Annotated in this window: 48 protein-coding genes and 1 pseudogene (2 of these 49 only partly in view); 10 read left to right on the forward strand and 39 right to left on the reverse strand. The window is 41.9% G+C overall.

Annotated elements, in window-relative coordinates; genetic code table 11:
- The 3 genes from QWZ07_RS17600 to QWZ07_RS17610 all read right to left on the reverse strand — a co-directional run.
- Positions 1–897, reverse strand: partial view of a FimV/HubP family polar landmark protein gene (locus QWZ07_RS17600; protein WP_192852173.1) — the beginning only. It extends 4,101 nt beyond the left edge of the window; the window shows 897 of its 4,998 coding nt (coding positions 1–897); it begins with the start codon at positions 895–897; its stop codon lies off the left edge, out of view.
- Between the two features lie 207 nt (positions 898–1,104).
- Complete coding sequence (locus QWZ07_RS17605) at positions 1,105–2,118, reverse strand: aspartate-semialdehyde dehydrogenase (protein WP_017111155.1); 1,014 nt, start codon at positions 2,116–2,118, stop codon at positions 1,105–1,107.
- Between the two features lie 12 nt (positions 2,119–2,130).
- Positions 2,131–3,264: a 4-phosphoerythronate dehydrogenase gene (locus QWZ07_RS17610; RefSeq protein ID WP_192852174.1), complete on the reverse strand. Its 1,134-nt coding sequence runs from the start codon at positions 3,262–3,264 to the stop codon at positions 2,131–2,133.
- Positions 3,265–3,312: 48 nt separating this feature from the next.
- Here QWZ07_RS17610 and QWZ07_RS17615 point away from each other — a divergent pair, with 48 nt between their 5' ends.
- Positions 3,313–3,654, forward strand: coding sequence for a hypothetical protein (locus QWZ07_RS17615; RefSeq protein ID WP_192852175.1), 342 nt, complete (start codon positions 3,313–3,315; stop codon positions 3,652–3,654).
- A gap of 73 nt (positions 3,655–3,727) precedes the next feature.
- On the opposite strand, the gene fabB is transcribed toward QWZ07_RS17615, so the two are convergent.
- Positions 3,728–4,939 carry a beta-ketoacyl-ACP synthase I gene (gene fabB / locus QWZ07_RS17620; protein ID WP_010436883.1) on the reverse strand — a complete coding sequence of 404 codons (1,212 nt, stop codon included), beginning with the start codon at positions 4,937–4,939 and terminating at the stop codon, positions 3,728–3,730.
- 56 nt (positions 4,940–4,995) lie between these two features.
- On the opposite strand from fabB, the gene mnmC reads away from it, so the two are divergent.
- Positions 4,996–7,143, forward strand: coding sequence for a bifunctional tRNA (5-methylaminomethyl-2-thiouridine)(34)-methyltransferase MnmC2/FAD-dependent 5-carboxymethylaminomethyl-2-thiouridine(34) oxidoreductase MnmC1 (gene mnmC, locus QWZ07_RS17625; RefSeq protein ID WP_192852176.1), 2,148 nt, complete (start codon positions 4,996–4,998; stop codon positions 7,141–7,143).
- Between the two features lie 206 nt (positions 7,144–7,349).
- Here the strand turns inward: mnmC and QWZ07_RS17630 are convergent, their stop codons facing one another.
- The 3 genes from QWZ07_RS17630 to QWZ07_RS17640 form a co-directional block, all read right to left on the reverse strand.
- Positions 7,350–7,871 (reverse strand): NADPH-dependent FMN reductase, encoded by a 522-nt coding sequence (locus QWZ07_RS17630; RefSeq protein WP_017111158.1) that lies wholly within the window; start codon positions 7,869–7,871, stop codon positions 7,350–7,352.
- A gap of 187 nt (positions 7,872–8,058) precedes the next feature.
- Positions 8,059–8,322, reverse strand: coding sequence for a YfcL family protein (locus QWZ07_RS17635; protein WP_192852177.1), 264 nt, complete (start codon positions 8,320–8,322; stop codon positions 8,059–8,061).
- A 9-nt stretch (positions 8,323–8,331) separates the two neighbouring features.
- Entirely contained in the window at positions 8,332–8,862 is a 531-nt protein-coding gene (locus tag QWZ07_RS17640; protein ID WP_065103396.1) for an elongation factor P hydroxylase, read from the reverse strand.
- Between the two features lie 301 nt (positions 8,863–9,163).
- Between QWZ07_RS17640 and QWZ07_RS17645 the strand changes: the two genes are divergently transcribed.
- Positions 9,164–9,787 carry a trimeric intracellular cation channel family protein gene (locus tag QWZ07_RS17645; RefSeq protein WP_004734183.1) on the forward strand — a complete coding sequence of 208 codons (624 nt, stop codon included), beginning with the start codon at positions 9,164–9,166 and terminating at the stop codon, positions 9,785–9,787.
- A 108-nt stretch (positions 9,788–9,895) separates the two neighbouring features.
- Here QWZ07_RS17645 and aroC read toward each other — a convergent pair whose 3' ends face one another.
- On the reverse strand, positions 9,896–10,981 hold the full coding sequence (gene aroC, locus QWZ07_RS17650; protein WP_004734182.1) for a chorismate synthase: 1,086 nt from the start codon (positions 10,979–10,981) through the stop codon (positions 9,896–9,898).
- 1,104 nt (positions 10,982–12,085) lie between these two features.
- On the opposite strand from aroC, the gene QWZ07_RS17655 reads away from it, so the two are divergent.
- The gene (locus QWZ07_RS17655; RefSeq protein WP_192852178.1) at positions 12,086–12,289 is read left to right on the forward strand and encodes a hypothetical protein; all 204 of its coding nucleotides are present in this window, start codon (positions 12,086–12,088) and stop codon (positions 12,287–12,289) included.
- Between the two features lie 783 nt (positions 12,290–13,072).
- Here QWZ07_RS17655 and QWZ07_RS17660 read toward each other — a convergent pair.
- The 15 genes from QWZ07_RS17660 to QWZ07_RS17730 form a co-directional block, all read right to left on the reverse strand.
- Positions 13,073–14,368, reverse strand: a complete 1,296-nt coding sequence (locus QWZ07_RS17660; protein WP_192852179.1) for a hypothetical protein — start codon at positions 14,366–14,368, stop codon at positions 13,073–13,075.
- 333 nt (positions 14,369–14,701) lie between these two features.
- Positions 14,702–15,019 carry a hypothetical protein gene (locus tag QWZ07_RS17665; protein WP_192852180.1) on the reverse strand — a complete coding sequence of 106 codons (318 nt, stop codon included), beginning with the start codon at positions 15,017–15,019 and terminating at the stop codon, positions 14,702–14,704.
- Between the two features lie 17 nt (positions 15,020–15,036).
- Positions 15,037–15,699: a hypothetical protein gene (locus QWZ07_RS17670; RefSeq protein WP_192852181.1), complete on the reverse strand. Its 663-nt coding sequence runs from the start codon at positions 15,697–15,699 to the stop codon at positions 15,037–15,039.
- 141 nt (positions 15,700–15,840) lie between these two features.
- Positions 15,841–16,608 carry a hypothetical protein gene (locus QWZ07_RS17675; RefSeq protein ID WP_192852182.1) on the reverse strand — a complete coding sequence of 256 codons (768 nt, stop codon included), beginning with the start codon at positions 16,606–16,608 and terminating at the stop codon, positions 15,841–15,843.
- 372 nt (positions 16,609–16,980) lie between these two features.
- A complete protein-coding gene (gene qatD, locus QWZ07_RS17680) occupies positions 16,981–17,712 on the reverse strand; it encodes a Qat anti-phage system TatD family nuclease QatD (protein ID WP_192852183.1) in 732 nt (243 codons plus the stop codon).
- Positions 17,709–19,043, reverse strand: a complete 1,335-nt coding sequence (gene qatC, locus QWZ07_RS17685; RefSeq protein WP_192852184.1) for a Qat anti-phage system QueC-like protein QatC — start codon at positions 19,041–19,043, stop codon at positions 17,709–17,711. Before qatC ends, qatD begins: the two co-directional genes overlap by 4 nt.
- Complete coding sequence (locus QWZ07_RS17690; RefSeq protein ID WP_192852185.1) at positions 19,036–19,893, reverse strand: Qat anti-phage system associated protein QatB; 858 nt, start codon at positions 19,891–19,893, stop codon at positions 19,036–19,038. Before QWZ07_RS17690 ends, qatC begins: the two co-directional genes overlap by 8 nt.
- Positions 19,894–21,663 carry a KAP family P-loop NTPase fold protein gene (locus tag QWZ07_RS17695; protein ID WP_192852186.1) on the reverse strand — a complete coding sequence of 590 codons (1,770 nt, stop codon included), beginning with the start codon at positions 21,661–21,663 and terminating at the stop codon, positions 19,894–19,896. It lies immediately after the preceding gene.
- A gap of 353 nt (positions 21,664–22,016) precedes the next feature.
- On the reverse strand, positions 22,017–22,877 hold the full coding sequence (locus tag QWZ07_RS17700; RefSeq protein ID WP_225998350.1) for a hypothetical protein: 861 nt from the start codon (positions 22,875–22,877) through the stop codon (positions 22,017–22,019).
- A gap of 224 nt (positions 22,878–23,101) precedes the next feature.
- Positions 23,102–23,866, reverse strand: a complete 765-nt coding sequence (locus QWZ07_RS17705) for a hypothetical protein (protein ID WP_192852187.1) — start codon at positions 23,864–23,866, stop codon at positions 23,102–23,104.
- A gap of 428 nt (positions 23,867–24,294) precedes the next feature.
- On the reverse strand, positions 24,295–24,765 hold the full coding sequence (locus QWZ07_RS17710; protein WP_102504448.1) for a DUF1240 domain-containing protein: 471 nt from the start codon (positions 24,763–24,765) through the stop codon (positions 24,295–24,297).
- Complete coding sequence (locus QWZ07_RS17715) at positions 24,755–25,666, reverse strand: hypothetical protein (RefSeq protein WP_102504449.1); 912 nt, start codon at positions 25,664–25,666, stop codon at positions 24,755–24,757. Before QWZ07_RS17715 ends, QWZ07_RS17710 begins: the two co-directional genes overlap by 11 nt.
- Positions 25,667–26,035: 369 nt before the next feature.
- Positions 26,036–28,207 (reverse strand): AAA family ATPase, encoded by a 2,172-nt coding sequence (locus QWZ07_RS17720; protein ID WP_192852188.1) that lies wholly within the window; start codon positions 28,205–28,207, stop codon positions 26,036–26,038.
- A complete protein-coding gene (locus tag QWZ07_RS17725; RefSeq protein WP_192852189.1) occupies positions 28,204–28,638 on the reverse strand; it encodes a VPA1267 family protein in 435 nt (144 codons plus the stop codon). Before QWZ07_RS17725 ends, QWZ07_RS17720 begins: the two co-directional genes overlap by 4 nt.
- A gap of 133 nt (positions 28,639–28,771) precedes the next feature.
- Complete coding sequence (locus tag QWZ07_RS17730) at positions 28,772–29,329, reverse strand: recombinase family protein (protein WP_192852190.1); 558 nt, start codon at positions 29,327–29,329, stop codon at positions 28,772–28,774.
- A gap of 436 nt (positions 29,330–29,765) precedes the next feature.
- On the opposite strand from QWZ07_RS17730, the gene QWZ07_RS17735 reads away from it, so the two are divergent.
- Positions 29,766–34,325, forward strand: coding sequence for an AAA family ATPase (locus tag QWZ07_RS17735; protein ID WP_192852191.1), 4,560 nt, complete (start codon positions 29,766–29,768; stop codon positions 34,323–34,325).
- An 83-nt stretch (positions 34,326–34,408) separates the two neighbouring features.
- Positions 34,409–34,779, forward strand: a pseudogene (locus QWZ07_RS17740) (ISAs1 family transposase); the annotation flags it as partial.
- A gap of 435 nt (positions 34,780–35,214) precedes the next feature.
- On the opposite strand, the gene QWZ07_RS17745 reads toward QWZ07_RS17740, so the two are convergent.
- From QWZ07_RS17745 to QWZ07_RS17760, 4 genes are all read right to left on the reverse strand, one after another.
- Entirely contained in the window at positions 35,215–35,709 is a 495-nt protein-coding gene (locus tag QWZ07_RS17745) for a hypothetical protein (RefSeq protein WP_192852192.1), read from the reverse strand.
- 396 nt (positions 35,710–36,105) lie between these two features.
- Entirely contained in the window at positions 36,106–36,747 is a 642-nt protein-coding gene (locus QWZ07_RS17750) for a hypothetical protein (RefSeq protein WP_192852193.1), read from the reverse strand.
- 13 nt (positions 36,748–36,760) lie between these two features.
- The gene (locus tag QWZ07_RS17755) at positions 36,761–40,108 is read right to left on the reverse strand and encodes a hypothetical protein (RefSeq protein WP_261891207.1); all 3,348 of its coding nucleotides are present in this window, start codon (positions 40,106–40,108) and stop codon (positions 36,761–36,763) included.
- 2 nt (positions 40,109–40,110) lie between these two features.
- Entirely contained in the window at positions 40,111–41,556 is a 1,446-nt protein-coding gene (locus QWZ07_RS17760; RefSeq protein WP_192852195.1) for a tyrosine-type recombinase/integrase, read from the reverse strand.
- A gap of 861 nt (positions 41,557–42,417) precedes the next feature.
- Between QWZ07_RS17760 and folD the strand changes: the two genes are divergently transcribed.
- Positions 42,418–43,275, forward strand: a complete 858-nt coding sequence (folD, locus tag QWZ07_RS17765; protein ID WP_017110310.1) for a bifunctional methylenetetrahydrofolate dehydrogenase/methenyltetrahydrofolate cyclohydrolase FolD — start codon at positions 42,418–42,420, stop codon at positions 43,273–43,275.
- A gap of 156 nt (positions 43,276–43,431) precedes the next feature.
- On the opposite strand, the gene QWZ07_RS17770 is transcribed toward folD, so the two are convergent.
- From QWZ07_RS17770 to QWZ07_RS17790, 5 genes are all read right to left on the reverse strand, one after another.
- Positions 43,432–45,246 (reverse strand): cation:proton antiporter, encoded by a 1,815-nt coding sequence (locus tag QWZ07_RS17770; protein ID WP_192852196.1) that lies wholly within the window; start codon positions 45,244–45,246, stop codon positions 43,432–43,434.
- A gap of 185 nt (positions 45,247–45,431) precedes the next feature.
- Complete coding sequence (locus tag QWZ07_RS17775; RefSeq protein WP_122054516.1) at positions 45,432–46,631, reverse strand: NupC/NupG family nucleoside CNT transporter; 1,200 nt, start codon at positions 46,629–46,631, stop codon at positions 45,432–45,434.
- A 205-nt stretch (positions 46,632–46,836) separates the two neighbouring features.
- Positions 46,837–47,757 (reverse strand): LysR family transcriptional regulator, encoded by a 921-nt coding sequence (locus QWZ07_RS17780; RefSeq protein WP_102486347.1) that lies wholly within the window; start codon positions 47,755–47,757, stop codon positions 46,837–46,839.
- A gap of 152 nt (positions 47,758–47,909) precedes the next feature.
- The gene (locus QWZ07_RS17785) at positions 47,910–48,908 is read right to left on the reverse strand and encodes a lytic murein transglycosylase (RefSeq protein ID WP_065110966.1); all 999 of its coding nucleotides are present in this window, start codon (positions 48,906–48,908) and stop codon (positions 47,910–47,912) included.
- A 29-nt stretch (positions 48,909–48,937) separates the two neighbouring features.
- Positions 48,938–49,228 (reverse strand): YcgL domain-containing protein, encoded by a 291-nt coding sequence (locus QWZ07_RS17790; protein WP_017110315.1) that lies wholly within the window; start codon positions 49,226–49,228, stop codon positions 48,938–48,940.
- A 222-nt stretch (positions 49,229–49,450) separates the two neighbouring features.
- On the opposite strand from QWZ07_RS17790, the gene minC reads away from it, so the two are divergent.
- The 3 genes from minC to minE are packed head-to-tail and all read left to right on the forward strand — an operon-like array spanning position 49,451 to position 51,217.
- Positions 49,451–50,113 (forward strand): septum site-determining protein MinC, encoded by a 663-nt coding sequence (gene minC / locus QWZ07_RS17795; protein WP_004734174.1) that lies wholly within the window; start codon positions 49,451–49,453, stop codon positions 50,111–50,113.
- A 21-nt stretch (positions 50,114–50,134) separates the two neighbouring features.
- Positions 50,135–50,947 (forward strand): septum site-determining protein MinD, encoded by an 813-nt coding sequence (gene minD, locus QWZ07_RS17800; protein WP_009848498.1) that lies wholly within the window; start codon positions 50,135–50,137, stop codon positions 50,945–50,947.
- A 6-nt stretch (positions 50,948–50,953) separates the two neighbouring features.
- Entirely contained in the window at positions 50,954–51,217 is a 264-nt protein-coding gene (gene minE / locus QWZ07_RS17805) for a cell division topological specificity factor MinE (RefSeq protein ID WP_010436847.1), read from the forward strand.
- 113 nt (positions 51,218–51,330) lie between these two features.
- Here the strand turns inward: minE and rnd are convergent, their stop codons facing one another.
- From rnd to yoaA, 7 genes are all read right to left on the reverse strand, one after another.
- A complete protein-coding gene (gene rnd / locus QWZ07_RS17810) occupies positions 51,331–52,449 on the reverse strand; it encodes a ribonuclease D (protein WP_032500282.1) in 1,119 nt (372 codons plus the stop codon).
- Positions 52,450–52,591: 142 nt separating this feature from the next.
- Positions 52,592–54,286 (reverse strand): long-chain-fatty-acid--CoA ligase FadD, encoded by a 1,695-nt coding sequence (gene fadD / locus QWZ07_RS17815; RefSeq protein ID WP_192852197.1) that lies wholly within the window; start codon positions 54,284–54,286, stop codon positions 52,592–52,594.
- Between the two features lie 106 nt (positions 54,287–54,392).
- Complete coding sequence (locus QWZ07_RS17820; protein WP_192852198.1) at positions 54,393–55,334, reverse strand: alpha/beta hydrolase; 942 nt, start codon at positions 55,332–55,334, stop codon at positions 54,393–54,395.
- Positions 55,335–55,387: 53 nt separating this feature from the next.
- Positions 55,388–55,948, reverse strand: a complete 561-nt coding sequence (locus tag QWZ07_RS17825) for a Slp family lipoprotein (RefSeq protein ID WP_017074521.1) — start codon at positions 55,946–55,948, stop codon at positions 55,388–55,390.
- 39 nt (positions 55,949–55,987) lie between these two features.
- Positions 55,988–56,293: a hypothetical protein gene (locus QWZ07_RS17830; RefSeq protein WP_017074520.1), complete on the reverse strand. Its 306-nt coding sequence runs from the start codon at positions 56,291–56,293 to the stop codon at positions 55,988–55,990.
- Between the two features lie 91 nt (positions 56,294–56,384).
- Positions 56,385–57,086 (reverse strand): tRNA (adenosine(37)-N6)-threonylcarbamoyltransferase complex dimerization subunit type 1 TsaB, encoded by a 702-nt coding sequence (tsaB, locus tag QWZ07_RS17835; protein WP_017074519.1) that lies wholly within the window; start codon positions 57,084–57,086, stop codon positions 56,385–56,387.
- 59 nt (positions 57,087–57,145) lie between these two features.
- Positions 57,146–57,671 carry the 3' end of a DNA repair helicase YoaA gene (gene yoaA / locus QWZ07_RS17840; RefSeq protein ID WP_099165320.1) on the reverse strand. 1,403 nt of this gene lie beyond the right edge of the window, so the window shows 526 of its 1,929 coding nt (coding positions 1,404–1,929); the start codon falls outside the window, past its right edge; its stop codon occupies positions 57,146–57,148.

The following is a 57,671-nucleotide window of genomic DNA, read 5'->3' on the forward strand; positions in this document are numbered from 1 at the left end:
ACCTAACAGCATCACAATGATCAAACCAAGTAACAAGCCGGGAATAATCGCAAGTGCGGCAACTAGCCAACCATTAGATAACAGCTGATCCATGGCACTTGGCGCCATTTTTTCGATTTCAGCATTCTTTCTTTTCTCTTCCGCGAGTAACTTTTCAACTTCGCTACGTATGCGATCTTCATCACTGAGTTCGGTTTTTAATCCATCTACTTCCGACTGAACATTCGATAGCATCAAACGAAGTTGGTGGTTTTTCTCTTCTAGAGATAGCAGCTCAGTTTCAGAAAGCTCTAGCTGCTTCTCTAGCTTGTTCATCTCTTGGGTTGGAGCCGACTGAGATAGAGATGATTGAGTTGGAGACAATGGCTTTTTAGCGGTTTCAGTAGTGCTTACTTGCTTAGCAGGAACAACATTTTTTGCATCAGAACTCGACGCTTTTGGTTTTGAAGCGACAGGCTTACTTGCAGGAGCATCAAGCTTAGCAAGATGTGAGTTCATGATGTTGATAGCTTGCTGCGTTGAGCTTGCGCGAGTTTGTTCTAAAGAAGGCACACGTAAGTTGCTGGCAGGTAGCAGGCTATGGATATTCTGGTTTTCAAACGCTTGTGGGTTTAAACGATAAATTGCCAACAAGGTTTGTTGGACTGAAACGGAGCTATCAGGGCGTAACTTTGACGCGATAGACCATAGCGTTTCTGAGCCACGAGTTGGGCCATAGAAACGAGAAGGCTCAGCGCTATTCGATTGCGCTCTTTGAAGAGGTTCTGAAAACGTAGGCGCTGATTGTATCTGACCATCAGGCCCTACAACTCGAATGGAATCTGCACGAACAACGGAAATCTGAGTCGCAATGATAAAGGCAAAAGGTATTAACCACGGCTTGAAAATTTGAAACATAAAAGGCTCAGCTAGGTGCTTAAATTCGGAAAAGTGATGATCTATTAAATATATCGGATAAATGACGTAAAACTATAGAGATGAAAACAAAAAATGTGTTGCAGCAACAATATTCGCAGCAATTTCACACAATTTGACTAACAATATTTTCAATCGATTAAAAAAGCCCCACTAAAGAGTGAGGCTTGATAATCAAAGCAATGAAGCTTAGAAGTAATCGCGAATAAGCAATTCTGCGATTTGAACTGCGTTCGTTGCTGCGCCTTTACGAACGTTATCAGCGACTACCCACATGTTCACACCGCTGTGATGGCTGATGTCGTTACGAATACGACCAACCATTACGTGGTCTTTACCACCAGCATCACGAACCTGAGTTGGGAAGTCTAAAGCTTGGAAAACTTCAACGCCTTCTGTGTTCTCTAGAAGCTGAATAACTTGCTCAGCACCGATTGGCGCGCGAGTTTCAATGTGTAGAGATTCAGCGTGACCATAGAACACAGGAACACGAACACAAGTTGGGTTCACCGTGATTGAAGAGTCAGCAAAGATCTTTTGAGTTTCCCAAACCATCTTCATTTCTTCACGTGTGTAGCCGTTCTCTGTAAATTCATCGATTTGAGGAATACAGTTGAACGCGATCTGCTGTGAGAATGCTGACTTGTCAGCTGGCATGCCGTTAAGAAGCTTAGCCGTTTGACCTGCTAGCTCATCGATACCCGGCTTACCTGCACCAGACACAGATTGGTAAGTTGAAACGTTAATACGCTCAAGGCCCACTTCATCGTGAATTGGTTTAAGTGCTACTACCATCTGAATAGTAGAACAGTTAGGGTTCGCGATGATGTTGCGGTTACGGAACTCAGCAATCGCTTCAGGGTTCACTTCTGGCACAACCAGAGGAACATCGTATTCGTAACGGAAACGTGATGTGTTATCGATAACAACCACACCTTCGTCAGCGGCGATTGGAGCCCAACGTTCTGAAAGCTCGCTACCTGCAGAGAAAAACGCAATATGTACTTGAGACCAATCGAAGTCTTCTACGTTTTGTACTTGTATTGTTTTGCCGTTAAAACGGGAAGTTTTGCCTTCACTACGTTCACTTGCTAGTAAGTGCATTTCACCGACAGGGAATTTACGCTCTTTAAGTACTTCAAGAATGGTTTCACCAACCGCACCAGTCGCACCTAAAATAGCAATATTAAATTCTTGGCTCATTGTTTCTCTCTTTTATAAAGTTGGCTTTACCATAAAACCGAGTTTAGATAACGGCGTTAAATTACAAGATTCGTCGCCCGTTAACTCGACTGCACTGTACTCTCTACGGTCCCAATATTCTTTACGCATCTTGTCAAAAGAACCCGGCGTAGAGATATTGCGACGGAATAAGGCGTCGTCTTTGCGCACATCATAGATCAACTGAGTCAAATTGTGCAGTGTTGCTTCATCCCAAGCTCTATCTAATTTCATTTGAGGCACTGGCGCTGTCGGCAGAAGATCGCTTGCATAAGCACGCTGTTCAGTACCTAAAAACTCACAATAACTGTTGAAGATCATCGTAGTACCGCGCGCTTTGCCCTCTAAACCGTAGCCCGCTACGTGAGGTGTTGCAAAAGCAAGCAGTGGAAGCAGCTCGAAATCGACTTCAGGTTCAAACTCAAATACATCCAGAACCGCAGTAAACCCGTCGGCTTTTTGCAAGCGAGCTTTTAATGCTTGGTTATCAACGACTGGCCCGCGAGCCGCATTAATCAGAATTTGATCAAGACGTAAATTTTCCAGTACTTGCTCATTAATCAAGTGATGCGTTGGGAACTCACCCGTCTTAGTGATTGGCGTATGTAAAGTGATCACGTCGGATTGCTCAAGCAGCGTCTCTAATTCCGTAAACTCGCGAGTATCACCCTCTTGTTGTTTTAGAGGATCGTTCAGCAATACTTTAATGCCAATACCTTCAAGGCACTTCGCTAAATAGCTACCCACTTGGCCACAGCCGATAATACCGACCGTTTTTTCGAATACAGAAAAACCTTGTTGCTGAGCCAACACCATCATCGCGCTGAACGCATACTCAGCCACACCCACCTTGTTACAGCCAGGAGCCGCAGTAAAGAAAATGCCACGCTCTTTCATCAATTCTTGGTCAACGTGATCCATACCTGCTGTCGCGGTTCCAACAAACTTAAGCTTGTTCGCTTTGCTGATCAGCGCTTCATTGACCTTAGTCACCGAACGAATCATCAGGGCATCTACGTCAACAAGATCGTCAGCGGTTAGCGTTCGACCGGACTTCATTGTCACTTCACCTAGCTGGCTAAAAAGCGCTTCAGCATAAGGCATATTTTCATCGATTAAGATTTTCATTGGGAAGGTACTTTTGTTGGGGTCTGTCGACCTTAAATGTGAATTGAAATGATTGTGCAAAATTCCACACACCGTGTCGAGTCGCAATTGGAATACATTATAAATAAAGGGCTGAATCGCCTAGTCTGCACAAACAAGAACAGAAATAAGAGCCAATACCTAAAATCAAAAAGAAAAATTCAGAAGACTAAAACGAAAAATGCCCGATTGAATAAACAATCGGGCAAACATCCAGAACAAAAGGATCCTATCTCGCTCTCCAGGAGACAGAGTCTTGCGTCTGTTCAACCAGTACTAACCAAAGTCAGCACTGATCAAGCTCTGGAAACCTTTCAACTTTTAAATCTTGATTTAAAAAGCTATGTTCTGATGGTCATGATTACTGGGTGACCTGTGCGTGTTGAATCGGCACTCACGTCACCCATTAACGATTAACCTTTTATTAATTTAACCTTGGCTTCAATTAGCCTTGGTATTTTTTGATTACTAGCGTTGCGTTCGTACCGCCGAAACCAAAGCTGTTAGACATAACCGTTGTTAACTCTTGTTCACGAGCTTCCGTTACGATGTCTAGGCCTGCGCCTGCTTCGTCTAGGTTTGCAACGTTAATGCTTGGTGCGATAAAACCGTTATCAAGCATTAGTGTTGAGTAAATTGCTTCGTGTACACCAGCTGCACCTAGAGCGTGACCTGTCATCGCTTTAGTTGCTGAGATTGCTGGGCTGTTGCCGCCAAAGACTTCTTGGATTGCACCAAGTTCTTTAACGTCACCAACAGGAGTTGAAGTACCGTGAGTGTTCACGTAGTCAACGCCATCAACGTTTTGCATTGCCATCTTCATACAACGAACCGCGCCTTCACCAGAAGGAGCAACCATGTCGTAGCCATCTGAAGTTGCGCCGTAACCCACGATCTCACCGTAAATTTTTGCGCCACGAGCAACCGCGTGCTCAAGTTCTTCGATAACTAGCATGCCGCCGCCACCAGAGATAACGAAACCGTCACGGTCTGCATCGTAGGTACGAGAAGCCAATTCTGGCGTGTCGTTGTACTTAGTAGAAAGTGCGCCCATTGCGTCGAACATCATAGTCAGAGACCAATCCAGTTCTTCACCGCCACCAGCGAATACAACGTCTTGTTTACCCAGTTGGATAAGCTCCATTGCGTGACCAATACAGTGTGCAGATGTCGCACATGCAGAACTCATAGAGTAGTTCACGCCACGGATTTTGAATGGTGTAGCAAGACAAGCAGAAACCGTAGAAGCCATTGTACGTGGAACCATGTATGGACCAACGCGCTTAACGCCTTTTTCACGGATGATGTCTACAGCGTTAACTTGGTTTAGAGATGAAGCACCACCTGAACCCGCAACGATACCTGTGCGGTCATTAGATACTTGATCTTCAGTTAAACCAGAGTCAGCAATTGCTTGCTCCATTGAAAGATAAGCGAATGCCGCTGCATCACCCATAAAGCGCATTTTTTTGCGATCGATATGGTCAGCAGGGTTCATTTTCAGGTTACCCCAAACTTGAGAGCGCAAGCCATTTTCCTTGAACTGCTCTGAAGCGGTAATACCTGATTTACCCTCTTTCAGTGATGCTAAAACTTCTTCGACGTTGTTACCGATACTTGAAACAATACCCATACCGGTGATTACGACTCGTTTCATGTGACATTCCTATAATTCTAAATTCAGCTAGATGATAACTAAGAAGCCTAACAAAAGTGGTCAGCTTTCCTAGAAATTCGTACAATCCCTACCAACATATCGCTTCAAATCACAAAATGATAGATTTTATGACTTCAATTACTAATGCAGAACTGGAATGGAATGAGTCTGGCACGCCAGTTTCAGACCAATTTGACGACGTTTACTTCTCTAATGTTAACGGTTTAGAAGAAACTCGCTACGTCTTTTTAAAACAAAACCACCTTCCAGAGCGTTGGGTTGAACATCAACAACGCCGTTTTGTGATTGCTGAAACCGGTTTTGGTACAGGTTTAAACTTTCTCGCAGTCTGGCAATGGTTCGATGCTTTTCTTAAAGATAACCCACAAGCTATGACCAAAGAGTTACATTTCATCAGTTTTGAAAAATATCCTTTAAATAAAGATGATCTGATCAAAGCGCACCAATCTTGGCCTGAATTAGCCCAGTATGCGACACAACTCCAAGAACACTATCCGATTGCTCTGCCGGAATGTCACCGCATTGTGTTGGGCGATGGCGCGATCACACTCGATTTATGGTTTGGTGATATTAAAGATTGTATGCCAAACGTGCCGACCCCGCAGGAAGGTTTGGTTGACGCTTGGTTCTTAGATGGCTTTGCGCCAAGTAAGAACCCTGAAATGTGGAATCAAAACCTATTCAACGGCATGGCCAAACTGGCAAAACAAGATTGCAGCTGTGCAACGTTTACCGCTGCCGGTTTTGTACGACGCGGTTTAATCGAAGCCGGCTTTGCAATGAAAAAAGTTAAAGGCTTTGGTACTAAACGGGAAATGATTGCCGGCCGCCTTGATGAGAAGCACGCTCACACCAACATCAAACCTTGGTATGGCCTAGCTCAACACAGTGATTCACAAGATATCGCCATTATCGGTGGTGGTGTTGCCAGCGCTGCGCTTGCAAAAACGTTAAGCCGACGTGGTAAAAACATCACCCTTTATTGTGAACACCAACAAGCCGCTGGAAATGCCTCTGGCAACAATCAAGGTGCCATTTATCCGCTGCTCAGCGAAGCGACATCGAATGTATCAAGAATATTTGGTCCGGGCTTATTGTTTGCCCGCCAATTTATTAATCAAGCAGCACAATCAGTAAACTTCGATCACAACTGGTGTGGCGTGAATATCTTGATGTGGGATGAAGGTTCAACCAAAAAGCTCAACCGTATGTTGGAAGGCAATTTCCACACAGACTTAATTCAGCGCTTAACACCCGAACAAGCGAACGAAAAGATTGGCTTACCGGTTGATAAAGAAAGTGTTTACTTCCCACTGGGTGGTTGGTTAAGCCCTCTTCAGCTTACTCAAGGTTTGATTGGTAAGTTAGAAGAGACCAACCAAGTGAGCACACACTATCAGCACCAAGTAACACAACTTGTGTGGTTAGAAGCAGAGCAACAATGGTTGCTGACGATTGAGACACCTCAAGGTGAAATTCAAACCAAGCACGATCAAGTGGTTGTGGCGAATGGACACAAGTTCACCCAATTTGAACAAACTCGCCCCGTACCTCTCACACCCGTTAAAGGGCAAGTGAGTCATATCCCGACTACAGAAAACCTCAGCCAGCTAAACACGGTATTGTGTTTTGATGGTTACTTAACGCCACAGAATCCAAATAATGGTCACCACTGTATTGGTGCGAACTACGACAAAACCAATATTGATCAAGAGTTTGATATTGAGGTTCAACAACATAATGGCGAGCGCTTACACGGCTCGTTGCCTGATCAAGCGTGGACCAAAGATGTCGATACCAGTGGCAACTTAGCGCGCCAAGGCATCCGTAGCGTAAGCCGTGATCACCTACCATTCGTCGGTAATGTTGGTGATTTTGAATCCATCAAAGAGCAATATCAGAATCTGCACAACTTTAATCCGCAGCGTGATGCTATCGACAGTATCGAACCTGTTACCAGCTATCCGAACTTGTTCTGCTTTATCGGTTTAGGTTCGCGTGGTTTGAGCTCGACCCCTCTTTTAGCTGAAGTTTTAGCCTCACAAATTTGTGGCGATCCTCTACCTCTTCCGGTTGATGTGCTCGAAGCCATTCATCCAAGTCGAATGTGGATTAGAAGATTACGTAAAGGCAAAGCGTTAACAGAAGGTTGGGTTTCAACGAAACAAGCCAGTGCGGAATAGTCGATTCTAAACTAGGTCTAAATATTCAAATAAGTATTCGGCCGTGTTGATCTTACGAGCTAATTTTTGCAGCGAAAGGCCAACATGACCTAGTACGACCCACAAAAAAGCCCGAGCATCTCTCAATGCTCGGGCTTTGTTTTTCTAATCTTGTTTACGTCGCTGTTTATTGCTTTTCAGCGACTCGTAACTTTACTTTCCGCTTTCTACAGCTTAGCAATCGCGTCTTTAATTTGAGCGGCAATCTCTTCGTTGCTGATTGAACCCGACTCAAAATCAAAGTTATCGTAGAAGCTAGGTACTGAAAGTGATGCCTTAACGTTACCACCAAAGTAAGGAGCCGAACCTGTCGCTGCGCCAAGTACTGTTTGTGCGCCACCTGGGCCTGGTGATGTCGCTAGGTAAACCGCAGGCTTCTCACCAAACACTGAGCGTTCAATACGTGTCGCCCAATCAAATAGGTTTTTGTACGCCGCAGGATAGTGGCCGTTGTGCTCAGCGAAAGAGATAACAAATGCGTCCGCTTCTGCTAGGTCACGCAAAAAAGCTTGAGCGCCTTCCGCTTGGCCAATCTCTTTTTCAGTGTCTTCACTGAACATAGGAACATTGTAATCGTTGATGTTTAGAACTTTGACTTCAGCACCTTCAATCAAGTTAGCTGCGTAAGTTGCTAGAGTTTTGTTGATAGAGGTAGAGCTGGTGCTTGCGCCGAATGCGATAACTTTCATGATGTGACCTTTTCTGTGATTCTGTTAAGTGGGATTAGAATAACGTAGTCAGAAAATGGAACCATCACAAGAAATGAACGGACTCATTCAAAAATTTCGAATGAGTCTCAAATTATAGGTTCGCTCAAAAATGAGGGGGAGAGTTGTGAGCGACTAGCGCTAGACGAATAATGCTAAACGACTAAAGTTAAGCTTGGTTTTGCAGCTCAACCCAAAGGTCATTAACGATCGTACGATCGGCTGGCGTCAATTCAGAACGTGCGTCTTCTAGGCTCTTCTCAATACGCAATTTCACTTCTGCTAAGTCTTCAATGCCGTCTTCTTCACATGAAGCCACTGAAAGAGAAATATGACCACGTAAGTAACCACCAGCAAACAGTTCATCATCTGATGCGTTTTCAATGCGAGCATCAATTACTTCAAGTAGTTTTTCTTCAAATTCGATAATCATAATATTCTCTTATTTCACAATAAATTGGCTAGCACATAAAGGTTCTACATCGTAGAAGCTGCGCAATGCTTCAGAGAGCATTTTTACGCGAGGCGGAAGGCCAACTTCAAAGATACCCATGACTTCGCTGTGTACTTTATTCATAAAGGCCAAACGATCTGGCTCAAAATCGCCGTGTAGATTGTCACAGCTGACATTAAAAGGAAAGCCTGCGCTCGTCGCAATGATCCATTCATACGCTTGTGGGCGAATTTCTACTTTTTCAAACTCAGCTTGAACCGACTCAGTGCGACCATCTGGCTCATACCAATAGCCAAAATCTTCCAATAAACGACGCTCAGGGCCAGCAACACACCAGTGCGCTATTTCGTGTAGCGCAGAAGCGTAAAAGCCACGTGCGAAGACAATTCTGTGGTGTGGGATATCATCATCGGCAGGCAAGTAAATAGGCTCATCTGCGCCTAACTCTAATTTAGTATTAAAGCTGCCATAAAAAGTCTGATTAAAAATATCGATAATGTCGGAATATTGGTGCGTCATAAAGCTTGCTTGAAATGAAATAAACACGCGTATTTTGCTTTGTTTTATCGGCTTGGTAAAGCCCCTATCAGGCGTAATGTTAACGACGCCAGTGCTCTCCACCAGCACAAAGCCACCTATCTCTACGATAGATAACCTCAAGTTACTCCAATTGATTAGTTCAGCTAATCTGAAACCTCGATTCACGGTACAAATATTCATTCGTCAAAGGCCATTTTTACTACTACACTCGCGCTTCATTTTTATATCCCCAAGGCCTATAACTCTCCAATTTATAGACCTAAATAATAGAGCTACAGCAATGCTACTAAGTGTTTTGTATATCATTGGCATCACGGCAGAAGCCATGACCGGCGCTCTCAGCGCTGGCAAACAAAAAATGGATTGGTTTGGTGTAATGTTGGTTGCGAGTGCAACGGCAATTGGCGGCGGTACAGTACGAGATATCTTACTTGGCCATTACCCTTTAGGTTGGGTTGAAAATCCACAATATCTGGCGATCACCTGTATCGCAGGTGTCATCACGACCGGACTCGCTAAATGGGTAATCAAGCTAAAAGGGTTATTCATTCGTTTGGATGCGCTGGGGCTTATCGTATTCAGTATCATTGGTACTAAAGTGGCGATGACCATGGGTCTGCACCCAATGATTTGTATGGTGTCTGCATTGGTTACTGGCGTATTTGGTGGCCTGTTGCGCGATCTTATCTGCCGTCAAACGCCACTGGTTTTACATGAAGAGTTGTATGCATCTGTCGCCCTTGTCGCTTCAGGTTTATACCTAGGTTTGCTTGAGCTTGGCATAAACGACGTAACAGCAACGATTGTTACGCTTGTGGTTGGCTACTTGCTGCGTATGGCTGCCGTAAGATTCAAATGGCGCTTGCCTTCGTTCCAGCTTGATCCGGAAAGCTCTGTGCATTAGATATTCTCAATAACGCAGAATATAAAAAGGGTTGCTTCATTACGAAGCAACCCTTTTTTGTTTCTATCAAATCAGTTTCAATTCTGTTTTGAATAAAACGAAGCAGAACTAGATTTTTGGCGTTTCTGTTGTCACACCAAAGTTTTGACCACGATGACGTAGCAAGTGATCAAGCAATACAATCGCTAACATCGCTTCTGCGATAGGCACTGCACGAATACCAACACATGGATCGTGACGACCTTTAGTGATTAACTGCGTTGCTTCACCGTCTTTAGTGATCGTGTCACCAGGAACAGTAATGCTTGATGTTGGTTTAAGCGCAATACTTGCCACAATATCTTGGCCAGTAGAAATACCGCCTAAGATACCGCCAGCGTGGTTGCTACTGAAGCCTTCTGGAGTTAATGGATCACGATGTTCACTACCGCGTTGATTAACGACATCGAAGCCATCACCAATCTCAACACCTTTCACCGCATTGATGCTCATTAGAGCGTGCGCGATGTCTGCATCTAGACGATCAAAGATTGGCTCACCAAGGCCTACAGGCACTTTAGTCGCAACCACTTGAATCTTCGCACCGATAGAGTTGCCTTCTTTTAGCAAGTCACGAATCAGTTGGTCAAATTCAGGCACTTTGTCGGCATCAGGGCAGAAGAAAGCGTTGTTTTCGATCTCGTTCCAATCCACTTTATCAATTGAGATATCACCCATTTGAGAAAGATAAGCTTGGATTTCAACACCAAATTCTTGCTTAAGGTATTTCTTCGCAATCGCACCTGCCGCGACACGCATTGCAGTTTCACGAGCAGAAGAGCGACCGCCACCTCGGTAATCACGCACACCGTACTTTTGATGGTAGGTATAATCAGCGTGGCCAGGGCGGAACTTGTCTTTAATTTCGGAATAGTCTTTAGAGCGTTGGTCTGTATTTTCAATCAATAGACCAATAGAAGTACCCGTAGTTTGGCCTTCAAATACACCTGATAAGATTTTCACTTCATCCGCTTCACGGCGAGCCGTTGTATAACGAGAAGTACCTGGGCGACGACGATCCAAATCTCTTTGAAGGTCTGCTTCGGTAATTTCTAATCCTGGTGGGCACCCATCTACGATACATCCTAGTGCGATACCGTGACTTTCTCCGAACGTAGTCACGCGGAAATGTTGTCCGATACTGTTTCCTGCCATTACTTCCTCTAAATCAGCCATCAATCAGAAGGTTTGATTCCTAAACCAACCAGCTAATAGCTTTACTTGTCTATTCTTCGTGAATTCATAGTGGCTTTATTACCAAATGATGTAAACCCCAAAAAACGAACAATTTTAACTTTCTATTACATGAGCCGAATGAAATGAATAACGAGAGAAAATGAGTAGCGCTTTAAGAGAAGTACTTTTAGTATGGTAGAAAAGCAAAAAACCCGACAACTCAGAGAGTTATCGGGTTTCTTTAAATAGTGGTACGCCCTGAAGGATTCGAACCTTTATATTAGGTTAATTTTTTAGTCAGTGAGTGAATGAGTGAGTGAGAAAACCTTTAACAACTGCTTTAAAAAGAGCTCCCTGAAGTTCCATAACCTAAAAATCATCAACATACCATCACACCACTGGTGCAATGGTGTGTGTTTTTTAACTATATCATGATCATTAGTTCGTATGTTGATTATGAAGCATAACCCTAAACCATCATTGAAATATTATTCAAAATATGTGAATAGTCTGATGTTTTATAGCTATTCGCATAACCCATTTCGAAAAAGTTGAGTTGAGCAGCTTTTGTGTTCGATAACCCTAAACAACTCAATAACATCAGCCAAAGTTACTCAGCACCATTGTACAAATCGACCATAGCTCTAGATCTTATAAAGAGCTGTTAGCTTTGCCCCAAGCCATTGCGCTTTTCTGTGGTTTTGAACTAGCACACAAACACCTTGGTAAATGCTCTGTTCTGTAGCACCTTCACTCGTGAGTGAGTCAGTGATTGTCTACGCGTGGACAATGATGGACAACAGATTCAAAAAGAGTGATGCGTAATACACAACATATAGTATTAGAAATGATGAAATTCCCCTTAACATACGATAAGCGACATCACCAAGCTTCGACCTCATTGCAGCTGTAACACGCATTTGGACACAAACGCGCCAGCGATAATTGTGCTGGTACGCCTCTGGACGAAAGAGAGATTGGTCTATCAGTTAGCTCGAAACTGAACAACGATATACACTTAAAGAAATTTCTACGATTCGGTTCGCCATGAAACTCATTGAAAAACAATCTGAGGCTTAAAAAATGAAAAATATACCAAAACTAAAGGCATTCAGACTCGAGGGAATACCATATCCAGTTGTTGACCCCAGTTCATTACCTGTTGAGTTATTGCAAGCATTAAATAAATACATGGTTGGTAAAACTGTTTGCCATGCCATCTACATTTACATTGAGGATTGGGAAGATTTTTGCTGTGCTATAGAACGTGAGGGGATTGATGCCTAACTCGATAGCCACTGTTGAACTAGTAATCAATGAACTACTTCAAGTATAGGAAACTTAATTAAAAATAGGATCTTCAAACGCTTAAATATAGTTGAAATAGATAATCCAGAAAACGCGGAATTAATCTTATTTGGCAAGTAATTCCGCAATGCTCAAAAACGACGAAAGGCATTGAATTATGGAAAGCTAACAAGGTTTTTATTTTGATAGATGAAGACTAAAGCGCTTGGTCTGAACCTGTAGTTCAGAACCCCCTATAACGCTAAAGATAAGCCAGCAACTGCACCAAGTTTTTCAGAGATTTAGATAATTTCTTCATGCTCGGTTCCTTCTTGGTTGTAGTTGATGTTAAAATTACCTCATCTTTGGGGCTTGCTAGTCAATGGATAGCTTGTTGTCAGACAAGCCTCTGCTTTTACGTAGTCAGTGATTTCGTAAGTGGCACAGATGCGACTATCGATTGTGCTTTCAGCGCCAATATGCTTTAGCCTACTGTGTTAACCATATCGAACTTTTATAAATTACCAATCAATTTAGTTAGTAGTACGGGCTAAGAATGTTTGGGGAGGCAATTAGCTAAACAACGAGCTGTATCCGTTGTGCCTAGGGGTAATCATACAGCTCATCAACGTTATAGACATGCCTTTCTATGACTCCGCTCGCCTGAAGAAAAACACTCAGATACGCCCCCTTCTAAAGTCGATTACACAATTTACTAATATAGAGGCTCGGGCTTGTTCAACACTCGGGATTTAACGCTGGCTACACAGCGCTTAATCCTTGTTATATTTCAAGCAATGGAGAGTGTAGATCATCTGTTAAGTCAGCATAATCATAAAGCTCTTCTTTATCCTGATACTCTCGCCATAGTAAGAATGAACGATCTACGATTTTTATTCGCATTGTATTTGCATCATATTCAATTACTATTGGTTTAATTGAATGACGTAGTTGGAGGTCTACAGCTCTACGCAAAAACTGAGTTAGCTTTCTTTGAGTAACAGCTGAGCTTTTGGGATGTTTGCGAGCAATACAACGCCGCGCAGCAGCTACTGTAAGCCCTTTTTCCAAATGAGTTAATTCCGTATCAATGATGGCGTATAAAATCCACTTATATAGGTCCAACTCAGTTTGATCGAAACCAGCACTAAACTCCGTTAAAAACTTGTAGTAACGTGCATTATGGCTACCTAAGATATCTTTTATGTTTTCTGCTACCTTAAAATGCTCTCCGACAATTACCGTTTCAGGTTGCGTCTGATTGACATCTTGACTCTCACAAGCCAGCAAACATAATTGCTGAACCAAAAAGATACTCCCATTACTATTTTGCTTAACTTCTTCTTTAAAATCATCCGAAAATGAGATATTTAACAGTGATTCACTGTTAAAAAACAGCATGTCAAAATCTTCTCCAGACCAGAGGTCAGCATTAATAGATATAACACGACCAGTTAGGTCGCCATTGTGTACAGTAAGTCGGTCAACCTCTAACCACACTCCAACTATAATAAAACAAATGTCTGAACTTTCATGGAAAGCTTTCAACGCAACTGAAAAGTCAATTTGGGTTGATTCAGGTAAGTAGTGAAAATCTTCAATTACAATGAACTTTGTAAAATTAATTTCATGTAGAGCTCGAATGATATCATTTACATCCGATGGATCTAATTCTAGGTTTTTCTTATTTACCTGCCTTGCTTTTTCCTTGCTTACATCACAATTTGCTTTGGGTCCAGCGAGAAATGGTATATCGAACCCTACAGAAATTTTACTTGTCCCTTTATGGGTTTTGCTCTCTGAAACTGATACAAGATAACCTGCTTCTTTTAAGATTGATATATGAAGGTCTTCAAGCTTCCAATTGTTAGAGCAGGTTAGAACGATAAAATCATCATCTTGAAGGTTCCATTTTCGTAAAGATGTTTTTCCTTGCTTCGAGCTACCATGCACAACAATATGAGAATCTAGTGACAATGCGTTAATAAATTTCTCATCTACACTCTTGCGTGTTACGTAGTTTTTCGGTAGGCCCCTTGATGTTCTGAAGACATCATTGATAGTTACTACTTTTTCCATTCTGACCTCTGAAATATAACGCTTAATAGACGGATTTTTCCGTACTTATATGCAACCAATCATAACGCCAATTATACTCACGCTCAATCGAAAGCCCGTACCGCCTAGAGCCAAGAATGATGATGATCTTTTCCCTTGATTCGGATTAGGTTTGATAGAGAAAACGCACGCCCCTAAAATTTGTAGCGTATTTATTCCAACTGATTTTGGGGTATTTCTGAGATAGAACGTACCACGAGTAAAATTCAGCCTGTGAAGGTTTTGGACAAAACCTTCTTAGAGCAATAGCTTAAATTAGAAAAATGCGGATAACTTTGAGTATCGTAAAGTCGCTTAGTGAAATGTCTGCTGGTACAGAGCAGTTTCATAAGGAACCACAAGAAAAACAGTCGATAGCATTGCAATAAAACCTAAAATCACGAACAGCCATCCAATTTTCGTGTGTTTCCACTTGGTATGACGTTTCCAAGTTTCAGGATCCCTCACTCGTTCAGTTGATGTATTCCCTGCAATACTAAAAAGAAGACAAGCTACTGATGCTGATACCCAAGATGGATGCTTTAATATAGGAAAAATAACAAGCAACCCAATTAATCCCATCGCAGTTAAATTGTGCCACCATTTCCAGTTCTCAATTGATGGGAAACTCACTGTTTTTACTCCTTTAGTTATGTACGTGCTTGAAGGTGTATGACGTCCTCAATCATGTCTCTCGTTTTCAACGCTATTGGAAATACTGATTTTGACTGATGACATTTAAGGTATGGGGTTCTGCATACAAGCCTATACTCTTTCTCCCAAGCTAACTCTTTGCTTTTGAAAAAATATTTGTGGCAAGGATGATACGAATCCCTTCTTAGGTCTACATTCCCATTATTGTAGATTGGATTTCCAATGAAGAACTCTCGCTGCCATGGTATTCGAAACCGCAATCTATCTGCTATTTCTAAAAACAGCTCCTCAGCTCGATATTTAATACAAAGATCATATCCACAACCCTTGCGCTGAAACCACTTAAAATGGGCATCTTCGTTATACTCGGAAGAAAAACTCAGGGTAAGCGCATTATCAAAACTATCGATGATAACGCCTCCTTGCTCGTTAGCTGAGGTATTTAGATTTGGGATCTGAACAGGACCTTTTACAAACAGCGCATGATTACCCTCTCTTGGGTCGCCGAAGCCAGCACCATCCAACTCATAAGCTCTCCGGTATTCAGCTAGAGAACCGAGTTTGAACACGCCATGTGATATGTGTTTTTTGTAGACTTCTTGAGTACAGTATTTATACACATATTGAGGACACTGGTCTTTTGCTTGCAGATTTATCATAGCTTACCTAAATGTACATAACGCCCAATGAAGGGGGGAGTAACGTAGCACCAGCGCCACTGGAAATCACCTTAATCACTAAAATTAACGCATAGCAAAAATGTCACGCGTTACAAGCCTCTCTTAAATTGTTTAGCATGCCTATAAACCAAGGATTTCGTTAACAAACTGTTGCTGTAAATCATGCTCAATTCGATGTACTAACTCTCTGGAGTTGGTGGCTAGCTTTTTAACTGACTCTGTTGTGATAGAGACCTTGTTGCCGTTGTTGTCCCAACCAGCTCGGTGGACACAGTCATGGCGAATTTTAACCGCAGAAAAGAGCCACGATATGTTCCCAAAATCACAATCCAATACGGATTTATACATTGGTTTTATTTTGTCTAAGCGATGAAATATTAAATTTTTCAGATAGTCTGCAACTGTAAGCTTAAGACCTTCATGTTTTTTATAGATATCCTTCATTGTGAAAGTCATTTCTGCAAATACGGGATCTGTTTCAACTAACTTACGAATCAGTCTGTCTGAGTTGGTTACTTTATGTATGAACGTTGAAGCTAAATACGCCTCCACTGAAGCTACCGTGTGACCATGCAGCATTACTAGTAGTGAAAATTGAGTTTCACGATCTGTAGATACACTCAAGAGATTTAGAATACTGCGTATTTGGTTATCAAAAACACCAAGTTGGGATTGGTCTTTGATAAACCATTCGAGCTCTTCTTGTTGATACCTGTCTAATTCTTGTTGTCGTTGCTCATGTTCAACATAGTCCTCATATGCAGCTACAGCTTCCTCCCACTCATCTGAACCTTCCTCGCCTGCATCGTTACCATAGTTGTCCTCTATCCAGTCGTACATTGGCTGCAATTCATCGCGAAGCATCATTTCTTCTTTTGCTCGACCCATAATAAACCCCTTAAAATAAGTGGATAGACATAACAGTTATTGGCCAGACAACTTCTACCTAACACACCATAGTAAACTAGGTACATATTTAACCATTAGCTAAAGTAGGTCAATTAATTACAGCAGTATCGAGTCAAGATTTTTGAACTAAACAATTTTGGTGCAGTTCTGAGCTAGGTGGCACTATTTGAGAAAAGTGCCACGAGTAAAACTCCAGACCTATGAAGCCTCTGGACAATTCAGTGTTAGATGTTCTGCTAATTTAGCTTAATACGGATAACTTTTAGTATTGCAAAGTTACTTAATGAAATGTCCAGATCTAGGATTTATGCTCCCTATGTTCACAAAGGCATAAAACTCGACCTTGGAGCATTATTTAGCGGTAACTAACATGCGTAAATTATTCTTTAACTGTTTAATTACATCTGAGCATGGCAATTCCCATTCCTCAGAAAAGTGTTGAATTACTCTATCAACATCTGAGGGGAACAATACTTGCCCTGAGACTTTTGCAAACGGTCCGTCAGTCTCCAACAGCACTTTTTGTCGTGGTACCCAAGATGCGATTCGTTTTCCTCGTGCAGAGGCCAGCATGGCTGGACCTATAGAGAAATAACAACCTAGCTCAACCGCTTTTAACAGCTGTTTTTTTGTTCCCAAGAACCAGTGTAATATTGACGTACCTGCATTGGGATGCTCTTGGAGACAAAGTAGAGTTTCTTCAACTGCATTTAGGCTATGAATGGTCAGGATTTTATCATTGAATGACTCACACTTTTTTAAAATGTGATTAAAAACCAGTAATTGATCATCAAAATGCTCTCTCCAGCCTTTTGAGCCATCTAGTCCAATTTCTCCTATGTATTTAGTTTCCGTTACAAGTTGGTCGAAAATTGGTAGTTCATTTTTTCTCAAATGAGCTAGTTGTGGGTGTAACCCCAGAGCCGTTTTGCAGTGCTTAAGCCCTTTTGTAAGGTTAACAGTGCCCTTGAAGGCCGAAGGCACTGTTGTTACAGATAGTACGTAATAGTTTGAGCGCACAATATTGTCCAATACCTTCTGATGCTCAGGGTATAGGTCAACGTGGCAATGCATATCCATCATGATGTTTTGTTTGCCTGTATAAACACTTCCACTTCCATCAAGCCACGTTTAATCATTGACTCCAAAGCATTACGTACAGATTTATCCGATGGGATGGGACCAGATTTTCGCAACCAAGATTTGTAATTATTGGTTTGCTTCAACCGGATAATAGCAGTTTGAACAGCTTGCAAGTCGTCTCTTGTTCCCTTTTCTTTAACTAGTGTTTGCAATCGTTTTGTTTTATAAGGTGCATCAGCATCAAATCCAGCATGATGGACTGATGCTCTTCTAATTAGGCAAGGCACGCAGTGCCCACATTGTATGTGTTCTCTGTGCCAGTGGCTGCATGAAACGCTTAGCGGTATGGCTTTTTTGATCGCGTTTTGGTCAACACACTCAGCTAACATCTCGCCCTTTGTTTTAAACTGATAAGGGTTTACGAAATTAACGTTAAAGCCTACACGCATCAACAACTCTTCCAACTTCTGCAAGAAGTTGGGGTGCGTAGTCCTCGTGCTGTGGCTTCCTATTCGTCTTCTAGTTAATGGCGGGTTGATAGATATATAGCCATTTTCAGGAACAATAATAGTCTTTATACTGGCATCACCGTTAGCACTTCTCAGTGCGGAAATGCCCAATACGGCCATCGCCAAGAAATTAAAGCTTCTCCCACGCATACTTATGTCGGTAATGCCTTCACAAGTTTTAATGATGTGAGGAGAGATTGAATAGGAGAGTTCTGCAAATGAGGAAGATAATAAAGTTTTAATTTCTTCCTGTTTTGCACCATCTCCACGATAGGCGTGACTTACTAAGAGAGGCTTATAGTCTGACTTCCCATTAAGGATATCAATAGCTCCCACTGCGCTATCTACGCCGCCAGAGAACAGACAGACGGCATTTTTCCCTAGAAGAGTTTTGGTCTTAGATTTAGCTCGCTTACTTATCTTAAGTTTAGGCATTTCCATCGATGTCTTCTCAAAAGTGAACATCCATTGATCACCAGTAAGAAAGTTCAAAATTGAACTCAACTCAGCACTTTCTGCATTCCATAAGTTTGGCTCACTTACTGGAATGTGAAGGTGCATTTGCCTTGACCAAGCATTTTCTGCTTTCTCTCTTAACTCAAAAGTATCTGCGGCTGTAACAGCAGAAGCAATTGTTATCAAGTCGATGGCTTTAGGGTCAACAACAACTCCTAAGTCCCTTACCGTTTGCAGCAACCCTCTAGAAGCTAAGCTGTGTTTTTCCCCATTATATTCGTGGGTGTGGAAGAGTTGCACTGGGTGACACGATTCAGAAAAGTCGGGTAGTTGGGTTGGATTATCATTGAAGTAAAATTCAGTCATCGAAACTCTCCCATTCTTCAACTGTCAATGCGATAGCATCAGCTTGAATCTTGCTAATGTTATCTCTAGTGATATTGCTTGGATTGCCATTGGTGACCTTATCTAGCTGCTCCTGAGCTATTACTTTGATAAGCTCTCTTAGCTCAACTTCCATACTATGGTGTTTACTAGCAGGCTCTACGTGGAACCAAGATCTGCCCATGCCTTCAACCACATCTTGGAAAATCAAATCAGTTAAATAGTAGCCGATGGCTTGTTGGATCACTTCTTCAGTAAAACTGTCAGGATCGAAATCTTCGGTATCTGGTAGGGCCTCTTCTAGCGCATAATCTAAAGCTATTCTCACAGAGTCTGAATCAGCATTATCAGGGGCTAAATGTGAAGCTATCCTATCTATAGCTTGATCGGTGGATAAGCCTCTCAAGTCACTCAAGGAAAGGCTCTGATTGTTTACGGTAACAGTGTCTCCACGCATGACACCAAGCAAACCAGTACCAGCCGTTATCCCACTAGCTAATCTTCGACTCGTGGTTTTTCCACCACCGGAGCCTTTTTTAGAATAACTCTTTAGTGCTCGTCTTAGATCAGAGCTTGAGCCTCCGGTCTTGGCATAATTTCCGAATTCTCTTCTAGCTCCAGCAAAACGGTTTGCAGGATTAGCAGTGCTTGTTAGTTTACCAATTTCCTGCTGAACTTTTTCATTGTCGGTTTGCTTGTTACCTTGATTTTCTCCATTAGTTCCATCAGCGCCTTGAGCTGGCTCAATTGTTACTGGCGAGCTCTGTTCAGCCCACGACGGTATAAGTGGGCTCTGATTGTTAGGCCCCGTTGATGATGCTGAAGTACCCATTTACGCTTTCCCTTCCAATTCCTTAATAATTCGTCCAAGCCACCTTTGCTTGGGTAGCTGCTTTAAATAAGCTAATAACGTCTGTTTACATCTGGGCTCTTGAAGAGCCAGTAATCTTCCACCATACATCCCTGAGGGGATCTTTCCCCAGTCATTAATAGATCTGAAGTTTTCAATTAATCCATCCATCACAGCTAGATAATCTTCTTTTGGAGTTGCCGCAATTGCATTTTGGCTTGTAGGACTAAGTCTTTCGGTTTGCTCCATCAAGACTTTTACTAAGTTTTGAGCAGATCCGGACATGACTGCATTAACTGAACCCATGGGGATGCTCTCTCTACTTAAGTATGCTGCTGGAGTAAGATCGATATCTGTAAACATTGGTGGTAATTTTGACCATTTCTTAAGGAAGGTCGAGTCTAGCTTCCACTCTTCTGGCAGTTCTATATCGTCGAACTCAATTGTGGGGTCTTCTAGTTTAGTGAGGAGCTGAGGAAATCCTTTTTCAGCATCAATTAACTCATACAATTTGTTTGTTGCTTGAGTCCCTAAGCAACGCTCGAATATCACCAGTTTAGTAATAGTTCTCTCATCCAACTGCATACCACGACGAAGTGCCGTTTTTCTTCTCATCTTCACCTGATTTAAGAGGCGTTTAACAATTCGAGGGTTGCCATTTATATTGGAGGACTCTGCGAGCAAAGGAGCAAGTTGTTCTGCCACGATGAACTTACTTCTGAGTTCGTCCTTATTCTGAACACTTTGAACTTTGTCAACGCCCAACAGCTCATCGACTGTTACAGGTGATTGCTTCCAAGATAGCTGAAGAGACTGCTCTAGGCTTTCCCTAAGTGCCTCAAGCTGATCACTCGAAATACCATGATCTTGAGCTGTTAACATCATTAGGTAAGCTCTGATTTCTAGAGTACCGGGTCTTGGAACGTGCACAGGAATTTGAATTAATTTATCTAGGTAGTCAGTTTGGTGGCGTTGCGAAGCACCCTTATGATATTCCGGCACAGCTAAGCGGATCATATCTTCGTCCGCCGCAATCACAAATGCCGTATTTGGTAAAAACAAAAATAACCGTATTGCTTCCAGCGTCGAGATGGCATTGAATGGTGAGCAACGGTCCAAGTTATCGACATAAACTATGAGTGGTCTATCAAATTCACTCAACAAGTTTGAGTAGGCTTTGCGGAACTCTTTAATTTCTTTTGGAGGGGAGAAGGTCTTTTTCGAACGTACGGCTCCTTTACTCTCTTTAGCTATCTGCTTCGCACCATCTAAAGCATCCTTGGCGTCGCTAAAATCTAGCTCGCCATTCTCACCACCAGTGAATAGCCCCATTAATTTTTGAAATCCACCCATGGTAGGGACACCAGCTAGAGCTGCACCTCCATCCATTAACAGTCCCAAAGACCTAATAATGTCAACACGTTCTGCAAAAGCCTTCGCCTTTTGACTCAAGCTGGCATTGTCCTTCGCTTGCTTAACCAAGGTCGATGCAATTGTCTCCAGTAGCGCAGCTTTTGCATCGTCATAACCTTGATACATCCAAGCATCGAAATGGACTTGAATGTAGTCTTTCTTCTCTTCAGATATTGACTTTTTTGTCAGTTCTAAGATTGTTGACTTTCCTGCACCCCAATCACCAAAAACGCCAACAGATATTGGCATCAATTCTTTTTCGGTGACTAGATCCTTAATCGATTCCGCTGCCTCACTAAAATTTAAAAAATCTAGTGAGGACTCTTTGTCAGACCACATTTTAACTCCATTACAGCATTAGTTTGATTTTGAGTGTTCAAACTTTTTTGAAAGCAATATGCCACAGAGTTCTCTTTGGCCTTTGAGCTTTTGTTTTTGTCCTTGTCTTTTATGGGGATTTTGCATTGGTAATTCAACTATATGAATATATTTATTTTAGAGATCATTAATCCTAACTTTGTGGCATAAGAAATAGTTCAAATAACCGCAGCACGGCTCTAGCTTAGAATGGGGCAAAGGTGTGTTTGCCGTGATCGGCTTCAGCACCTCTGGACAGAAACCGTTTAGGTGCTTTGCTCTAAACGGTTTCAATCAGGTTAGAAAAAGTATCTTGAAACCTTAAACGTCGTTTGTTAGATGGATTTAGCTCGATATTCAATTTCCAAGATTGCTTTAGTTAAAGCCGCGATACTTATGCCCTCTACCATAGTCAATGTCGGTGTAGCCAAACTACCATGTCCTGCTGTTGGTAAAGTATTTCTGACTTTATATATTTCTAATACTGCATCCATTAATGGTTGGGGTAACTTTGAGCACTTTTCAAACTGACTAAAGAAGCCACCTAGTGTTTGATTGGCAACGTTAGGGTTATTGGTAATGTCTTTTGCCATAGTTTCTAGAATATTCGCAGCAGCATGAACTGCTCCTGCAGGATCCCGGTTATCTAAACAACGATCCATTCGACTAACTAATTGAACTATATTAGGGTGAAGGCGATCTAAATAACTTTGCCCTAACTCCTCATTGTAATGCTTGACCCGCTCGTAAACCTCACAATCTAGATAGAACTTTGCACTAACTGACATCCAAGAATATCTCCAATCGTCAGCTAATTTATCTCTATTGGCACATAGTTCACCCACAGCCTGATCAATTTCATCAACGTATTTGCGCATATAATCAGCGTAATAGCCAAGGTACTTATAGGAAACCTCAGGACAGAAATTACTTACAGAACTAAAGCTTCCATTTTGATTTTGACCAATTGACGGCACTTCCTCGGCGCATAACGCTGAAAAACTGGTATTTCCCCAAACCTGATTTAATTCATCACTTTTGGATTTTGTCAGCCCTGCAATCATATTGATTTGGGATAGCAAAAAAACACTTTCGTAATACCTAGGGCAAGTATGTGAATTTGCATAAGGACATGAATTTAAGGAGTTTCGCTTGCTGATTTCTTCTTGCCACCAATTTTTATTTGGAATAATCATTTTATTGTACTCACAAATGTCACTAATCCAATCTAACGCTTTGTTATGGTGATTTACGACTTTGTTACTTTAATCAAAGTGGCAATACTACCGATTAATGTCGCTAACGCTAGAATCAAGTCTATTACTTCACTCATCGTATTCTCCTGAACTATCTAACCTTGGCAATAATTTAGCGAACACGGTCATACGGGAGTAGTAGGCAATTTTAAGATAAAACTAGGCTATTTCTGCCCCCTATTCACGGGGATAAATTTCCCACCAATTCTGTTCTCTTCAGAGAGTCTCTTTTGCTTCTCGTAAATGCTAGACAAAGCTGCTTGACCTTCAGTTGGGAAAAATACTTCAATAAAGCGCAAAAGCGGAGACTTGTCGCCGGAACTAGCTAGTGGCTTTGTCGGCTTTATATTTGCTTCCCAAACAAGATGATTGCAAACAGATAAGACAAAACTTTCAGCCCTAGATGGACACCGATCAATTAGGTCTGTTCTTTTGAAGTGCCGCTCGAGAACAAGTTCGATGTCTTTGAGGTCTTTCCTTAATTGAACAAGCTCGTCTTGTTCGTAGACAGTAGTAGCAGTATGCGAAACCCAATCAACTACACGTTCGAGTTTACCAAATGCTTCTACGGAGAACTTGGTTGCTTTAGACCTTTGGCTTCTATAAAACTTGTGCTGACTTAAAGCATCCCCAGTGGTTTCCGGAAAAAAGTCGGAGCTATAATAAGTTCGAATAGCACTTTGGATAGTCAAAAATACACCATCAAGTTCCCCGACATACCGACCATACTCACACACCGATTTGTTGATTCGACTTCTAAATCTGTGTCCCATAGCCTCATAAGACCTATCAACCAGTTCGAGATCTATTGAAAGTTGCTCTGAGCATTTAGAGTGCTTTATGTAGTGATTTCTGATTGCGGCCAATGAGCCTTTATCATCAGCAGAAAGCTTATACCATGCCTCATCAGATATAGAACCTTGTTTCATTAACACTAACTCCAGATCACCATAACAGTATCTTTTAACTAGATACCTTCCATATAAGTGCAGAGAAAAATTCCGAACGCAATCACTTATATCATTGTTTTATAAGTTAAAAAATAAATACAAAAGCTAAAATGACGACAGTTGTATATAATATCTTATACACAACTGACTACATATTCAGTTATTAGAAAAAATAGGTCAAATAATGACAAAAGAAGTGTGTCCTAAATATGAAGCTAGCTAACTTTGGGCAGAAATGTTTCAACCAGTTCTGACTGAAACGAAGATGGACAAAAATGCGTTACGACAAATAGAATATTAGCAATTAATGAATAACTTCAAGTATTGAAAAACGGCTTTGGGAGAGCTAGCGCATGACGTGTACATACGCTAGCAGGGTGGCTTGTGCCAAGAGCTTGAAAGATAATTTAATCACACAAGCTAGGGTCTAAAACATACGTCCGACTTGAGAATTTTAATGTGAGTTCTTGTTCAGAAGTACATTCAATATAGTCATATTGCTTTATTCTCTCTCTCGTGTTGTTATCTAACCATATGGCAGCGGCAATACAACTTAATACTATTATCGCTACAGTATATAGCCCTGTTTTTGTCGAAAATGGTACTTTTAGTAACAGCTCTGTTGAACTGTGTAGCATCGCTATGGGAATGATCGCTATAAAACCAAATATTAGAAGGCCTACAAAAGAAGCTACATTGTTCACTAAACCTGCTAGTTTTACTTTAGGAATGATACCGATTGAGTTGTTAATGCTAATTAACTCATTAATTGAGCTGTAGCTCAACCACACCATAAAAACCATAAGAGGCCAACTAGCCATCACTTTAAGCCAACGTTTTATCTTTAGCCTTCGGTTAAATTTTTCATTAGAAATCATTAATAGTTTTCTCTACTTGATTCTTCATCGGTTCCGTGAATTTAAATTGGTCATCTAGTTTAGATATTTCCTTTCCAACAATAAACGCACTAACAGCGAAAATACCAAGTGTTAGAGCGGTTGGCACAACAAGTACCGTACTTAATGTTGCGACTCCCAGAATAGTTATTCCTTGAGCGATAACTCCTGCGGCAATGCCCTTAGATATATCAGCTGTAAATTGGCCGACCACTTCGCCTAGCGTTTTTTCATCATGTAGAATGTAGTCAACCGCATTAACCGCACCACTAAACACAAGCTCTACATAGATGTTGCCTTTCAAGAAACTGACATTGCCTTGAACAGTATTTAGTGCGTGACCAATTTTAAGCATTTGTGGTGTTGTTTCTTGCCAACGGATACCTAGGTCTAAATATTGAGGCTTGTAGTTCTCAACCACAATATTCATTACACCATTGATATTGACAGCTTTAGCGGTTGCCCCCCAACCGCCAAGCTCTTTAGCGACCTCATAAGCGCCTTTAAGCCCCATACCTACGCCAGTGTAGTCCTTGCCATTCGAAAGCTGTCCATGCGAGTCTTTGATGAGCAAGTCTAAATACTCGTTACCTTCTTCAACAGTCAGTACCGCAATACTCACGTTCTCTTGTCGAGAGGTGTCCCACTGATATTCTTTAGCTTGCTTTTGTAAATCATCGTTCCATTCTTTTTCTGTTAGGTCGTAAGCTTGTTGGGCAGCTTCGCGTTCAGCAAGAACACGCTCTCTATTTTCAGCCCATCGTTTCTCATCGCTCGCGGTATATCTCAGCTCTTCCTGACGTTCTCGATGTTGACGTACTGCACGTTCTGTTGTGGTTTCTTGTCTTTCTTCTGGATCTACAGGAGCGGATTCATATCTCATGGGAGTCGACTTCACTGATAAATAAAAAGGATATTAACAATATTTTCAGTGGTTTATTATCCTCAACAAGAGGATCTGATGATTAAACCAATTAAATAGGCAACCTGACAGGTCAAATAATCATAATGAAGGTCAAATCGTGTTGAGTTGCATCATATAGGATAACTTTTTGTAGGGTAAAATGAACGACACAGATCTTGCAGAGTATTTGGTCTAGCTGATTTTGGGGCACTTCTGAGTTACGAAGTGCCAGTGATGAGTTTGCGAAAGCCTGTCAACTACGCTGCAACTTCAAGTAGAACGGGGATACAAAATATTCACAACTAAGGCTAAGTCTTAGCCTGATTCATTTCATGCTACTTTGCTCTTCTACACCGAGTGCGCAGATGATTCGAGTAATTCAGCAAGATAAACCATCCTCTTACTTGCCTTGGGAGCTGATGTTATTGCTTTTGTAAACGCAAACTCACTTCCTAGCCAATACATTTCTTCTGTAGCTCTCGTATTAGCGGTGTAAACCCATGACCTATCCATTATTCGACTATCCATTGCAGGGGCAATGACTATTTCAAATTGGCTTCCTTGCGCCTTATGGAGCGTAATTGCGTATGCTAGTTCGATATGATCTAACTGATCAAAAGAAATTTCTACCGTTCGTCCCGAGTCAATGTCCACTGTGGCGAAGATGCTTTTGTTATCATTATCTCCAAGTCCAACAACTTTCCCCAAGGTTCCGTTTTGAGTATCATTCTTATAATTATTCTTAGTAAAAATAATAGGATCACCTAACCTAATTCCAGTGTCTTCCACCATGCCATCAACATTGGTGACTAACAACTTCTTACCGTAGGGATTAGAGATAGCCTGACATCGCTTATTTACTTCACTAGCTATTTTACGAGTCGGTGAAATTACTTGCACTTCACCATTAAGCTTTAGGTATAAATCAACAATAGCGTTTACAATGTTAGCCCTGTCGGTTGGCATGAAAGTAATGTTCTTATAACTTAGCTGTGTTGGAACTATTCCACTCCGGATGCTATCAGAATATACAGGAATGCCTGTTTCGTCTTTTTGACGACGAACAACGTCCAGATGCGTTCTCGGGATAGTACTTATCTTGATAAGTTCAGATAACACAAGACCAACTCCTATAGGGGGGAGCTGGACATCATCGCCTACAAATATAATTCGAGCGTGCTTGGGTAATTTCATGACGATCTTATAGAGGTTTGGTATATCCAACATCGATGACTCATCTATGACAAGTAAAATGGAGTCGCTACCGCAAACGTCTTCATCATCCAACATCAAAAATCGTTGAATTGTTTGAGTTTCAATTAAAATCGATTCTTGTAACCTCTTTGCGGCTCGGCCACTGAGAGCAACTCCATATACTTTGAAACCCAATGCCAAATACGAGTCTACAATGGCTTTCATTACAGTTGTTTTACCTGTACCAGCCCCACCAGTTAAAACAAAAACATGATGCTCTAAGCTTCGTATTAATGCTTCACCTTGTTTTTCAGTTAACGGAAACTCGAACTGAGTAACGGCTTTACTATATACCTCGTCAGCTCCTAGGCTACATTCATTCTTGAGGCTTATTAGGTGACGAATACGCTTAGCAATCACACTCTCCATGACGTAAAGCCCAGTATGGTGTAGATTTTGAGTTTTACTGTTGTAATAGATTGCTAGAGAACTATGAGCATTAACAATACATTCCTCTGCTAAATGTTCATCATCCTCACAGATTTCCATCACCAAACTCCAAAGATCCTCAATAGGAGCAACTGTATGCCCATCTCTGCAATGCTGGTACATCGCACTTTCAACGATAGCGTTCATTCGTCGAGGATCATACATGTCTACCTCAAAAGACTTAGTCGCTAATGTATCAACATCTTTGAATGAAAGACCGAAGTGTTGTAAAAGATAAGGGTTCTTTTTGATCTCTTTGATCGATTCAGACTTGTGAAATTTAAAGAGTTTTTCTTGAACCGAGGGTGGAGTCCCCATATTTGCAAGGTAAATAGCATGCTTGAGGTTTTCGTACTTACGATAACCTACCAGCAAATTTTTAGCTAACCGTGGTGTGAATAGATCACTGATCTCTTTGGTAGCTCCAGTATCCAATAAATCAAACAGTTTAACACCGAATGCTTCAAATAATTTCCGAGCTTTAACTTCTCCAATCCCTCCGAAATCCGGTTCTTTTGCAATAAACTGTATGAACTCTTCGGCAGTTTCAGGCAGTACCATTTTTGCTTCTGGGTTAACAAAATTGCATTGTGTAAGCTCATAGCCATTACGCTCAATCGGCTCAATTCTCATGCTACCGAAAAGCTCCCAAACCTGACCCGCTCTAGGCTCTACGTTTAAGTATTTTTCGCTGACTTCCACCATAACAAAAGATTTGGCCGAAACGCGATTCACATAGTCTTCTCGACGAACGAACATGCCATTAAATCGGTATGTTCCATTCCGTAGACCGTAAGCGGTTGTTACCCTGATGAAGTAACGAAATTGTGTACTCATAGAATGTTACCCATTGAACTTATTACTTCCTCAAGTTCTGAGTAACGTGATAATTTGGCTTTTAGTTCCAATACTTCGGCTCTAAGCTTGTTATTTTCAGCCTCTAAAACTCTAACTTTATTGATGTTTTTATTTCGCATTTGAGTTGAAATATCTTTTTCGCTAGACAATGATGATGAATAAGAGGGTGATTCTGCTTCTTTAGGAAGAATACCGATATCACGTAAGTACATTTCAAGTTGTTCGAGTGAATAGGCAAGAGCGGGGTTTTGTCTGAATGCTGATTTTCCAATACCTGTCTGTTTTGAAAGTTCGCCCCGATTCAGTTTCCCTCTAAAAACTATGTTTTTGTAGTCACAATCTGATTTAGTTGCTTTCCATGCTTCAAACTTGGCTAGATTTTCCTGTGCCAACTGTTTTCCATTTGCCATTACTATTCCTCAAAAACTCTTGTGCTTTTATTAATCACTTGAAATATAAAAAGAAAAACTAGCTGCATATCATTATTAACACTATTTGGATAACTGAGATTTATAATCTATTAGAAAACGGGATCGAGCCACTTTAAACACCTTTGAGGACGCGATACACCGTTTGTCGAGATACACCGCACTCCTTACTTATTTGAGTCTTGGTTAAACCCTCTAAGGCTTTCTTACGTATCTCATTTGCTACATCGGATGATAGTGAAGGGCGACCTATATGTTTTCCCTTTGCTTTTGCAGCCTGCATCCCCTCTCGTTGCCTGATGTTAATCAGTTTTCTTTCGAACTCGGCAAAAGCACCGAGCATTTGCATTGTTAGCTGGGCGAATAGGTCTTCCTTGGTAGAGAACTCAAGCTGTTCACTAACAAACGTAATAGAAGCTCCTTTCTTGTTTATCTCCCCAATTATGCTTTGAAGATCTAGTAGGTTACGTGCCAATCGATCAATAGAATGAACATAGAGTTCGTCGCCTGTTCGCAAGTAATTAATGCACTCTGTAAGAACAGGTCTGTTATACGTAGCCTTAGCAGACATTTTTTCAACAAACGTTCTGTCCAACTCCATATCGACTAACTGCCTATCAACATTCTGTTCTGCACTAGATACTCTTATGTACCCAACTTTTTGAGTTGTCATTAACACACCTGATTATCATTCTATGTAACTAAAACATAATACCTTTAGTTACACTGTGTCAAAAAAACAATTTCGACCTTATGTTACATACAAAAACAGAACCTCAACAGGTGCTGCGTTTGTGTAACTAAAGTATACCTTTTGATACAAAGCATCACTCATTCGTGAATACAAATTTTAATGCTTACAACCCTTTCAAACCGATTCTGGCAGCAAGAAAAGTGGCAGAATACATTCTTGGGCTAGATATGGACGGCATGATGACCTGCTGGACTAAATGCAATGACGTTAGGGCAATTTAGAGGGCAATAGACACTTTCCCATTTTGAGTTGTTGCTCGTAACAGTTCTGCTGTTTCTTATTTGACTAAATTTTCCTAATGATTGTATTGTGCATCTATATGTCTATTAAGTTGGTTACTATCCAGAGTAAATAAATGAGCAAAGCAGGAATTCAGTCAAATCGCGGGGATGGTTACCAGACATTGGTAGCTTTTGATTGGGCTTTAACAGTTCTTTCAGACTCAGACTATCAGTGGCTTGAAATTGACTCTGTAATCTGGTCGGTGGACGACGTTGTTATTGGTAAAGCCGACGGCACCAAAATATGCTGTCAGTGTAAAAAGAACCAGTCACAACATAAAGCTTGGTCTTTTTCTGATCTCGAAGATGAACTGCGAAAAGCAGTCAATGTGTTGATAAACGATCCCCAAACACTAGTTCGCTTTTATTCGCGTAGCGCCTTTGGTGATCTCGCGGCACTGAAAGAATTCAGTTCCAACTATCCTGATGAAGCAACCTACCGAACAGACTTAGGTAAAGCCAATCGAGAAACAGATTCCAAACTAGTTAGTCTGCTCTCCGAGCAAGGCTCAAATATTTCTACTTATGATTTTTTGCAACGCACGAAATTTGAAATAAGCCCTGAACTGGATCGAATGGATATACTGCTGCAAGAAAGATTACGTAATATTGTAAGTAACTATTCAGCAGCGTACAGCTCTTTATGGACTCGTCTTGGTCAACTCAGTATGCGAGAGAACGGCGGTTGTCAGAATACAGCGACACAGCATAGATTGACAAAAGGCGATCTGAAATTCTTATTGAGCGATGCGGGATCATTACTTACTCCCCCCATGGATATCAGGGAGATCCGTACGTCATTCAATAGCACTTCAGCCATTGGTCGCTCATGGCGTAGAGATATTGGTAACGAACATATTGCAAACTCTGCTGCTAAGAAACTTATAGAAGGCATTAAAGCAAAGTATCGTTCAATTTTGCTTACTGGAGCTCCTGGTTCAGGTAAGACTTGTGTGATGTTAGCTGTACAGGAAGAGCTAGAACAAGTAGCCCAAAATTGTACTAACTTACTACCGTTATTTATTCAATCGCGAGAATTTGCTGACATTGACACAGAGCAAGAACGTCAGGCACAAGGATTGCCTGCACAGTGGGTAGAAAGGGCGGCTCGCTTGGCAGAAGATGCACATGTGGTTGTAATGATAGACTCGTTGGATGTACTTTCTATTGCTAGAGAGCACAGTGTATTGACGTATTTTCTCGCCCAAATAGATCGTTTACTTTTGGTTCCCAACATTACCGTTGTCACTGCCTGCCGAGAGTTTGATAGTAATTATGATAGACGCATTGCCCAACGAAGTTGGGAAGAGAAGATTATTTGCGAACCATTAGACTGGCATAGTGAAATTGAACCAATCCTCGTCAAAATCGGTATAGACGCATCGAACACCGATTCAACAACTCGCGAACTGATACGAAACCCTCGTGAGCTAGCTTTATTTGTTGAATTGGCGCAACAAGAAGGCAGCTTCAATGTTGTAACCAGCCAAGCTTTAGCTCAGCGATACCTAGCAACTACTATAGAAGCTAACAGGTTTCTTGGAGACACTGCTATGCAAGCCATAGAATCCATCGCCTCCAATATGCTGAAATCACGCAGCCTTGTTGTGCCACATCAGCGATTTGTAGCGTCCCAAGAAGTTCAAAGAATACTCCTTAGTACTGGCGTATTACATAAAACACAGGATGGGAACCTGACATTTGGCCACCAAACTTTGTTAGATGTCTTAGTAATTAGCGGAGCTATCAGGCAATCAGTAACTCTAAACGAATTCATTCAAAATTTATCACCAGTACCTTTTGTTCGCCCCAGCATTAGAAGCTTTGTTGAACAATTGGCAGTAGGTGAACGACGCAAGTTTAGAGCGCAATTACGTACTGTTTTAACGGGTAATAGTGCTTTCCATATCCGACGGCTCGTAGCAGAAACATTTGCAGAGCAAGTTCCTCAAGATGATGACTGGATGCTACTACGCGATCTGCGTAACCAACATCGAGAGGTGTTTCTGGTTATCTATAATAGGGCTCGACGAGTGGAGTGGCACCACCTCTGGATGAAGCATTTAGTACCTATACTAAAAGACACCTGCAATATTGAAGGGCTCACAGCTCATGTACACCGTATATCGTTATGGAAAAATGAAGATCCAGCAGGGGTTTCCACATACTGGACAGAAATGTTGTCACTGGAATTGGAAAATAAAATCCAGTTAGTCGATTCAATGGCACACGAATTAGCGCAAATACGTGCAGATAATTTGAACTTTTATGTACCTTTACTCCTCCAGTTACTCAATTTACCAAGGCATGACCACAGTTTTCTTGGCCATTCGCTTGCTCTCTTCTTAAAAAGCGGCCTAGTGGACGATACCGTTTTATGGAGCTATATCGCAGGCGAGGTAAGCGAGGAAGATGCACTTTCCTATGGCTTTAACAACAAATTGAATTGTCAACCATATGAGTTTGGTGATCGCAATGATAAATTTCTAGCAGAAAGAATGCGGAACTCCACTATTTTGCTCGATTTGGCTGTTGCTTCAATTGAACAATGGAGCCAAACCAAAAGCTCACATCGTGGATATCATTGTAGTTTCTTGAACAAAACGTCTTATGAAGATACGCATACACAGAGCGACCATAGACATATAGATGGTGAGCGCTTCTTGATGGATTCTATTGAAGCCGCTATTAAACATCACACTAACTCACAAACATCATGGTGGCAAAACAACCTTGAACGCCTTTGCTTCAACACCGAAGACTCATTACGATACTTTTCTATCCTTGCGTTGACCGAAAAGCCGATCTCAAATATAGATGTAATTGGGCGTATGCTGTGTGAGCAAGCAATATTAGCATCTGATTTATCATATGAACTGGGGGAATTGATATACAAAGCGTATATATTTCTAGCCCCGTCAATACAAGTTTCAATACAAGAAAACATTCTAACTATCGACCAAGAAGACGCTACTGACCCACAAGCAAGATCTTGGATGATAAAAAAGCAAGCCCTGTTAATCACCGCTATTCCGTGCCATTTACGTTCAACGAATTCACAAGCCGTATTGAATGAATGTAAAAAACTAGTATGGCCGTTGATTCGACAACCATATATCTACTCGCGAGGAGGAATTGTCAGCGCTCCGTTCTCTTTTGAGGTATTTCTGAATTTAAGTAATAACGGAGTGCTATGCCTGCTTGAACACTACAATGGGTATGATAGAGATTCATTTACTGACTTTCTGGAGGGGGGAGAAAGAGAGGTTGGCAGGCAGCTAAGTGAAGCAGCCTCTCGTCAATCTTCACGTTTCATGGCTTTTCTGACAGATAACTGGGAGCAGATCCCTGAACGTTTTCGTGATGATCTCTTGGAGGGAGTTACTACATATCTAGCGCATCGATACGGAAGCCTACAGCCTAGTAATAATTGGTTATATATAGAGGAACCCGACGCAGAAAAGTTAGCCCTGAATATTCTCGAGAATTTGGAACAACATCAAGATCACTGGCACCACAACCGCGCAGCATCCAAAGCGATAGAAAACTGTGCACATATCATCAAAAAAACTCAAGATGCAGCTCGGCTAATATATTTAGCAATGAGTTTTGCGTCATTAATGGAAGAAAGCACAATCTCGGGCGACTCTCTTGATCTACTTACTTCTGGCATCAATATGAGACGAGGAAACACAGCAGAAGCACTGATAATTTTAGCCAACCAGCTTGAGGCGAGTGGTGTACAGTGGCCTGACTCACTACCAGCTGCATTACGCCTATATGCTGGTGACAAGCACCCTGCAATTCGTGCAGTTATGCTTAGGCGGATGCCTTACTTACAGGCTCGTTTTCCTGAACTTGGCTGGGAACTATTTGATCTTGCGTTAAAAGAAAGTGCAGACGGACTTTGGGCTATAGCTGAACCATGCTTATATTACGCATACCATCAAAAGTTCAAAATCATTGCACCTAGATTAGCTCAGATTTATCGTGAAGGTTGCGGCAAAGATTATAAGGCTTGGGGGCGTATTTCTGCGCTAGCAGCTTTTTTGAAACACATAGACTTTTCTACTTTTATTGAGGAACTCAACGCGGTAGAAACAGCGGAAGCATGGAGTGGTGCAGCGAGTGTATGGACACACCACAACAATATTCAAAGACACAAAGAGCATTGTTTTTCGGGACTGGAAGCTGGATTAAGTGCAGGAAATCCGCATGCTATTATCATCGCGCATGAGTTTCATAACCTCTTCCGTGAATCTACACCATTGTTTACTGTACCAACTGAGCTAATTCAGCGTTATTTCAGCCTGCTTGAATCAGAAACAGATTCTAAACGAAATGATATCTTTGGTTTTGATACATGGTTGAACGCGATTTCTGTTCACGAGCCAATGTATGCATTGGAAGCTGTTGAAATTTACTTAGATTTCGTACGTCGAACTAAAGCCTATGTTCATGATTATAAGAATAGCCTAACGCAACTACTGACCCGTTTATTCGCACAGGCTGAAGAGCTGGAAGAGTCTGACAGTGGAGCTATGTTGCAGCGTGTGGTCATACTGCAAGATACACTGTTAACTATAGGGATTAGTGGAGTGAATGATTGGCTCAAGGCTGCTGAACGGCCATAAATAAAAAGGTTTACCCTAGTCGTCATTATCCGAGCAACATAAGTTAGAGCTTTAGTCCTAACTTGTTTTTGCCCAAAACCATTGTAGAGCTGGGTCATGGGCGTATTAACTCTCGTTTGTGCTGTGTTTGACAGTGCAAACTAGATGGCAATTTCTCACGCAGTCAAGGCTTGAAGAGCATTGTGATGGTGGAAACTTCCGCCTTGCTAAAAACAAGTCTGTCAGCTTAGAGTACCGTAACTATATCAGCTCCAATACATTGAGCACAGAACAAGCAGCTTTAGCGGTTAGAGAATATTAAGCTATGCATTGGGTCCTTGATGTCAGCATAAACGAAGATGCTTGCCAGATCTTTAAAGTCCACGATGCAGAGAATGTCTCTTGCCTGCGTTACATGACTCTAAATATACTGAGAGCATTCTGGCAGAAACGTTCCGTATGCGACCAAAAGCGTTTCTGGCAGAAACGTTCTGCATGCGACCAAAAGCGTTTCTGGCGGAAACGTTCTGTATGCGACCAAAAGCGTTTCTGGCGGAAACGTTCTGTATGCGGCCAAAAGCGTTTCTGGCGGAAACGTTCTGTATGCGACCAAAAGCGTTTCTGGCAGAAACGTTCTGTATGCGACCAAAAGCGTTTCTGGCATAAACGTCATGCTCTCATCAAGAAAAAATATACTGTGGTAGAACGCATTTAGGAATATAAGCAGATAGAAAATAAATCTGACAGGCACTGAGCAAAAAAGTAATTAACTGTCAGATCAAGTATGAATTAGTGCAGTTTAAATTAATGGAAACCATCTGATATCAATTTTATTATTCATCCTATTCTTGACAAATAAGTACAAAAGGATAAGTTCACTCAACTTCGATTATATAGTCTATCTTTCCGACTAATCCATCATTGCTCTTCTAATCTTATTAATAGTATGCTCATCGATTCCATTTTCATAATCAATGTAAAATACTCTTTCTGCGCACATAGGCATAGCCGTTCGCTTATCCCCTTCAAAATCACCACAAACATACCAACCTGCATTCAATAGTTCTGCGTGCTTTCTAGTTGTTCTCAACCAGTCTGCATCATCTAATCTAAGTCTAAGGCTCAAATCGATGAAAGGAGCCAGTTGATTATCATTGAAAATACCGCATTGAATGAGTAACTCACGTGGGTATGATTGGGGTGTCGTCGGATACAACAAAGCGCCAACTGACTGCGCTACGTCTGCTAACATCCTAGCACTTTTGTGATCTGGTGTTACATTTAACAACGTCTGTTTAATGCCCATAAACTTTTCGTTAAAGAAAGCAGACTTGACTTCTTTGTTACTATTAATATAAGCATGCGAGTATAAAGTGGTTAGTGGATCAAAATATAAAACCTTCAAAAGAATCTCCTAGAACTATTAGCTTATGGTAAGAAAAAATATCAAGTCTTAAGTATAACGTTAACATCACAGAAATTATACTTCAGTGTCAGACTGGATAATATAATGTTTAGACATGTTTCCTTTAATTAACCTTGGTGTCTATCTCATGCTAATTTACGCAAGATAATTTTTAAATCCCCCTTAAATGTCATAGACGACCTGTATAATTGGTCAATATTTTCCAAGCCAATTTTTATGACAACAGGCTGAGACTAGTCGATCTGTGTGATGAGTAGGTGAGCATTCAAATTTATTCGTTCGATAATGTCTTCTTTACTTTTACCTGTCACCAAATATACAAACAGCACCTCTCAGGTGCTGTAATTGTGTAACTTTAACGCTCTTTAGAAGTCATTATTTCTTTGAGAAATAATCAGGAAGATGTTCTTTCGTAAATAATATTTTTTCTGAAACAAGGTCTAATACACGATCACTCTTAATGTCGTAAGTCCCGTCAGCGTCACCGATCAACTTATCTATCACAACAATAGCTTTTCCTAATTGCTTAACTTTTTTTTGATATTCATTTTTAAGATCGTTTAATTCAGTTTTTTTATAAACTGAAGCTTTAGGTGGTGCTATCGTAGACATTACCTGATTTTTTTGCTCATGTAATTCAATTAACAACATTTTAATTTCGAATTCTTTAGTAGAGACCTCGTCACTCACCTCTATTAATCGCTCTTCCAGCTCCTTTATTTTTTGTTTTTCTTGCCTTCCCTTTAGGTCTTTACTTAGAGTAGAAATAGCCTTAGTTCCACTTGATTGTTGAATAATATAATCATCAAGTAAAGTCTTATAAGGAGAATTTGCCCTTCTCAGTGTTGCGCTATTTATTGGATCTCCTTGCTCAGACAATTTGTCAGCCATGTACTCAGATAGCTTCCTTGAAGATTTAAAAGTTGAATTTGACTTTTTTAATTCAATTAAAATTTTCTTTACAAGTTCCACTCTTTGATTGGCAATTGCAACTTTCTTTTCAATTAAGTTTGTCATCGTAAGCTCCTCTCTAAACCTCAATTCCCAGTAGTGCCATTTTTTCACTCTCGGTGATTCCCTGTAGATCTGCCTTCATATTCAATACCATTGCCAAATATTCCACATCAGACAGATCTTCAATATCTTCACTACTTCGTACCTTAGCTTGAAGCTCAATCTTTCTTCTCAGTCTAGCAGCTTGAAGTTTTAGCTTTTCGCTATGCAACCTTGGAACACCTTCTGTTTCTTTAAGTCTCAGTAGCAGCTTCTCTTGCTCAGTAGCATTCTGAGGTTTAATTGAATGAATTAACTGCAATCCTTCATCTGATACATAGTAAATACCATTTTCATTTGAATCTTCAATAACCGACCTACGAGCTTCCCAATAAGATGCCTCTACTATGAAGTCCATCTTTCTTTTACTTAGCTCAGCTCGCTCGGTCTCGAGCATATCAAAGGTATCTAACTGCGTATTTAAAGTTCTAATCACGTCACACAAGGTACGAATTGTTGCACTAATTGGAGAAAGGTGATTGTTTGTTGTCACGGCAAGTGGACAGGAAAAACACTTTTTCTCTCCCAAGCCATCGACAATTTCTTTAGGACAAATCCCCCCTGTTGGGCATATGTGTGTGCGATAATAAGCAATTTTATTTACATCAGCATTACGTAATGCATTTAGTCCATTAATATGTCCACTCGTTTCACCAATAATTTCAAAGTTAATTGATTGAGCGTTATATTTATTTATTGTAGAACTAGGGCAGACCTTGAGTTCACCCTCAAAGCTTTCTTGATTGATTTCAGAACCACGCACAGTAACCAAATTATTAAAAGCTTCTGTGTCTGCCCCTAGTAATGCTACGATCTGTGTAATGAAATCTCTTGACGCGCTGTCTGGTAATGCTTTCGTATAATAGCCAACCGTCGATTCACATTGACCCGTAAGAAGATTACCAACCACATTCGCACCTACAATTGGAGCAAAAATACTTACTGTCATAGTCCTTAACGAGTGCGGTGTAACTTGTGTTTTTCTCGCTATTGGTACACATTTCACGGCAACATGACAATCACTGTAATCAATGGATACTTCACTATTCTTTGAATCAAAATCACCAATATTACATAAGTGAATAAACTCATCTACCGAGTAATATAATTTAGGTACAAATAAAGTCGTAGGCTGGAAATCAACGCCATTGCGTCTTAAAAATGATTCATACTCATTAATTATTTCACTGCAATAGTTGGGATATGCCCCATCTGAATGTGAAGGTTTTAGCCTGAACAATGCCGAAACATCTCCCCACTTAGATTCTTTATGACCATTGTATGGCACCTCCCCTGCAATATCAGGGTTAGATTCCATTGCTAGTTTTTTTACTTCATACACCTTTTTCAGCATATTCATCGTGCTTGCAGAAACAACAACTTGGAATGATTGAGACTTTGCTTTATCAGTAGTAACTAATAAAGGCTGAAAATCTTTCTCGGTATTCGAAGCTAAGGTAAAACACTCTTGGTCATCTAGCCACAGTGCATTTGATCGCCTTAATCCAGAATGGAGAAGCAATGTCATTAAAGACCAAGAAATATGGTTGTTTATGTATAAATTCTGATCTTTCGAACCTTTGATACGATAAACTTTGGCATGCTTAATTAATTGTATCTTTGTGAATGGTTCAAGATCAACTTTGCCGATGTACATCGGCATAGTTCCATCAATGTTTACATCTTTGTCTACAAAAATATAGTCTTTAGAATTTTCGCCTTTTTTGATACTTTCTAAAGCTTCATCAAGCATCTGCTCTGTGACTGCACTACAAAATGATCGTAAACCTAACCAATAATCTAAACCAAATACATATTTGGTATTTTTAATATATTTATTACCAACTCGTGGCTTAACTTTTCCATCGAGCGGGTTTCTGAAAGAATCAATTTGTTTTGAATCTAAATTTGTTAAGTAATCGAAGAAATTACTTATGATTAATAAAGCATCTCTGCCACTGTTATTGTTTTTAGTGTTTTCAAATTGAGCAGCAGAAGTCATATCATAAACAAACTGCTGTAAAGTCACTGGATATTGAAATCCATCTGTGAACTTTACAACATTTTCAAGTTCAAATAGATTACTTCGTTGAACATAAAGACTACTAAGAAACTCTTCCGGGTGATTGGGATAGTTAAAACCTCCCGATAAACCCGAATCAAAATAAGCTGGCAAGTAAGAAAACAGGTATTTATTTAAAATACTAAGCCGAGCTTTCTTTTGTTTGATAGTGCCCGCTTCATTCGATGTATGACGTATGTAATCATGTTGTGCAGCAATCCATAAGTTTTTCTGTCCTAAATTATCAGAAGAAAATTGTTCATCTGTGCCAGCTAATCCAGACCAGTAACCATAATCAATTACACTTTTTCTATCTCTTGATCGAACGGTGACAGTATTAACTCCCTCGACTCCTGAGCCTATTAGCTGCACAGCTTTCTTCGATGAACCTAGATAAACTAATACGTTGTGGTCCTCTGTGGGCTCTCCACGTCGTATACTTGCTCTTTTAAGGATAAACTCATCGTAAAAATTTTTATCTCGCTCAGGCTCTTCACATGTAATAAACGCGAGTGCTGGCTCTATGTTATAACTAGCTGGAGAACCATTATGATAAGACATAAGGTCCTCATGATATGCCATTAAAACATCAAAAGTAATTTCATCGAGTTCTGTAATACCGTTTGCTACAATTATGTCAGCAAACCTTTTAAACGCTTGGCTTAATTTATCAACAGAAAAACTACTTTTTTTAATATAATCTAAGTAGTTTTTTGCAATATACGGTGTTTGAATATGCTCTTTAAATTGATCAAAACGCTTTTCTGTCGCTCCGATCCATAGATCATTGGCTAAAGGAGGAAAAAAACTCTTCAGTTCCGTTGAGCCAATACGAATAGCTGCATTCATTGATTTCGGGTGTGAACCGACCATACAGTTTAGTTTTACAACTTTATTTAGAGCTAGAAAGCTAACAAAAAGGCGTATTGTATGTAATCGATTGTAATAATCATTTTTTCGTATCTTAGATTGACGTGGAATTAAACTATCTAATAAATCAACATACTCATTCGTTTTAGCTCCACGACACTCCTTGATAAGGATACTTTCCACATCTTCGAGAAACGCCTTTATCTCATCAAGTGGCATTCTTGATACTTTTTCAAGTGCGGCAACACAATCATCAGTTCCATCGCTCGCCCCTCTATACCCTGTCGAATATTCAGCTTTGTATGCTTTACCGCAGACATCTTTTAATTTCACAACAAAATTTTTCAAGATCGAATGGAATCTTTCTTTCGTGAAAACATCTAAGAAAATCATTTTTATTTGCTCTCATTATTAATCACAGTTAATTGATTTTTCCGGCTTTCTTCATAAAATGACAATTCCTTCATTTGTAATTGTCTATTAGTTTCTTCAACTTTTTCTATCATCTTGCTGATGTCATTCTTTGCATAAATTTCTGTACTTTTTATTGAGGAATGACGCATAAAAAATTTAACCTCTTCAAGAGAATAACCTGTGCCTCCAATATCATTGGGGGCAAAGTTAAGCATATACATGCCATAGTAATGACGCATCGAGTGCGTTCCTATATCTCCAAACTCTTTGCCAGTTAAGCCCGCTCTTTTTAGATTTCTATCCCATACGTCTTTGATCGTGCTTGTTGCCGATTTGTAGCACGGGTGATAAACCATTTCTCCAGTTAATTTGTTTTTGGTCCCACGTAACTGTAGAAAAAGGTATTCAGAATTTGAATTAGGCCTCTCTTTATCTATATACATCATTAATTCATTGAAAAAGAAGGACTTGAAAGGTTCTATGAGTTTAACTGAGAAATGTGAGATCGGTTTTCCTCTCATGCATGTGTAGTTCATTGCATCCAAGTAACTAATAGTTCCTTTGTCATGCAGTCTTACTTTTTCTTTAACTACATCTATGTCTTGAATCCTGATCGATGATGTTTCGGAAAACCTCAACCCTCCTCCAAAACATAGTGCATACATTGCTCTATCGCGGTGTGACTTAGTGTTTAGGAGAAATTCTCCGACATACTCCATAGGAAAATGTTTGTCTTGTGATCCTTTCGATTCTTTAGGAAGACGGAAGAAATTTTTTATTTTAGATACTTTCGCTCCACCTGAAATGCAAGACGCTAAATAAGAGTGCTCAATTAATACATTCCGCTCTCGAACTGATAATTCTCTCAATAAACCTAGATCTTTTCCAACTGCGGTTAAAGATTGATCAACATCAATGAGGCCATCCATTTTGCGTTGCTGTTTCAAGCTATTCTCAAGTGCATTTGATGCACTAACGAAATCACACAAAGTTGAAATATATCTTGTAACAGAATCTCTAGCATAGGATGCAGAGTCTAGGTTGTATGCGCAAATTCTTGCTAGAGGATTTTTAGAGAGTTTTCCATCTAGTAAAAAGGCAGGGTAGCTATGAAAAATTAACGTCAGTGAAGTTCTTAACTCATGACTTGCTGAATAAGCATGGTTATCTTGAAGGTCTGATAAATACTCTGATGAGTGAATGACACGTGATGCCTCAATATAGTAGTCATAGAATTTTGCTAAATCTGAAGCTTTCGCACTTACAGTGTTATATGGGTGACTATTCATGATCATCCCATTGATATGCTCTTCTAGTTCTACAACACGACCAGTTTCCTTCGACATGAACGAATAAAAAATCACTCCATCAGAAGTTTTGAGTTCACGCTTGACTATATTCTTAGTCTTCCTAATCATACTTTCCATCGCACCAAATTTAACCTAACATCGATATATGAACTGTATAGATAGACAGGTTTTGGTGCAATGGTTTTTGTGACTTTTTTTTCGGGAAAACAAATGCAAAAAAGCCAGTACCTAAATTAATAGATACTGGCTTTTAAAAGTGGCACGCCCTGTAGGATTCGAACCTACGACCACATCCTTCATCACACTATAGCTTTCGCTACCACCTATATAAATAAGGCTTTGTGCGCTGGACTATCCCTTTACCATAGCTTTAAAAGCTTTAGGTAGACGCCGTCTAGTCTCTACACCTTCCCAGAATTACAGGGCTTGGCTCGGGATTGCCAACTCGCTAAAGTAAGGTTTCCCCGAATTTGACGTCTTACACTCTTATCGTTTCCAAAAAGAGGCCCAACTTGAATGCTAGAAAATCTAGCCAATTAGAAGGGACGTGCTCTATCCAGCTGAGCTAAGGGCGCTTTATTTTGTTTTCCAACTATATCTAGCTAAAAAACTAAATTCAAATTTTAAGTAACGCTTCATTGCACCATTAAAGACTATAATCATCTCTCTCAGTCTGCTTAGTTCACTACACCAGAATTAACCTAATATAAGAACCTTCGACCACCTCCTTAGAAGGGAGGTGCTCTATCCAGCTGAGCTAAGGGCGCGCTACAGGAAAGGATTATACGAATTCGAATCAGTAAAGCAACGGCTTTGTGTAACATTCTGATCCAAGTGAGTAAAAAAAGGGCAATGAGATTATAAGTGTTGGAAAATAGACCAAGGCAAACGTTTGCTTGATGGTAATCAAAAAGATTTTCTGGAATAATGCGCCCAAAACATCAGCCACTAACTTGAATATCAATACTAAGGAAATTCATGACTGCTCAAAATATTGATGGAAAGCTAATTTCTCAAACCGTTCGCTCTGAAGTTGCGGCACGTGTAAAGGCTCGTACAGAAGCTGGTTTACGCGCTCCGGGCCTAGCGGTAGTTTTAGTGGGTGAAGACCCTGCCTCTCAGGTTTACGTTGGAAGTAAGCGTAAAGCGTGTCAAGAAGTAGGCTTCGTTTCAAAGTCTTTTGATTTACCAGCGACGGCGACAGAAAATGATCTGCTAACGCTCGTCGACCAATTAAATGAAGACCCTGAGATTGATGGCATCCTAGTTCAACTGCCTTTACCTGCAGGTATTGATACTACTCACGTTCTTGAGCGTATCACGCCAGAGAAAGACGTTGATGGCTTCCACCCATACAATGTGGGCCGCTTGGCTCAACGTATGCCTAAGCTACGCTCCTGTACGCCTAAAGGTATTATCACATTGCTTGACCGTTACAACATCGACTTACGTGGTAAGCACGCGGTTGTTGTTGGCGCATCAAACATCGTAGGTCGCCCAATGACCCTAGAGCTTCTTCTAGCAGGTTGCACGACGACAACATGTCACCGCTTCACCAAAGACCTTGAAGGTCATGTACGTCAAGCGGATGTTGTTGTGGTAGCCGTTGGTAAGCCTAACTTCATTCCTGGCGCTTGGATTAAGAAAGGCGCAGTTGTGGTCGATGTAGGCATCAACCGTTTGGAATCTGGCAAGCTCGTTGGCGACGTTGAATACGATGTCGCGAAAGAAAGCGCAAGCTTCATCACACCAGTTCCGGGTGGTGTTGGTCCAATGACAGTAGCAAGCCTAATTGAGAACACAATGATTGCTTGTGAGCAGTTTCACTCGAAATAGCCCACAAATGGCAGTTTCAGTAGCAATACCGCAGGCATGAATTGCCTAAACCAAAAATAGAATTAAAAAGCCGCAGCGTGAAAACGTTGCGGCTTTTTTGATACTGAGCTATTCGTTTTTGATACAAAGCGACTCGCTTTTTATACAGAGCACCCGCTACTTATCTGGAGTACCAGCTCTTTCCGTTGGCTCCGAAGGCGGCAATAAACTAATGATCGCACACTCCGTTGATATGAGTTTTTCCAAATCAGAACCTTGCGTCACTAAACGGAAATCACCGCCAGTAATCACACCAAGTAGAATAGCTTTAGGATACAACGCGTTAAACTCATTAAGGCCAAACGCCTCGGTCAATCCCGTGCTCTTAATTTGGCTGCCTTGAGCCATCAAGGAGTTAAGCTTGGAATAGGTAATTCCTTCCGAAAACAGGCTTCTGTTACCATCTCGGCTCACTGAATGCCTTTCGTGTTTAGTATCTGTCGATTCAAGCTCAAACACCTTATTTTCACCAAACTCATCTTGATAATGCATGCTGACTAATGGATTGGTTTGACGATAAGGCGAGACGATCATCGCGCGCCCTATCCCGTCCAATTCCAGATTATTTTCCGCGTGGCTTGAAGCTGGGTTACCAAAATAGACATTCAGGTTATCCATACGCGCCAAACGAATGCTTTCCCAGTTGGTATCGGCAAGCACACTGTTGATATTGTGTGTCGCCAGCACCTTGGCGAACTGTCTTGCAAAATGAGTCGCGCCAAAGAAGATAACCCCTTGCGCTTTCTCTTGCGTCACACCTAACCTTCTTGCCCACCAACTTGCGGTAAGGCTCTGAATCACAACCGTACCGATGATGACCAAGAACACCATAGGCACCAGTAGTTCAGCCCCTTCAATCAATTGCTTCTCTTGAAGTTTGATAGCAAACAGAGAAGAAACTGCGGCAGCAACGATCCCGCGAGGCGCCATCCAGCTCAAAAACCATTTATCTGCTGAAGTAAGATCCGTGCCGATCCCGCTGATCCACACGCTCAGAGGACGAGCCACCAGCATGACGACCGCTAATAAGCCAATTCCGCCCCAACCTATCGAGAGGAAAGTCCCAGAATCGAGTCGACTCGCCAGTAAGATAAACAAGGCAGAAATGAGTAACACAGTCAGGGTTTCTTTGAATTCAATAATGTCTTCGAGATCCAAGCCTTTCACGTTGGCGAGCCAGATACCCATGATGGTCACGGTTAATAGGCCTGACTCTTCACTCAGGTCATTGGAAAAAGAGAACGCAGCCAACATCAACGTCAGCACTGCTACGTTACGCAAATAGTGCGGAACCCAATGCCCTTTCAGCATCTTGGCAATCAAATAGCCACCGATGATCCCTAAGCCTAAACCGATGGCTAGAGTCAGCCCCAAGGCCGACAGCACATGGCTGGTAGGATCAGCTGAAGAAACAATATATTCGTAAACGAGAACGGCAAACAGAGCGCCAATCGGGTCAATCACGATCCCTTCCCAGCGCAAGATACTGCCTAACGAAGATTTGGGCTGAATACTGCGCAGCATGGGAACAATCACGGTTGGCCCCGTCACTACAACTAAGGCAGCAAACAGCGCGGCTAATGGCCAACTGAAGTCCACAAAGTAATAAGCACCAACGACAATGCACGCCCATGTAATCAACATGCCGAAGCTCACGAGGTGCGTCACCATGCGACCATGACCTCTTATTTCCTTGAAATTCAGGGTCAATGCACCTTCAAACAGAATAATAGCGACACCTAATGAAATCAGCGGAAATAGCACGTCACCAAAAATGGCATCGGGATTAAGGATGTTAAGACCGGGACCTAGAAGTAGGCCGACAATAAGAAGAGGAAGAATAGCAGGAAGACGTAAGCGCCAGCCTAACAATTGACACGTTAAAGACAGCAGTCCAATTAACGCCAAGGATGAAGTAATCGACAAATCCATTTGTGCCCCTAAAAAATTTGTACCACACCTTGTGATACAAACCTATTTGCTGAAACAAGAAAGCCTATGTCATTAAACTATAGGCTCTCTTTTTCATGCTAACCGAATATTAGTGTGATTAATCAGTCACTTTACTATAGGGGAAATAAAGTGACTGACTCACCCACTCTGTACTTATCATCTAGCTACAGAGAAAGCACCACACCAGCAATCGCTGCGCTCATTAAGTTGGCAAGCACACCTGCACAAATCGCTTTAAAACCGTATTGTGAGATGAAAGAACGACGCTCTGGAACTAAGCTACCCAAACCACCAATCAGAATGGCCATCGTAGAGATATTGGCAAAACCACATAGTGCAAAAGTAACGATCGCTTTTGAGTGCTCACTCAGTGCGTCTTTCACGTCCATTAACTGGATGAAAGCCACAAACTCATTCACAACGATCTTGTTACCGATCAGCGAACCTGCAACAACAGCTTCAGACCATGGCACACCGATCAGCCATGCAACGGGTGCGAACACATAACCTAGGATAAGTTCGAAGCTTAGGTTCACGCCAAACCAACCACCAACAATACCTAACAAGCCATTCAGCATTGCAATTACACTGATAAAGGCCAGAAGTGTCGCACCCACTGCAACGGCAATACGAAGTCCAGACATAGCCCCATCTGCCATTGCCTCAACGACGTTTGTTGCTCGTGGAATTTCAACGTCAGACTCAATATTTTCTTGAGCCTCATCTGCGTTACCTGGTACCAAAATCTTGGCCATCAATAGACCAGCAGGCGCAGACATAAACGCCGCAGCGATCAGGTAGTTCAAATCAACACCAAGCGATGCATAACCCACTAGCGTACCACCAGCCACAGAAGCCAAACCACACACCATCACAGCAAACAGTTGTGAATCCGTCATGTGCTTCAAGTAAGGCTTAACCACCAATGGTGCTTCAATCATGCCAACAAAGATGTTCGCCGTTGCAGACAAAGACTCCGCACGACCTGTACCTAAGAACTTTTGCAAAGCACCGCCGATAAGGTTGATCACCTTTGGCATAAAGCCGATGTGGTACAAACCTGAAATCAGTGCAGAGAAAAAGATAATGATGCCGAGAACGTTAATAGCGAAAACAAATCCGTTATTCGTGAGGCCACCAAATAGGAAGTTAATCCCCTCTTGACCGTAGTTGATCAAGCTAGACACCGCACCAGTAGCTGCATTCAACACTTCTTTACCCATCGGCACATAAAGAACCAATAGCGCGAATGAAATTTGCAGTAAGAAAGCCAAAGAGACGGTTCTTAGCGGGATATTTTTTCTGTCCGTAGATAGTAACCAAGCGGCTACTAAAATAGTGATAATTCCAAGTAGGGAAGCCATATGCGTCAACCTAAAAGTTGTAGGTAGGAAAGGCGACGCATTGTATAGAGGAAATCGTTTGCGGCAAGGTGCGGTTGTTAATATGATGTTGGGATTATCACTGCCTCATCTATGATTATATTAAAGTATTGAATTTTAATGATTTAACTTGCTCAAAAAGCGTGCTTTTTCCATATGGAAATTATATTTATAGATTAGGAAACAGTTAACGGTGCAACTCAACGCAGGTTTTAAGGTTTTCATCCCAATAAGTTGGCGACCCGATATGATCTTTGATGAACTCAATCACTGCAGAAAGCTTCTTCGGCATGTTCTTTCTACTCGGATACACAGCGTAAAATGGCATCAACTGACTCGCTCGCCATTCTGGTAATACTTGGATGAGCTTGCCCGTTCTAAACTCTTCTTTGACTAAGTAAGTCGCCAGATAAGCAACGCCCCAACCCGATACTGCCGCGTCTCGTACCGCTTCAGCCAAATCCACCGAATAGTCGCCTGCCACTTTAACACTGAGGTTTTCTTGGCCGTTATCAAATGCCCACGATGTGTAGTCCCGTTCACGGCTACGATAGATAAGGCAGTTATGGTCAATCAAATCGGAAGGCACGTGTGGAGTACCAGCTTTAATCAGATAATCCGGTGATGCCGCCACTACAAACTGACTGTCGGCTAAGCGTTGCGCAATATAACCTTCAGGTAAATCTTCATTGTTGGTGATCCAGAGATCCAAGCGCTCCTCAATCATGTCCACTTTGTAGTCGAACAAGTGCACTTCAATTCTCAGCTGCGGGTAAAGCTGTCTGAGCTGATCAATTGCAGGAATGATATGCAGTGTGCCAAATGACTGTGACAAGCCTATGCGGAATATCCCAGAGATATCATCACGCTGGCTATCCATATCCATTTGAGCCGCCTTCACCGTATTGAACAGCTGCTCACAATGCTGATAAAACACTTCCCCAGCTTCGGTTAGTGTCAGGCTGCGTGTGGTTCTTTGCACCAGCTTGATACCTATCGAGTCCTCGAGCAAAGCAATTTGCTTACTGATGTGAGACACCGACACATTCAAACTTTTTGCTGCACTGGTAAAGCCTTCATGCTTGATTAACGCATGGAATATCACCATCTGTGCGGCTCTATCTGTTAGCACAAGGCCACCTTTAAAATTCTCTGAAATATAAAAGAAAAAGGACTCCGAAGAGTCCTTTAGTTCGTTCTGCCTATAGTAGGCCAAATGCTATTCAAAGCGACCTAGGGCGATTAATCAAATTAAGTCTGTTAATCAAACTTAATTCTGTCTGCTAGGTGGCTAACCGCCAACGCAAAGTAGTAAGAACGATTCCACTTCATTAACACATTGTAGTTGTTGTAAATGAGGTAAGAACGGCCAGTTTCATCGTCTGGCATAATTAGCCAAGCTTTAATATCTTCATCAAGCGTTGGTAATGGGCGATCGTCAAAGCGCTTAATGCCGAGTTCAGACCACTCTTTTAAGTATTTCGCTTTATCTTCACCTCGACCTTGCATCTCGATAGACACAGTTGCCGGCACGTGAACCTGACGGCCCCATGTATATTTGTCATCCCAACCTGATTGGCTGAGATAATTAGCCGCCGAAGCAAATACGTCTTCTTCAGTGCCCCAAATATCTTTCTTACCGTCGCCGTTGCCGTCAGCGGCATAAGCTAAGAATGAGCTAGGCATAAACTGAGGCTGCCCCATCGCGCCAGCCCAAGAACCTTTCATATCTTTGGGTGCGATATGGCCTTGGTCAAGAATCGTTAACGCTGCCATCGCTTCGCTGCGGAACAACGCTTCTCTGCGCCCTTCATAAGCCATAGTGGTTAAAGCATCGATAACACTGTAATTGCCAGTGAACTTGCCAAAATTACTTTCTACGCCCCACAGAGCGACAATGAACCTTGGTTGAACACCGTACTCGTCACCAATACGCTTTAACGCGGTGTAGTGTTTCTTATAGAGCGATCTCGCCTGTTTCACTTTCCAATCTGGAACCGCACGTGGAATGTATTCATCCAGAGTCAGTTTCTTCTCAGGTTGGTTTTTATCAGCTTTGACAGCTCTCGGCTTAAACGTCACACCATCAAAGGCTTCTTCAATGATCGCTTCAGAAATGCCTTGTTCACGGCCTTGCTGCTTTAACTTCTCTACATATTGTTCAAAGCTAAGCTCTTCAGCCTGTACTGAACCGATAGTCAGGCTATTGCCCAATAGCAATGCTGACACGGCTAATAGGGTTTTAGAAAATTTACTCAACGATCATTCCTCCTTGAATTAGGTGGCTATCACTCTTCGTCTTGAACATTCTGCTGAGCTTTACGCTCTTTATGCAGTTCAAGTTCGTTAACCGGTGGAGGCGGAACCTGCAAAAAGAAACCATCGTTTTTTAGTGACTCTTTCACTTTTTCGATGCTGACTTGGGCAAGCGTGCGGCCTTCCATTTTAATTACCATTACAAAGCTAGGTTTACCAAACATTTGCATCAGTGCGTCAGGGACTTGTGAGAAATCATCCTTTTTTGGGATATAAAGGTATGTTCCTTCTTTTTTTGAGCTTTTATATATAGAACACAGCATGACAAACCTTTTTTAAATGTTTATGGCTACAAAACTCTCACTTGTGAGTTCAATAGTTTATGTTGATGAAATATTGGGGACAAAACGTTTATTTGACAACAAGATTACTTGCTGTGCTTGGTTTGGGAATATAACATGATAAACCTAGTTTCAGGCAATGCCCTTTATCTTTAAGATGAAAGAAATTGTACCTATCCGCAATTGAGGTCCTGTAGTTTTTCGATGTCTAGTAACCCAGATCTAAAAGGTAGCAGTTTCACGCTATCTGTTTTGCACTTATCCGATGATCAAGTCGAAAATGCAGTGTCTTTTCTTCAAGAGAAGGTAGACCAAGCACCCACTTTTTTTGCGGCTGCACCTGTTGTTATCAATATCAGCAAAGTCGCTGGCGATATTGATTTCGTACAGCTAAAAAATGGTATATCTCAAGCGGGCATGATCCCGGTTGGTGTGGCAGGTTGTTCAGATAAGCGCATGCAAAACTTAGCCAGAGACGCAGGTTTTGCCGTTATGACAGCGAGCAAGTCTCCCTCTCAAGCACCGGCAAAAATGGCTCCGATAAAAGTGGTGAGAACTCCTATTCGTTCGGGGCAGCAAGTGTATGCCAAAGACGGTGATTTGCTGATTCTTAGCCACGTAAGTGCGGGCGCAGAAGTGATTGCCGATGGCAGCATCCACATTCATGGCACGCTACGCGGTCGTGCAATTGCGGGGGCAAGTGGTCAAACTGAAGCAAAAATAATTTGTAATGATTTACAAGCCGAGCTGGTTTCCATTGCAGGAAATTACTGGCTCAGCGATCAAATTGATAGCGAGTACTGGCAAAAGAAAACCATGTTCAGTATGGCAAACGATGTATTACACGTTGATGTCCTCGCAATATAAGAGAAATAAAAGGAAAAAAGAATGGCACGCATTATCGTTGTAACGTCAGGTAAAGGCGGGGTGGGCAAAACGACCTCCAGTGCAGCTATTGCCTCTGGCTTAGCTCTGAAAGGGAAGAAAACAGCGGTTATCGATTTTGATATCGGTCTGCGTAACCTAGATTTAATCATGGGTTGTGAGCGTCGTGTTGTGTACGACTTCGTTAACGTGATCAATGGTGAAGCGACGCTGAACCAAGCAATGATCAAAGACAAGCGCACAGAAAACCTGTTCATTCTTCCTGCTTCTCAAACTCGTGATAAAGACGCACTGACGAAAGATGGCGTTCGTCGTGTATTTGATGAACTGGATGAAATGGGCTTTGATTTCATCATCTGTGATTCTCCTGCAGGTATCGAGCAAGGTGCTCTAATGGCGCTTTACTTTGCTGATGAAGCGATTGTAACCACCAACCCTGAAGTCTCTTCTGTTCGCGATTCAGACCGTATTCTAGGTATTCTTGATTCTAAGTCTCGTCGTTCAGAAGACGGATTAGAGCCAGTGAAAACACACCTTCTATTGACTCGCTACAACCCAGCACGTGTAACTCAAGGTGAGATGCTCAGTGTTGAAGACGTTGAAGAAATCCTGCATATCTCTCTACTGGGTGTGATTCCAGAGAGCCAAGCAGTACTGAACGCGTCAAACAAGGGTGTTCCAGTTATCTTTGACGAAGCAACCGACGCGGGTATGGCTTACAATGATACTGTAGAGCGACTACTGGGTAGCCAAGTGGACTTCCGTTTCTTAACGGAACAGAAGAAAGGCATCTTCAAAAGACTGTTCGGGGGCTAATACGCAATGTCATTACTAGAGTTTTTCAGACCACAAAAAAAGACAACCGCAAACCTAGCCAAAGAGCGTTTGCAGATCATTGTTGCTGAGCGACGCAGCCATGACGACCCTGCACCATCATACTTACCGCAACTGAAAGAAGACATCTTGAAGTGTATTGCGAAGTATGTGGAAGTCGATCCATCAATGGTTGATCTGACTTTCGAACACAAAGATGACGACATCTCAGTATTAGAGCTGAACGTTAAGCTTCCAGAAGAAGATCGATAACTAGAGCCTGAGCTGTGCTTATCAATATTCAATAAAAAAGAGAGCCTAGGCTCTCTTTTTTATGTCTGAAACTTTTATCTCTAAAGCATTCGTTGCTTACTACAGAACTAAAGTTACTTGATTGCTTTATTTAGCTTCTCGCCTACTACGTCTAGGCGCCAACCTTGCATGACATCAGGCAGCTTCTCTGGGTTACGATCGTACTTCCAAATCCAGCTTAACACTTGGTTAAGTTGCTTCTTCGACGCCAAAAACTCAGTCGCTAAACCACTGTGTTGCGATGCTGTTTTCACTTCATCTTTCAACACTTTGAAGAGTTGCTTGTAACCTGGGTAGTCCATTAGACGTTCTACTGGCGCTGGGTACTCTTCTTCTGGCGTATGCTCAGCCAATTTCACGATTGAGCTGATCTTCGCACCATGGCGACGTACAGAGCGGTAATCAAAACCTTCCTGCTCCATATGCTTAGGGTCTTTCATCGCGAAACGAGCTACGGCCCATAGGTCTTGTTCTTTAAAAACAAAGTTCAGCGCTAAATCACGCTTAATCGCTTCTTTTAAACGCCAAGTTGCTAACGGTCTTAAAATAGCTAGCTGCTGGGGTTTTAGCTGCCACGCGCCTTTAATATCAAGGTAAGCGTTGTCTGGATTTGCTTTACGAATGCGCTTAGCTACTTGTAAATCAGACTCTTGCTGCGCCGCTTCCCACCAGCCCGCTTCCATCACTTTTTCTAGAAGCTTGTTGTACATTGGCATCAAGTAGTGAACGTCTGCTGCTGCGTAGTCGAGTTGCTTTTGAGAAAGAGGACGCGCTAGCCAGTCGGTGCGAGATTCACTCTTATCTAGGTCAACGCCTACAAACTCTGAAACGAGAGCTGCAAAGCCAGTTGAAAGACCATGACCTAAGAAGGCTGCCATGATCTGCGTATCAACCATTGGCGTTGGCGTACAACCAAATGCGTTCTGGAAAACTTCTAGATCTTCGCCACACGCATGTAACACTTTCAGTACTGACGTGTCTTTCAATAGCCCAACAAACGGTGTCATTTCATCAAGAGCAATAGGATCAATCAGCGACAGCGTTTCACCATCAAATAACTGAATTAAGCCTAATTGAGGGTAATAGGTTCTTGTACGAACGAACTCTGTATCAAGCATAACAACATCGGCTTCACGTGCTTGTTGGCAAACTCGCTCAAGGTCTTTCACTTGGGTAATGATTTGATAATCCACAAAAACTCTCACTGATTTTACTTTGATCGCCGGATACAAAAATGCCGACATTAACTGTCGGCATTCTAACACCATTTTTCAGCGCTCGCTTAGATTAAGCGCCTGAATGGTTTCGAGGGCTCATTTCTCGCAAACCCGAGCATTACTCGCTTGCGCGTTTGGCAAGCTCTGCGTCGTTTTCTTCACGAAGCACTCGGCGTAAGATTTTGCCTACATTGGTTTTTGGTAGTTCTTCACGGAACTCAATCAATTTAGGGATCTTGTAGCCTGTTAGGTGTTCACGGCAGTGCGCGATAATGTCTTCTTTGGTTAGGCTAGGGTCACGTTTCACAACGTAAATCTTAACCAGCTCACCAGACACTTCATGAGGTTGACCAATAGCCGCAACTTCTAACACTTTGCCATGCAGAGCCACAACATCTTCAATCTCGTTCGGGTAAACGTTGAAGCCCGACACAAGAATCATGTCTTTCTTACGGTCTACGATGTACAACAAGCCTTCGTCATCAAACTTAACGATATCACCAGTCGATAACCAACCGTCTTGGTCGATCACTTCTTTGGTCGCTTCTGGACGCTGCCAGTAGCCTTGCATCACTTGAGGACCACGAACCTGCAATTCACCCACTTGGTCATTGCCAACCACTTTACCTTCATCATCAACAATACGAACTTCTGTTGATGGTACTGGTAGGCCGATTGCACCTGTATAGTCTTTTAGATCGTATGGGTTACCCGTTACCAGAGGAGCACACTCGGTTAAACCATAGCCTTCAAGTAGATGGACACCTGTCGCTTTCTTCCATTGCTCAGCAACAGCGCGTTGAACCGCCATACCGCCGCCAACAGATAAACGCATGTTACTAAAGTCCAATTCGTGGAAATCTTCGTTATTCACTAACGCATTGAACAAGGTGTTTACGCCAGTAATCGCGGTAAACGGAACCTTTTGCAGCTCTTTAATAAAGCCAGGAATATCACGCGGGTTGGTGATCAGAAGGTTACGACCGCCCATTTCAACAAACAGTAAGCAGTTCACAGTCAGTGCGAACACGTGGTAAAGCGGCAGCGCCGTTACCACCAACTCACGGCCTTCTTGCAGAACAGGACTATATGCCCCTTTCGCTTGAAGTACGTTCGCAATCATATTGCGGTGCGTTAGGATCGCGCCCTTCGCTACGCCCGTTGTACCGCCCGTGTACTGTAGGAATGCGATGTCATCGCCAGCCATAAATGGCTTCACATACTGGAGGCGACGGCCTTTATGTAGCGCTTTTCTGAATGAGATAGCACCCGGTAGATCGTACTTAGGCACCATGCCTTTTACGTATTTCACTACGAAGTCGACAATCGTACCTTTCGCTCGTGGCAGCATTTGCCCCAAACTGGTTAGCACAACGTGTTTAACCGGAGTTTTATCAACGACTTTCTCTAGTGTGCTCGCAAAGTTAGAAACGATAACAATCGCCTTTGCGCCAGAGTCATTAAGTTGGTGTTCAAGTTCACGAGGCGTGTACAGTGGGTTGACGTTCACTGCAATCATACCTGCACGCAGTACACCAAAGAGTGCAATTGGGTATTGCAGCAAGTTTGGCATCATAAGCGCGACACGATCGCCTTTCTTCAGTTTTAGATCATTCTGCAAGTAAGCAGCAAAAGCACGACTGCGCTCTTCAAGCTTACGGAATGTCATGATAGACCCCATGTTCTCGAATGCTGGTTGGTCTGCGTACTTCTGTACCGACTGTTCGAACATTTCAATAAGAGATAGGTACTGATCTGGGTTGATCGTCTCTGGTACGTCACTTGGATAACGTGAAAGCCAAGGTTTGTCCACTATGTTACTCCTCGTTTATCAGCTGACGACTGCTTCGCCGCTTTTTATCATTGCGGTATTACAGCACAGCTTTAGTGCATGAGCACTAAAAGGCTCAAACACTTGTTTAAATTTTGTTAACTACACCAAGAATTAGCTCTGAAACTAGCTCTGGGTTCTCTAAATGGCAATGATGTCCGCCAGGAACAGTCTCTATATTCAGAGAACTATGGGCTGATTTGTAGCGATTATGCTGCAAATGTCGGAATCCATCATTTCCTAAAACTATTAATTGAGGGCATTCAATAGCCGCCATGATCGCTTCAGCATGCGCTTGTGACATTCGATATAACGAGTCACATTTTAGGTTAGGGTCGCATCGCCATTGCCAAGAGTTATCGAACTCGGCAATACCCTGATCTACAGTCGCTTGATCAAAAGCAACGTGATCTACTGTCGCTTGCTCAAAAGCAGCTTGATCAATAGTACCTAGCTCAACGATTCCTCGTTCAACGATAGGAGCAATAAGTTCTGCTTTGATTTGATTGGCGTGAGCTCTCAGCTTAATAGCATCCTCAAGACTTGCCAGAGGACGTGAAGGCTTTCTTCGCTGTCGAAGACGACTGAGTACCCCATCCCTCAAGCGAGAGACTGTTTCGTGGGGAGCTTCAGAAAGAGGTCCGTGACCTTCAATTTGGATTAATCCTGACACCTTTTCAGGAAAGGCGGCACTATAGCAACTTGCGATCAATGCACCAAGTGAATGTCCTACTAGTACCAGTCTGTTTGGCGATAATTTAGTCACCAACTGATGCAAATCATCAATATAGTCGTGAAACGGATAGTAACTGCCCGACTTATGCGATGAGAAGCCATGACCAAAGAGATCTATCGCAACCAGATGAGAATTTGGTGAAAGTACTTCTAGATTCGATATAACAGAAGAAAAACTCGCTGAGTTATCTAACCACCCATGAATAAAAACGACCGTCGTAGCGGTCGTTTCGGGGTTACCAATCTGTTGTGTGGCAAGCGTCCCGCTCGCAAGAGAATATGACTTTTCAATCATTGATAGTTTGTTATTCCTGTCTTGATGTATCCATTAATCCTAAACGATGCTAACTATTCGACATCTTTAATTACGCGCCCTTGTCTTGGCATCGTTTGAAAACTACGACAATGTAAGCTGCGACATGAGTAGTAAGTAGGAGCAAAATCGTTCACAACCACTCTTTCTGTGATTTGCCACAAGCGTTGGTTATAAACATTCATTACCGGAAAAGTATAAGGATAATCACCAATAGTGCCATCTTCTGTGCCATTTGATGTGCCCACCAAAGTGACTAAACGACCTTCAGCAAAGCTCAATGGCTCAACATAACCATCAATATAAGCGACAAAGCGCCCTTTTGGTTCGGCATCAATATCTGGCTTACCGCTGCTTGAGATCGGCATGTTAACCACTTCAACACGAGTCTTATCTTGTAAATTTGTCACCTTAGCAATCACACCACCTAAGCGAACATCACCAGCGTCTGGCACTGTGTTTACCCACTCTTGGTAGTCGGTCACGACTTGTTCAGAGTTTGCATTAAGTTCTTCAGGCAAAGAGGAGCAGCCCATCACCATCGAAGAGAAAGCGACAAGGAAAAATAAGCGAGATTTAGAAATGAGAGAAAACATAATGCTGGTCCTTAGAACAGGATAAATAAAAGCACAAAGCTAGATATAAATATCGACCCCAATAAGCTTCGCAAGTTCCTCTTTTTTAGCTTGATTCATCACATCCATATACTCTTCCATCGCACGGCGTCCACGTCCTTCTGGAAGATCATATTGAACCTGAGCTTTGTGAATCTCAGATTCTTTGACTTGGCGAATGGAATGCGAGACAGCATTCGCGACCTTAGTTGGCTGACCAACTGAGGTTTTTGCATCGCCTTTTTTTACCTCGTTCTTTTTATTGGTTCGATTGGTTTTGGATGTGTTGCCTATCGAAGAAGGAGGTAAGCCGTTTATTGAAACCATGCTTAAGGAATTTTGTACCTAATTTTAATGATTTTGTATCTGTTTTAATTTTGGCTCTGCAAAGTGAATGCAGAGCCAAAATAATACGTATTTACTCACGACCTGGCAGTTTCTTCCATGTCACTTTGTCACGTAGGTAAACTGGCTCAGATTCCTCAGCTGCAACCGCTTTGCCTTCTGCATAAGCAAATTGAGCAAGGAACGCCATATCTTGAGCTTCTGGGAACAGAACCTCACACGCTTTAGTGTTGATCGCTAGTGTATCCATGTGCTCGGCGTACGCTTCCCAACCGGTGCCTACTTTTGCCCATGTCTCAGAATCCACTTCAAGTTGCGCAGCCAATTCGCTTGGAGGTGTGACACATTCCGCATCAACTGCAGTCCAACGACCGTCTTGTTCACGGCTGTAACGAGCCCAGTACACTTCACTCATGCGCGCATCAATCGCTGTTGCTACGTGAGTTTCACCAAATTTACGGTAGCTGCCCTGCGCCATCGCTGCCAGTGTAGACACACCTATCATCGGTAAATCAGCACCAAAAGCTAAGCCTTGAGCGATACCAATACCAATACGTACACCCGTGAAGCTGCCAGGGCCTTGGCCAAACGCGATTGCGTCGATATCGGTTAAAGCGATGTTCGCTTCTTTCAGTACTTCATCAACCATAGGTAGAATTTTTTTCGTATGGTCTCGAGGAGCCTCTTCGCTACGTGCGAACACCTGGTCACCCATTACTAGTGCAACTGAACAGTTTTCAGTTGCGGTATCTACTGCAAGAATTTTCGCGCTCATTCGTGTCTCAAATATTCGTTATCTAATCTAAAAATAATGGCTAAGTTCAACAATGCCAATTACTCAGCAGCGGTTGAATGGTCTTTAGCTAAGAATTCTTTAATGATCCCTAAGTCACGGGTACGTGGGATAGGCGGTAAACTCGCCAAAAATACACCACCGTAATCACGGGTCACCAATCGGTTATCGCAAATAATCAAAGCGCCATTATCACGCTTATCACGTATTAATCGGCCAACACCTTGTTTCAAGGTAATCACTGCGTCTGGTAACTGCACTTGTGCAAAAGGATCACCCCCTTTTAGCTTACAGTCCTCGATTCGAGCCTTGAGTAACGGGTCGTCTGGGGCTGTAAAGGGCAATTTATCGATGATAACACAGCTTAATGCGTCGCCCCTAACATCGATCCCCTCCCAGAATGCCCCCGTGGCCACCAGCAATGCGTTACCTAATTCCATGAATTCCGCTAAGGTTTTTTGCTTACTGGTCTCACCTTGCAATAGAACGGGTACAGTAAGCGTTTCACGGAATCGCTCGCCCAACTCTTTCATCATGCTGTGTGAGGTACACAAAAAGAAACAACGA

It is taken from the genome of Vibrio lentus (genome assembly GCF_030409755.1).
GTDB lineage: Bacteria > Pseudomonadota > Gammaproteobacteria > Enterobacterales > Vibrionaceae > Vibrio > Vibrio lentus.

What these genes read in the sequence shown, in the direction of transcription:
- minE (WP_010436847.1), top strand. Translation starts at nt 50,954, where the DNA reads ATGTCATTACTAGAGTTTTTCAGACCACAAAAAAAGACAACCGCAAAC.
- QWZ07_RS17790 (WP_017110315.1), bottom strand. Translation starts at nt 49,228, where the DNA reads ATGCTGTGTTCTATATATAAAAGCTCAAAAAAAGAAGGAACATACCTT.
- QWZ07_RS17760 (WP_192852195.1), bottom strand. Translation starts at nt 41,556, where the DNA reads ATGGAAAGTATGATTAGGAAGACTAAGAATATAGTCAAGCGTGAACTC.
- QWZ07_RS17610 (WP_192852174.1), bottom strand. Translation starts at nt 3,264, where the DNA reads ATGAAAATCTTAATCGATGAAAATATGCCTTATGCTGAAGCGCTTTTT.
- QWZ07_RS17705 (WP_192852187.1), bottom strand. Translation starts at nt 23,866, where the DNA reads ATGAAACAAGGTTCTATATCTGATGAGGCATGGTATAAGCTTTCTGCT.
- QWZ07_RS17635 (WP_192852177.1), bottom strand. Translation starts at nt 8,322, where the DNA reads ATGATTATCGAATTTGAAGAAAAACTACTTGAAGTAATTGATGCTCGC.
- QWZ07_RS17670 (WP_192852181.1), bottom strand. Translation starts at nt 15,699, where the DNA reads ATGATAAATCTGCAAGCAAAAGACCAGTGTCCTCAATATGTGTATAAA.
- QWZ07_RS17770 (WP_192852196.1), bottom strand. Translation starts at nt 45,246, where the DNA reads ATGGATTTGTCGATTACTTCATCCTTGGCGTTAATTGGACTGCTGTCT.
- QWZ07_RS17735 (WP_192852191.1), top strand. Translation starts at nt 29,766, where the DNA reads ATGAGCAAAGCAGGAATTCAGTCAAATCGCGGGGATGGTTACCAGACA.
- QWZ07_RS17720 (WP_192852188.1), bottom strand. Translation starts at nt 28,207, where the DNA reads ATGAGTACACAATTTCGTTACTTCATCAGGGTAACAACCGCTTACGGT.
- minC (WP_004734174.1), top strand. Translation starts at nt 49,451, where the DNA reads ATGTCTAGTAACCCAGATCTAAAAGGTAGCAGTTTCACGCTATCTGTT.
- qatD (WP_192852183.1), bottom strand. Translation starts at nt 17,712, where the DNA reads ATGATGGATATGCATTGCCACGTTGACCTATACCCTGAGCATCAGAAG.
- QWZ07_RS17630 (WP_017111158.1), bottom strand. Translation starts at nt 7,871, where the DNA reads ATGAAAGTTATCGCATTCGGCGCAAGCACCAGCTCTACCTCTATCAAC.
- QWZ07_RS17710 (WP_102504448.1), bottom strand. Translation starts at nt 24,765, where the DNA reads ATGATTTCTAATGAAAAATTTAACCGAAGGCTAAAGATAAAACGTTGG.
- qatC (WP_192852184.1), bottom strand. Translation starts at nt 19,043, where the DNA reads ATGACTGAATTTTACTTCAATGATAATCCAACCCAACTACCCGACTTT.
- QWZ07_RS17640 (WP_065103396.1), bottom strand. Translation starts at nt 8,862, where the DNA reads ATGACGCACCAATATTCCGACATTATCGATATTTTTAATCAGACTTTT.
- QWZ07_RS17690 (WP_192852185.1), bottom strand. Translation starts at nt 19,893, where the DNA reads ATGGGTACTTCAGCATCATCAACGGGGCCTAACAATCAGAGCCCACTT.
- QWZ07_RS17660 (WP_192852179.1), bottom strand. Translation starts at nt 14,368, where the DNA reads ATGGAAAAAGTAGTAACTATCAATGATGTCTTCAGAACATCAAGGGGC.
- QWZ07_RS17830 (WP_017074520.1), bottom strand. Translation starts at nt 56,293, where the DNA reads ATGGTTTCAATAAACGGCTTACCTCCTTCTTCGATAGGCAACACATCC.
- QWZ07_RS17755 (WP_261891207.1), bottom strand. Translation starts at nt 40,108, where the DNA reads ATGATTTTCTTAGATGTTTTCACGAAAGAAAGATTCCATTCGATCTTG.
- QWZ07_RS17695 (WP_192852186.1), bottom strand. Translation starts at nt 21,663, where the DNA reads ATGTGGTCTGACAAAGAGTCCTCACTAGATTTTTTAAATTTTAGTGAG.
- QWZ07_RS17730 (WP_192852190.1), bottom strand. Translation starts at nt 29,329, where the DNA reads ATGACAACTCAAAAAGTTGGGTACATAAGAGTATCTAGTGCAGAACAG.
- minD (WP_009848498.1), top strand. Translation starts at nt 50,135, where the DNA reads ATGGCACGCATTATCGTTGTAACGTCAGGTAAAGGCGGGGTGGGCAAA.
- QWZ07_RS17715 (WP_102504449.1), bottom strand. Translation starts at nt 25,666, where the DNA reads ATGAGATATGAATCCGCTCCTGTAGATCCAGAAGAAAGACAAGAAACC.
- QWZ07_RS17655 (WP_192852178.1), top strand. Translation starts at nt 12,086, where the DNA reads ATGAAAAATATACCAAAACTAAAGGCATTCAGACTCGAGGGAATACCA.
- QWZ07_RS17700 (WP_225998350.1), bottom strand. Translation starts at nt 22,877, where the DNA reads ATGATTATTCCAAATAAAAATTGGTGGCAAGAAGAAATCAGCAAGCGA.
- QWZ07_RS17775 (WP_122054516.1), bottom strand. Translation starts at nt 46,631, where the DNA reads ATGGCTTCCCTACTTGGAATTATCACTATTTTAGTAGCCGCTTGGTTA.
- aroC (WP_004734182.1), bottom strand. Translation starts at nt 10,981, where the DNA reads ATGGCAGGAAACAGTATCGGACAACATTTCCGCGTGACTACGTTCGGA.
- QWZ07_RS17605 (WP_017111155.1), bottom strand. Translation starts at nt 2,118, where the DNA reads ATGAGCCAAGAATTTAATATTGCTATTTTAGGTGCGACTGGTGCGGTT.
- QWZ07_RS17780 (WP_102486347.1), bottom strand. Translation starts at nt 47,757, where the DNA reads ATGGTGATATTCCATGCGTTAATCAAGCATGAAGGCTTTACCAGTGCA.
- QWZ07_RS17675 (WP_192852182.1), bottom strand. Translation starts at nt 16,608, where the DNA reads ATGGGTCGAGCAAAAGAAGAAATGATGCTTCGCGATGAATTGCAGCCA.
- QWZ07_RS17725 (WP_192852189.1), bottom strand. Translation starts at nt 28,638, where the DNA reads ATGGCAAATGGAAAACAGTTGGCACAGGAAAATCTAGCCAAGTTTGAA.
- QWZ07_RS17820 (WP_192852198.1), bottom strand. Translation starts at nt 55,334, where the DNA reads ATGATTGAAAAGTCATATTCTCTTGCGAGCGGGACGCTTGCCACACAA.
- folD (WP_017110310.1), top strand. Translation starts at nt 42,418, where the DNA reads ATGACTGCTCAAAATATTGATGGAAAGCTAATTTCTCAAACCGTTCGC.
- tsaB (WP_017074519.1), bottom strand. Translation starts at nt 57,086, where the DNA reads ATGAGCGCGAAAATTCTTGCAGTAGATACCGCAACTGAAAACTGTTCA.
- QWZ07_RS17615 (WP_192852175.1), top strand. Translation starts at nt 3,313, where the DNA reads ATGATTGTGCAAAATTCCACACACCGTGTCGAGTCGCAATTGGAATAC.
- QWZ07_RS17645 (WP_004734183.1), top strand. Translation starts at nt 9,164, where the DNA reads ATGCTACTAAGTGTTTTGTATATCATTGGCATCACGGCAGAAGCCATG.
- QWZ07_RS17825 (WP_017074521.1), bottom strand. Translation starts at nt 55,948, where the DNA reads ATGTTTTCTCTCATTTCTAAATCTCGCTTATTTTTCCTTGTCGCTTTC.
- QWZ07_RS17750 (WP_192852193.1), bottom strand. Translation starts at nt 36,747, where the DNA reads ATGACAAACTTAATTGAAAAGAAAGTTGCAATTGCCAATCAAAGAGTG.
- fabB (WP_010436883.1), bottom strand. Translation starts at nt 4,939, where the DNA reads ATGAAACGAGTCGTAATCACCGGTATGGGTATTGTTTCAAGTATCGGT.